The sequence below is a fragment of the Marinobacter sp. bablab_jr008 genome (assembly GCF_016464145.1).
GTDB lineage: Bacteria > Pseudomonadota > Gammaproteobacteria > Pseudomonadales > Oleiphilaceae > Marinobacter > Marinobacter nauticus.
On sequence record NZ_JACDWW010000059.1, the window covers coordinates 1 to 57,671 of the forward strand.

Genomic DNA, 57,671 nt, shown 5'->3' on the forward strand with positions numbered 1-57,671 from the left:
GCAGTATTCCCGTTCTTCCGGTGGGCGTTTGAAGTCGAAGATGGAATCCACAATGCCCCGCTCTTCGAGCAGGGTGCGCACGATGGCGTCGGTGGTCTGGGTCTGGAAGATGCGGCTGTTGTGCATCAGGCCCAGGCGCCACAGGGGCGGCTGGATGACCACTTCGTAGCGGGTGCGGCGGTGGCCGGTGTCGCCTCGCATAAATTCGTTCACCACGCCGGTGAACCGGCGCAGGGGCTGGCCGTCCTGCCACACCACCAGGTCTACCGGCTGTTCCAGTACATCGGCGGCGGCCACATCCGGGTCGGTGCTGGCCAGTTGCAATCGGCCATGGAACAGATCGGACAGCCGTTCGGTCAGCGCAAAGCCGACAACGACAAAGTGATCCGAGGGGAATTCGCCTACACGGGCGGTGAACTGCAATCCGCTTGCCTGGGGCATGACTTCGATCCCTGAAGATTATGTTGAACTGACTCATCCTGAGCAGCTCCGATTATAACCACCGACTTGCAGAATACAAACCAACCATGCCTCATTCCTGAGGCATTCGCCTTAACGCTCAGCGTCTCTGCTGGTTGGACAACCACACACTCTGATACGACTTCAGGGTGATTGATCCAGCCAGATCATCCACCTCCATTCCGGAGATCAAGTCTACCCAGCGATCCGTTCCGATCAGATTGATATCACTGAGCGCCACCTGCTGCACCTCGGGACTGATGTTATGGATACAGAACACCGACTGCTCCCGTCGCATGCTCTGGCGCCAGAACCCGAACAACTGCAACCCCAGGTGCAAGGTGAACTGCGTGGCGTTCGGATGGAAAGCAGGTTGAGCGCGGCGTATGGCAATCAAACGCTTCAGCTCCCGGAATGCCTTACTGTGGTGGGTCAGCGGATCTGCGAGGGTTTCCTCCAGTTGCGACAACTGCCATTGACTGCGGTTAATGGAGCGCAGGCGCCCGGTATGCTCCACCCGCGCCTGATCGTTCTCCGTGGCCAGCAAGCTGTGAATATAAAAGGCTGGAATACCCTCGAGGGCCAGCATGATGGTATGCGCACACAGGAATCGCCCGAGCTGCCAGTGGTCAGCACCGCCTTCTGCGGTTCCTTTGAGGGCATCCCAGAGCGCAATGTTCATCTCATAGGGCTGATCCCGCCCGTCGGCCGTCCGGCGATAGGACACCTTACCCCCAAACGACTCCATGGTGTTGATCAGGCGTTGCTTTTCATCTTCGGTCAGCAGGCCATCTGTGGGCCGCAGACCAACGCCGTCGTGGGAAGCGATAAAGTTCAGATAGGTGGTCCCCAGCTGCGCCGGGGGCATACTCATCAGCCAGGTTTTCAGATGTCGGCAATTGCCGGTCACCAGCGTGTTGATCAGCAGAGGCGGCAACGAAAAGTTATAGATGGCGTGGGCTTCGTTGGCATTGCCAAAATAAGTCAGGTTCTCCCGGTTGGGCACGTTGGTTTCGGTAATCACCACCGCGTCCGGCGTGTGATGTTCGATCAGCAAGCGCAGAATTTTGATCAGCTCGTGGGTTTGCTGCAGGTGAATACACGGCGTGCCCGGCTCTTTCCAGAGAAAGGCCACGGCATCCATACGGAAAATCATCACACCCCGTTCCAGGTATTGGCGGATGATCCCCGCAAACTCCAACAGTACCTGCGGGTTGGCAAAGTTCAGGTCTACCTGATCTTCACTGAAGGTGCACCACACATAGCGCTCGCCGTCGTCGGTCTGCACCGGATTGAGCAGGGGCGACGTACGTGGCCTCACTACCTGGCTGAGGTCGTCTTTCGGGTTGCCTTCAAAGAAATAGTCCTTACCCGGGTCGATGCGCTTCTTATAGTTTTCGAACCACCGGCTGCGGGCCGACATGTGGTTGATCACAAGATCGGACATCAACTTGTAGTCCCGGGCAATGGCCTCAATCTCCGGCCAGCCACCGTGACTCTCATTCACCGCCAGGTAATCCATCACCGAAAAGCCATCATCAGAGCTGAAGGGAAAAAACGGCAGTATGTGCACCGCGGAAACGGAGTCCTTAAGGCAGTCATCCAGGAAGCGCTTGAGCGTCACCAGCGGCTTCTCGTCCGGTTGCTGGAGCGTGTCCGCGTAGGTGATCAGCAACACATCGGTTTCGTCCCAATGGTTCTGGTGGGCCGGTGGGGCGTCGGCATTGGGTGCCAGCCCCATGGTGGCCAGTAACTGCTCCGCCAGAAAGTCGCAATCTACCGAGGGATAGACGACCTCGAGCATACCTTGCAGCTTGCTCTTCAGTGGCTGAGTCATGGCCGATATTCCTGATTGTCCAGTTCAACAGCCTCCAGCAGTTGCTCACGAATGTCCGAAATGGCACTGGTCACCCGGTTCCAGCTGGGGATGAAGGGGGTGTCCATGGGGTTATCCAGGAAGTAGGCACCGGCGCGCATCACATTCTGGGCAAACAATTCCACCGCCTTTTCTTCCTTGTGCCGATCAAAGCCGAGCCCGTTGATCACGGCGTCGTTCTGATAGGTTTCCACAAAATCCAGAGCAATACGGAAATAGGTCGCCTTGATGGTGCGGAACTTCTCATTGGAGAACACCTCGCCATTGGTGGCCAGCTTTCGGAACAGGGCCTTGGCGATATCCACACTCATCTTGGACAGTCCTCGGCTGGCGTCCTCCGGCGAGAGATCCTGATGCTTGTGATCGTAGACATCAGCAATATCCACCTGGCACAGGCGGTTAGTGGCGTAGTTTCGTTTCATCTCCGAGAGCACACCAATCTCGAGCCCCCAGTCACTGGGAATGCGCAGGTCATTGATAACATCTGTGCGGAACGAGAATTCTCCGGCCAGGGGATAGCGGTAGCTGTCGAGGTAGTCGAGAAAATCGTTCGGGCCGCAGACTTTTTTCAGGGCACGGATCAACGGGGTTACCAGCAGACGACTGACACGGCCATTCATCTTGCTGTCGGCGACCCGGGCGTAATAGCCCTTACAGAACATGTAGTTGAATCCAGGGTTGGCCACCGGGTAAATCAACCGTGCCAGCAGGTCCCGCGAGTAGGTCAGGATATCGCAATCATGCAACGCCACCGATTTGCTCACCCCGGAGGCCAGCACATAACCGAAGCAATACCAGACATTCCGCCCCTTACCCATTTCAGTTGGGGCCAGGCCCTGCTCGCGAAGTTTGAGGTCGATGGCCCGCAAACGCGGCCCATCGTTCCACAGTACCTTGAACGGCTGAGGCAGCTCGGAGAAGTACTCCAATGCGTGCCGGTATTGTGCTTCATCGGCACGATCGAGCCCGATCACGATTTCTTCCAGGTAAGGCACCTTTGCCAGCTCCTGGACAATGTGTTTCAGGGCGGGGCCTTCCAGCTCTGAATACAGCGACGGCAACACCAGTGACATGGGCCGCGCTTTACGGAACTGAAGCAGATCGGCCTCGATGTCTTCTACCGGTCGTCGCACAAGATTGTGCAGGGTCGTTACTATGCCATTCTGGTAAAAGTCGCCCATGGCGCCTCTCCTATGCTTTTGGCCACGCCTGGCGGCCTAGTAGCCGTACTCGAAAAGAAGATTGAGTACGCATTCGTTCCAACCCTCCGGGCCGGGCTTCAGGGAGCGCATGGGGTGCTTCTGCGATGGTAACTGGACCTGATCGCTGTTCACCCCGCGAATCACCACCGGGATATCCGCGGCCTCCAGCATGCGCTGGTCGTTCGGGCTGTCGCCCAATGCGATGGTGACTAGCGGCTCGCCCCGATAGTGCTCCCGGTATTGCTCCAGCAAAAAGCGGGCCCCCTTGGCTTTGTCGAAGCGCCCCATGGCGTGCCAGAAACGCCCCCCCTGCACCAGTCGGAGCCCCTCACGCCCCAGTGCCGCACTGAATTGGTCCAGCTCCGGGTCACTGCCTTGCCAGATCAGCGGCTCCGTACCCAGGCGCTGCCGGGCCCGAGAGGCCTCCACCTCATCCAGACCCGCAACCTCCGCCAGTTCCGCATCCGCCATATCCGAAAAGCCCCGAAACTGTGCACCCGCCTTCCTCTGCACCATAAGCGTGCGAAGGACCTGCTGGTGATCTGCTCCAAAATTCATCACCTGTTCTTCGGTGCGGTCCAGACAGCCCGCCGGGATAACCGCCGCCGCGCCGTTCTCGACGATAAAGGGGGCCCGTATGCCCATCGCGTTTTGCAGATGGCGCATCTCGGCGGCGGTTTTACTGGAGTTAAAAATCAAGGGGATACCGTTAGCGGCCAACTTTGCCATGGCCGGCGATGCGGCCCGCCAGCTGTAGCTGTGATGGTCCAGCAAGGTGCCGTCCAGGTCGGTGAAAACTATCAGGTGTGGTTGCATTTGGTTCACCTGCTCTGCAATCTGTTGTTAGGCTTCAACCCTATACATACGCAGTATTCATACCAAAGCCAGGTCGTTTTATGAGCAACAACAGCTTTCAGGTGGAACATCGCTACCTGGAATTACCGGACAGCTTCTACAGCCGGGTACAGCCATCCCCCCTGTCTGAACCGCGCATGGTCTGCTTTAACCAGGCCCTGGCCAGCGATATGGGATTTCTGGTGCGGGATGAAAACGACTGGGCAGCCATAGGTGCCGGCGCCGAACTCCTGGAAGGCATGGACCCGGTCGCCATGAAGTACACCGGGCATCAGTTCGGCATGTACAACCCGGAACTGGGCGATGGCCGCGGCCTCTTACTCTGGGAAACCGTGGGACCGGACGGTACACGCTGGGACTGGCACCTGAAAGGGGCAGGCACCACGCCCTACTCCCGCTTCGGCGATGGCCGGGCAGTACTCCGGTCAACCATTCGTGAGTATCTGTGCAGTGAGGCCATGCATGGCCTGGGAATTCCCACCACCCGGGCGTTGTTCATGATCAGCGCCAAAGACCCGGTGCGCCGGGAATCTATTGAAACCGCCGCCGCTTTGATGCGGGTAGCGAAAAGCCACATCCGGTTTGGCCACTTCGAGTTTGCAGCCCACCATGAAGGGCCGGACGCCCTGAAAACACTGCTAGAGCATGTGATTGCCCTGCACTTCCCTCAACTGATCAGCTTGCCGGAGGACCAACGCTACGCCCGCTGGTTTGAGGAAGTGGTGGAACGCACCGCCAGACTAATTGCGAAATGGCAGGCCGTTGGTTTCTGCCATGGGGTGATGAACAGCGACAATATGTCCATTATCGGAGACACTTTTGACTATGGCCCCTTCGCCTTCCTGGACGATTTCGACGCCGGCTTCGTTTGCAATCACTCCGATCACGAAGGCCGCTATGCCTACAACCGCCAGCCCCAGGTAGGCTTTATCAACTGTCAGTACCTGGCCAATGCGTTGTTGCCGATCATGGACGAAGATACCGTTCGCCGGGGACTGCGACGCTATGAAACCGCCTACAACGAGCATTTCAAACACCAGATGCTCGCCAAGCTGGGGCTGGAGGAAGCGGATGGGTCAGATATGGGCCTGATCATGGACACCTTCAGCATGCTCCACGAACACCGCGTGGACTACACCCGGTTTTTCCGCGGCCTGTCCAACCTGCACGACCATGGCACCGCGCCGGTTCGTGATCTGTTCGCAGACCGCAGCGTGGCTGACGAGTGGCTGGAACGTTACGAAGCCAGACTACAGAAGGAAAGCCGTGGCCACGATGAACGGGAATACACCATGCGCCGGGTAAACCCGAAGTACATTCTGCGCAACTACCTGGCCCAGCAAGTCATCCTGGAGGCGCAGAACGGCGACTATGAGCCAATGAAGGAACTGCTCAAGGTGTTGGAAAAGCCCTTTGATGAGCAACCCGAGTATGAGAAATACGCTGCCCTGCCACCGGATTGGGGGAAACATCTGAACATCAGCTGCTCTTCCTGAACGGCCGCTATTTCACCAGGGCATCTTCCTCATGTTTGACTGGCGCCAGCGCATCCAGCCTGGCGCCGTGTCGCATCATAAACAGCACCAGAAGAATCGCAGGCACGCCCATCAACCCCGCAATCAGGAAGAACTCGGCGTAGCCAAAGTTCGCCACCACAATCCCGGAAAAGCCCCCCAGGAACTTGCCCGGCAGCGTCATCAGCGAGCTGAACAAGGCATACTGGGTGGCGGTGAACGAGGCACTGGTCATGCTGGACAGCCAGGCAATCAGCGCCACGTTGGCAATACCGCCACTGAGGTTATCGGCACTTACCACCAAGGCCAGCGCCGCGATATCCGGTGGTTGCTGGGCTAGCAGCACGAATAGAAGATTGGTTGCCGCCGTCATGACGGCACCTGCCAGCAGTATCCGGCGCACGCCATAGCGCACCACCAGCACCCCACCGACCATGGAGCCAACAATGGTCATAAAAAACCCGAACACCTTGGTGACATCGGCCACCTGGGTTTTACTGAAACCCATAAAATCCAGATAGAACGGATTGGCCATCACCCCCATGGCAATATCCGAAATGCGATACACCGCCACCAGCACCAGAATGGCCACCGCCAGCTCCCGATACCGACGGAAGAAGTCCAGAAACGGGCCAGCCACCGCGGCATAGAACCAGCCAGTTAACCTGGCCAGGCGTTCCGGCAGGTGGCTTCGTTTCTCCACCTCTTCCTCAATTCGATGGGCAATGTCCTGCGCAGCCGCAAAATGGTTTACTTCCGGCTCTTTCACGATCAGAACCGTCAGGGCACCCACACCCACCAGCGCTGCCATCACCTTATACGACACTTCCCAGGACCAGAACTCCGCCACATACAGTGCACCGGCGCCAGCCACCAGCAACGCCAGCCGATAACCAAAGATGTATGTGGCCGCTAACGCCGCCTGCAGGCGCTCCTGAGCAATCTCAATGCGATAGGCATCAATGGCCACATCCTGCGTGGCGGAGGAAAAAGCCACCAACAATCCGAACAACGCCAGTGTCTCCGGAGCCGCCAGGGCGTTCGTCTGGGACATCAGGTACAACCCGGTGGCAATGCCCGCCTGGGCCAGCAGAATCCAGCTGCGGCGCTTGCCAAATAAACGGTCCAGCACCGGCAGTTTCAGCCGGTCCACCACCGGCGCCCAGAACACCTTGATGGAATAGGTAATGCCAAGCCAGCTGAAAAAACCGATGGTGGCGGTCTCCACCCCAACGTCTGCCAGGCGGGCATTGAGGGTGGAAAACACCAGCAGAAAGGGCAGCCCCGCCGAGAACCCGAGAAACAACATGGCAATTACTTGCCAGCGGGTGTAGGTGTAGGCGGTATCCCGAATCAGGGCTACAACATTGGGGGGAAGATAAATAAGAGCCTCTCCGAATCAGTCGCGAAAGTTGTTGAACTGCAGCGGGATGTCCAGTTCTGCCTCACGCAACATGGCAATGGCTTCCTGCAGGTCGTCCCGTTTCTTGCCGGTAACCCGTACCTTGTCGCCCTGAATGCTGGCCTGCACTTTCATCTTCTGCTCTTTGATCATCTTCACGATCTTCTTGGCCATGTCCGTTTCAATACCCTGCTTCAGGGTGAAATGCTGCTTCACCAGCTTGCCCGCTTTGCTTTCGCCATCTTCCGACAGGGCACGCGTGTCGATGTTGCGCTTGGCAAAAGCCATTCGCATCATGTCCACCAGTTGCTCCAGCTGGAACTCCTGCTCTGCGCTCAAAGTCAGGCGCTTGTCCTCCAGCTCGATATCCGCCTCAACATTCTTGAAATCCCAGCGGTTACCCAGTTCACGCTTGGCCTGATCCACCGCGTTGGTAACTTCGTGCATTTCGATTTCTGAAACAATGTCAAAAGAAGGCATAGTCGTTATTCTCCAAAGGCCACGGAGGGGTATACTGTGGCGACAATTTGATTACGGATGTTCGAAACCGCCAAGAATACCAAGAGCTGTGGCGAACCGCATCTGACAATGGACTGGTAAGAAGTAGATAAATAATGCCAAACCTCGATCTTCCCATTCTCGTAGTAGACGACGCCAAATTCAGCAGTATGGTGGTGGGCCGTACGCTGCGAAATGCCGGATACCGCGACATACGCATCGCCAACAACGCACCGGCTGCCCTGAAACTCATGGAACAACGCCCGGTCAGCGTACTGATTGCAGACTGGCTGATGCCAGAAATGGACGGCCTGCAGCTGACCGACCAGGTGCGCCAGCAAGACGAGCAGAACAACCACTACACCTATGTGATTCTGCTCACCGCCCGCGAGAGCGTGGAAGCCTTGTCGGAAGCGTTCGACCGGGGTGTGGACGACTTCATCTACAAATCAGACATGACCAAACAGCTCATCCCTCGCATCTTTGCGGCGGACCGCATGGCAGACCGGCAGAACACCCTGCTGCGCGCCAACGCGCTGCTGGTGGAGAACAACCGGGAACTGGAATCCAGCAACATCATTGATCTGGAAACCGGGCTGACCAACAACAAATACGCGCGCCAGCGCTTGCAGAAAACCCTGCGCCACGCCGAATCCCGCGGCGGGTCAACCGCCTACGTCATGTGCGGCATCCGTAACTGGCAAGAGCTGAAGCGCAAGCATCCGCCCAGCGTGATGAGCGAACTGTCGATCGGCATCGCCCGGCGCCTGAGCACATTGATTCGCCCGATTGATGCCCTGTGTCGGGTGGGTGATAACCAGTTTGCGATTGTCTCCTACTTTCCCAACAGTGATCACTGCACCACCACCGCGTTCCGGCGCATTTTTGACGGCATCAACCACAAAGCCCTGAAAACCACCGCCGGCTTCATCTCTGTGGAGGCCGGTATGGCCCTGTGCAAAGCCGATGCCCAGGACGGCACGCTAACAGTGCAGGATTTGGAGCGCGCAGCCGTGCAAGGATTGGTAGATGCCTATGAAACCCGTCGTTTCACCGAAATCACCCCGGAGATACGGGAAGGTGTGTAGCGATCACAAACAGTAACACTGGGACACACTTCACAAACAGACAGGAAAGGCGATCAGGCTTATTCTGACATTGTGGAATCAAGCAGTATCCACCCATGGCGGAGGAGCCGAGTAGTACCTCCGCCGCCATATGGGTACCGCAAGCCGGTTCCGCAGGATTAACGAATTTTTCAGGCACTTTCGTTCTTTCCGAATTTCTTAAGCCAGCTCTCGTAAGCTGGCTTTTTTATTGCCTGCGAAAATCCCCCGGCGTTTTACCCGTCGCTGCCTTGAACTTTCGGTGATCTGACTGGTAAGCGCCATTATTACAAGGTCTGGACGGTAAGACTGGTATGCTTCAGAGCTTATAATCACGGCAGGGCGTTTTTTCGTGGTTTTCAAATTCGTAAATGGAAAGCTGACCAGAACCACATCGCCAAATTCAAAGTTTGTCGTAGGCTGCATCATCCTCGTTGTCCCATACCTTTTGGAAAGAAGCCTCCGCTCCCCGCGCAAAATCCCTGCGCACATGGCGTTCACGATCTTTCTGGCTCAGAAAATCAATAAAATCTTCAACCTCTGCCAAGCGCTCTGGCGGCAGATGCTCCAGTTTCTTGGCAACTTGCTGAACCCGGTTATCCATCGCTCTCTCCTGTCGGTTCAGTTACTCTCAGGAAGTCAGTATCGCACGTCAGACACAAAAACGCCCAGCATTGGGCTGGGCGTTTTTGACTAGCAGGGCCTACATCAAAGCTTGCGGCCTTTGCCAGCGGCAATCCGCAGGCGCAGCGCGTTCAGCTTGATAAAGCCTTCCGCATCTTTCTGATCGTACGCACCCTGGTCTTCTTCAAAGGTGGCGATCTTCTCATCGAACAGAGAATCGTCAGACTTACGGCCGACCACGTCCACATTGCCCTTGTACAGCTTCAGGCGAACGGTGCCGTTCACGTAGTTCTGGGTCTGGTCGATCAGCGCCTGAAGAGCCTCACGCTCCGGGGACCACCAGTAACCGTTGTAGATCACCTCAGCGTAGCGCGGCATCAGGCTGTCCTTCAGGTGTGCCACTTCACGGTCCAGAGTAATGGACTCGATGGCGCGGTGGGCGCGCAGCATGATGGTACCACCCGGGGTTTCGTAACAGCCGCGGGACTTCATGCCCACGTAGCGGTTCTCAACGATGTCCAGGCGGCCAATACCATTTTCACCGGCCAGCTTGTTCAGGGTTTCCAGCACCACGTGGGGCTTCATTTCCTGACCATCTACGGCAACGATGTCACCCTTCTTGTAGGTGAGCTCCACGTAGGTGGGCTTGTCCGGCGCGGCTTCCGGAGAAACACTCCAACGCCACATGTCTTCTTCGGCTTCGGCCCAGGGGTCTTCCAGGTTGATGCCTTCGTAGGAGATGTGCAGCAGGTTGGCATCCATGGAGTACGGGCTCTTGCCCTTCTTCATTTCCACCGGGATGTTGCGCTCTTCACAGTACTTGAGCAGCTTCTCGCGGGAGTTCAGATCCCACTCACGCCAGGGAGCGATCACCTTCACGCCCGGCTTCAGGGCATAGGCGCCAAGCTCAAAACGAACCTGGTCGTTACCTTTACCGGTAGCACCGTGAGAGATAGCGTCTGCACCAGTCTCGTTGGCAATGTCGATCAGGCGCTTGGCAATCAGCGGGCGGGCGATAGAGGTGCCCAGCAGGTACTCGCCTTCGTAGATGGTATTGGCGCGGAACATCGGGAACACGTAATCGCGCACAAACTCCTCGCGCAGGTCCTCAATGTAGATTTCCTTAACGCCCAGCGCTTCGGCTTTCGCACGCGCCGGTTCCACTTCCTCGCCCTGGCCAATATCGGCGGTAAAGGTTACCACCTCACAGTTATAGGTATCCTGCAACCACCGAACGATGACGGAAGTATCCAGGCCACCGGAATAGGCCAGCACCACCTTTTTAATATCAGACATGCCCTTGCTCCAGACTGAACAGAATGGATGTGTTGAAAACAAGGGCAACATTGTACGGGATGGCGGGGGGAATGGCTATTGACTAACGTCGCAGCGTACATACACTGTACGTATGATCAAATTCGAATGGAATCGCAGCAAAGCCGCGTCGAATGCTAAGAAGCACGGAGTAAGCTTCGAAGAAGCGCAAACTGTCTTTTTTGACGAGTTTGCCATTGCGAAAGAGCAGGAGGCGATGCAATCAGGATAATTTCAGCCAGGAAGGCAACCGCAAGAGAACGAATTCACTACCATGGTGGCCTCTCATGAAATCAGAATACGATCTCTCAAAAATGAAATCGCGGCCGAACCCTTATGCCGCAAAGCTCAAGAAGCCCATCACCATGCGCCTGGGTGAAGATGTGCTGGAATACTTCAAGGGAATGGCTGAAGAAACCGGAGTGCCATACCAGACTCTCATCAACCTTTACCTAAGAGACTGCATGACACATGGCCGGAAAATTGACATAAACTGGCAATAGCCCTCCACCAGCGGTGGAGGGGAAACAAAGTTAAACAGCCGCTTGCTGCTGGCTGACAACTTCCTCGCGAATGCCGTCCCAGCCGTCTTTCACAGAACGCAGCAGGTTCAGCACTTCATCCAGCTTGGCAACGTCATTCTTGGCGCTGGCTTCCAGCAAGGTGCGCTCCATGTAGTCGTAAAGAGCTTCCAGCCGGGTGGCCAGCTCACCACCTTTCTCAAAATCCAGGAACGCGCGAAGGCCGCCGATGATTTCGATGGCCTTATTGAGCAACTGCCCCTTAGCCGCGTAATCCTTGGCCTGAATCCGGGATTTGGCCATATTAATGCGCTCGATGGCCCCGTTATACAGCAGCTGAATCAGCTTGTGCGGGTCTGCATCGGTGATGCTGGTTTGGGTATTAACGCGCTGATACGCCTGTAAACCGTTCATATATAACCTCGTGTCACCGTTATCCGGTATGCCATGGTTGGCTGGCCAACCATCAGTATAGCTGAATTAATCGTTCTGCCGGTTCGGCGCCAGGGCCGCCAGCTGCTGAGTCACGTAATCCCGCGTATTATTCAACTGGGAGATCAGGGAGTCGGCAGCGCTGAATTGCTTCACCAGGCGTTCCTGATAGCTTTCAATCCGCAAGTCCAGCTTGATTCGGTCTTCCTGAATGCGCTCCAGGTCCCGGTTCAGGGCGTCAGTACGGGAGCTCAATGCACCGTCTGCACCCAGAATGCTGGTAATGGCATCTACCGCGCGCTCACTCACACCCTCGATGAACTTCACCGAGCCGCGATTACCAACGTCACCGCCGGTAATGCGCACCTGCAGACCAGCGGCATCGCCACCGGCACTGTTTGCCAGGAACAGCACCTGGCCGTCGCCCTGGGCGGTCTGGCCGTTAATGGTGCCTTGGACATCCTGGCCGGCGGTGCCGGTGGCGGTGTTAAGCCCAGTAACGTTGCTCAGCCCGGTCAGGCTTACGTTAGAATCGCTACCAAAGCGGTTAGAGGTAAACGTCAACCCCTCTGTAGCATCATAAGCCACCTGAACCGACCGCCCAGCTGCACTCAACGCAGTATTCTCACGAAGGGCTGTCTGAATGGCAGCGGCAAAATCCTCACCGGAATAATCACCTGCAGCAATCGAGACCGTTGCGGTGGTTTCACCATCCACCTGGAACGTGAAACTGTTATCGGCTTGAACCTGAATCGCATCTGCCGTGTTTGGGACAGAGTAATTAAGGCTGCCCCGAGTCGCCATCTGGGTTACGTTAATGCTGTAATCACCCGGGCGAGTATTAGAGCCGCTACGAACAAACTCCACCTGGGAATCACTGGTTCTGCCCTGCTCGGCAAACAGTGCCGTAACATCATCCGGGTTTTCCCGAAGCTGCTGCTGAAACTTCTGGCTATCAAACTGCAACTCACCGGTGCGGAAATCGGTACCAATGCCCACGTCTGCCAGGCTGCGCACATTGGCGCCTTCCAAACCGGGTATAACGTCTGTCAGCACTCTCTTAAGCTGATTCTGGATGTTCCGAACCGTGGAATCCCCGGTCAGAATACTGCCCTGCCCCGTCTCGCTATCAAATGAGGACAGCTCACGGATGGTGCCCTGCAGCTCGTTGAACTTGTCTACGAACGCCTGAACACGCTCGGCAACCGCCGCCGTGTCCTGCTCTACCTTAACGGTGGACGTTCCGGTATCGGTCAGGTTGAAGGTCAATCCATCCACCACGTTCTCAATGGTGTTGGTTGAACGGGTAATCAGCACGCCGTTAATTTTCATCTGGGCATCGGCGGCCGCAATGGTTTGTTCCATCGCCGGATTGCCTTCGGGGTCTGCGGGGTCAAACGCAAACCGCGCCAGCCCTTCTGCGCCAACCTCTTCACTGGCCGTAATCTTCACAGCATTGGCGGTGCCAGTGTCATCGGCGGAGAGCGTCAGCCGGAATCCGTCACCGGTATCAATCACACCCGCAGACACCCCGGCGTTGGCCTCATTAATGGCGTTCGCCAGGCCCTGCAAAGTGTCATTAGAAGAGTCAATCGTGATATTGGTGGTCTTGTCACCCACCTGGAGAGTCATCGTACCGCGGCCAATACTGGTGGCGTCGCGATCCGCAAAGGTTTCTGTGCTGGCCAGCGCCTGGGATTCTGCGAGGCCCACCACATCAACACTGTAAGAGCCCCGTGCCGCCTTGCCGGCATCCACCGAGACATCAACATTGCTACCCGAGGACGTGGCCGAAAACGACTTCATCGCATCCGCAGAACCCAGCTGGCGCATAGGCAACCGCAGCTCTGTGACGGCACTGCGCAACTTGCCATAGGCGGAAATAAGCGCCTCGGTGCGCTCCGTTTTCTGATCCAGCCGAACTTCCGTGGGCCTGCGCTCCGCAGCCACCAACTGGTCGACAAGATCCGACGTCAAAACGCCGGAGCCGATACCTAATGATGAAATACTGGCCATAACCGTGCCTCCTCAGGGGGGCGAATCTCTGTACTGATCAGTTTATCGGCAGCAGGCGGCAAAACTTTGCCTCTTTTGCCCTAAATATAGAACCGATTTGTAACTGTGTGTATCTAAGCTTTTTTAGCCACGGACGACACGGACATTCACGGACAAGAAACGAAACCGAACTGCTTGACCGTCCGTGTTAGTCCGTGTCGTCCGTGGCCAAACCAATCCTTTCAAACGCAAACACCGCCGGCTCTTTTCCAGAGGCGGCGGTGCTGAAATACCGTCGTTTACATCCGCGCAAAAGCGGCAAGCTTTTACACTTTGATGTTAAACAACGTCAGCGGTTCGTCCTGCTGCAATTTTTCTGCCAACCTCATTGCCACTTCGTCCGGGATCTGGCGGATCACTTCCTGGGTTTGCTGATCAACCACCCTTACGATGGTCTGGCCCATTTCATTATCCACTTCAAACTGAAGATCCCGCTGCACAGTTTGAACAAAGTCGTTCAACTGGCTAACCGCCTCATTCAGCTCCTTGCGCTGCTCTTCATTACGGACCTGCAGCTTTTCAGCCTGCGAAGCCTGTTGAGCAACCTGGGGAGCCTGCACCTGGCGGGTACCGGCAGCCGAAGCAGTAAGGTCAGGGGCGTTCCGGCCCTCGGCCTGAGATGACGACATTGCCTTGGCCGGAGCCTGGGCGCCAGAGCGTACCAGTTTCAGGTCCGGGCTGTTCAGGTTAACGTCATTCATAGCTTTACCTCGCTATCCTTCAACGGCGGAAGGCCGGAACCCGAGGGTTCCGGCCGTTACCGCTATGCCCCTTACTGCAGGAGGGACAGAACCTGCTGCGGACGGGCGTTTGCCTGAGCCAGGACGGAGATACCGGCCTGCTGCAGTACCTGGGATTTAGCCAGGTTGGCAGTTTCTGCCGCGAAGTCAGCGTCCAGGATACGGCTGTTGGAGGCACTGAGGTTTTCCGAGGTTGTTGCGAGGTTCGCAATAGTGCTTTCAAAACGGTTCTGAATTGCACCCAACGCGCCTCTGAGCCCGTTGACTGTAGTGATTGCAGAATCGATCCGCTTGATGGCATCGTTAGCGTTAGCGACAGTATCAACCTTAACACTCGACAGCGTGCTGGTGTCCTTTGCGATAACGGTGTTATTGTTGGCGAAACCAAGAGCTACACCATCTCCAGCAATAGTAATTTTCTCAGAAGCACTTAAGGTTAGCTTTCCGCCGTTGGTAGCAGTCGCCCCGGCAGTCGTCCCAAGTGTAGTGCCAGCAGCTGCAGTCAAACCACCACCAGCGCCGCCGGCAACAATCTGGTTAATAGTGATATCACGCCCATCCGCAGCTGTCAGAGTCAGATCCGACCCCGAAAGTGAGGCGACAACACCTGTTTCGCTAGATTCAGCATTAATGGCGTCCTTAATCTGCGCTACAGTAAGCACCCCATTATTTTCCTGATCCTGATCCAGGACAGTAACACCATTAATCTCAAGCGTGTAGTTCGCACCCGTTCCTGTGCCAGTTGTGTCTGCAATGGTGAATTCAGCTGTAGTTTCTGCCTCAACCGTCAAGCCAGCAATTCCAGCGCTTTTAATCGCCTCAGCTTTAGCAAATGCACTACTGGAGCTTTGACCAGCCTCAGTTCCAGCCACTGAAGCCCCAATATTAACTGCTGCGCCAGTACCTACAGCGATGGTACCTGTACCTGAGGTGGAGTTGCCGTCAACACGATTAGCGCTTTCCTGCTCAGCAATTTGCCCAATCTGACCAGCCCGAACCCCTTGACTCAGGTTGATCGAGATTGTCTCACCTGCGTTAGCACCGACCTGGAAAGCATCTGTTCCAAAATTACCATCCAAAACCTTCAGACCGTTGAAGGACGTCTGGCTGGCGATTCGATCAATCTCCGCAATCCGCTGCTGGACTTCAGCGTTCAGTGCCGACCGATCAGATGCGCTGTTCGTGGCGTTTGCCGATTGAACCGCGAGCTCACGAATCCGCTGCAGGTTGTTGGTGATCTCATCCAGACCACCCTCTGCCGTCTGGGCTAGAGAAATGCCATCGTTAGCATTACGGGTCGCGACATTCAGACCAGAAATTTGAGATTGGAAGCGTGTGGAAATCGCCAGACCGGCAGCGTCGTCCTTGGCGGAGTTGATACGCAGGCCGGAAGACAGGCGCTGAAGAGCCTGATCATTCTGACCCTGAGACTTGCTCAGTTGGTTCTGGGCGTTCAGTGAAGCGACGTTAGTGTTAATACCGAGAGCCATATTGCTTCTCCTTCGACAGATGTCGTTATTTCATGGAAAAGGTCTGGCGCCCATCTTTTGGTTTGGTAGCGCCGCCCTGTTACTCCACTTAACGGCACCCCACCCGGTTGCTTTAGAAAAAATTTCAACGATTTTGTAAAGGAATGTAAAAAGTCGAATTCGACACCTGCCACCAGCTAACCGTCACTTGAAAATCACACTCTCGTTCGGAATTTCAGGACCGCTTTCTTGCCCCAACCAGTATTTATGCCCTGGGGGTACCGGCCCACTGCCAGGCTCTGGACATAGAAGACGCTCCAATTGCTGCGCTTCCTCGCGATCACCTACTTCGGTTAATCTGGCAACAAGCTTCTGATGAGATACCTCCACAAGGAGCACACGCTCAACCAACGACAAAAAGGCGTTAAGGTATAACCGCAAAGCCTTCGAATTTCGGTTACTGCCATATTTTTTCTTGGTGTCGGGCAAGTCAAACTCAGGCTGAACGCCCCGAGACACCTCGATTGCTGCAACCAGTGGGTCGAGCAAAGCACTGCGATAGCCCTGCCTCGATTGTTGTTTTTCCTCTCCGTAGACTCCCCTCATTACGTTAGGGAAATAGAGCCGTCCCTGATCAACGAGAATCGAAAGAGAAAGAACCAGCTCCCTCGATCTTTCAATCGCTTCCTGGTGACTCGAATGTTCAAAATGGGCATGCATGCGATTCATCACGTCGACAACCTCTGTGGCCCACTTCTCGACACTCTGATTCAGGCGCCCCCTATCTGCGTCCACCGCCAGCCGATAATTCCTCTGCTGCCAGCGATGACTGATAAACCACCCACAGACAGCAGATATAAATGCTATTCCCGAACCGATTAGAACTTGAAGCACGTTATCTCCCTAGCAGCACTAGATCGCCTTATGGATTCAAGCCGCATATAGCTCTCTCTGAACAGCCAACACGGATTGCCGAAAATACGGATTTGTTAAAGAGGCCTTGGTGATCAGGTCAACGGGCCGATTGAAAAGTGCCTCCAACTCAAGTTTCAAATCAAAGAAAGCAGCGGCTGTTTGTCGAGCTGACAAGCCAGCTTCAAACGACACAAGAAAATCCAGGTCACTTTCCTCCCGGAAACGGTCCGTTGTGGCCGACCCAAAAACCGCAAGGTGGCTGACATGATGACGCCTACAGAGTTCTGCAAGGTCGCCGGCGTGTTCTTTGAAGATATCTGGAATGGGGGTCTCTGCCATGATGCTCTACCCGGTCACGAGAATGCGTAGACTCTATCATAGCCCGATAACAGAGCCCCATGTACCTTTGGGGCCAGACCCCAGGACATTTGGTGGGGTGAAATGTACTGGCGCCCACCCCACCCAATTGCTCGATAGCCCCAGCACCTTTCGCTATACTCCATCCGAACTTACTGATTGAGAGCACACGTAACATTGCACATCCCTACCTGCTGGGTTATCGCTGGCCCGAACGGGTCAGGGCTGTATCACCTTTTAATTCAGGAGTCTCTCAAGTGACACCGAACGCGGATGGTCAGAGAATATCAGCAGCAACCATTCTCGAAAGTCTTTCTCGCGCAGTTGAAAAGGAACTCGAGCGCAAGCGTAGGCTTGGGCATTATTATGTAACCTACGAAAATGGTGCCGCCCGCTTCCATGGCGATGACGCACCTTGTCAGGAGAAGCCTGAAGATACGCAAGTTTGAAATTTGGGGTCAGACCCCAGGACATTTTCTGGGGTGAAATGTACCAACGCAACTCCACAAAACCGGCAATCCTTTTCCCATCCCCCACGCCAACTTTCCGGCACAAGGCAATACCCTGCTCAAAACCTGATCTAAAAACCATCAATTAAAACAGGCATGTAAAGCCACTTTCTTAAAACTGGCACGCCCTTCGCTTGGTATACGGCAAAACGGCAATTTAACGAATTTTCGCCGGCAAGGGTTCCCCTTTCAACATCGGGCATCTGGTTTCCGGCACCTCTGAGCAGGAGAATAGATATGCCTCAGGTCATTAACACCAACATTGCGTCGCTGAATGCTCAGCGCAATCTGAATGCATCCCAAGGCGATGCCAACGTGGCACTGCAACGGTTGTCTTCTGGCCTGCGGATTAACTCTGCTAAAGACGATGCGGCCGGTCTTGCTATTTCCGAGCGCTTCCAATCCCAGATCGCCGGCCTCAATCAGGCCCAGCGAAATGCCAATGATGGCATCTCCCTTGCGCAAACGGCTGAGGGCGCAATGGATGAGATTACCAACAACCTGCAGCGGATTCGTGAACTGGCAGTTCAATCGGCGAACGCGACGAACAGCATTTCCGACCGCCAGGCACTGAACCAGGAAGTGCAGCAGCGGATTGAGGAAATCAACCGGATTGCCAGCCAAACTTCCTTTAACGGATTGAAGGTGCTGGACGGTACGTTTGCGACGCAAACTTTCCAGGTTGGGGCTAATACTGGCGAAACGATTGCTATAAGCGGTTTAGATTCCCGGGGAAGCCAGATTGGGTCGGTTTTGAAGGAAACTGATGGGCTTGGGGGGTTCATTGTCGAGCAAGGTGCACCTGGCGAAACCTTAGTAAACCTCTCGAATACTTTTGCATTCGACGGTGTGGAGGAGTTCGGGGGCACGATTACAATAAACACCGTACCACTCACGATCACCCCCGGTACATATGCCAGCCCCACTGCTCTTAAAGATGCCATCGCCAACGAGATTTCGGGTAGTGGTGATCCTCTCCTCGACGGAATAGCCGTCGATGTTGATCCGTTTGGCAGAATCGTTTTTCAGAATGCGAACGAGACTGCAATCACCGCAAACTTCAATCTTGCTACGACCGACGCAAACACAGTTACCGACGACGTACCGAATATTGACGCATCTGGCAGCGAGGTCACGGATACAGACAACTACGCAATCTCGGGATTCGACTTCACAAACGGAGGTAGCTTAGAGGTTGGAGGTGGCACTGTTGAGATTCCAGCGGGTGCATCTGGCGACGATATCGCAGCCCTGATCGAAACCGAATTTGATGACGCCAATACCTCCGTTGCCTACAACTCGGGCACAGAGTCATTCGATATTACAGTCGCCAACGGCTCTCAATTCGATCCGCCTTCAGTAACCATCACAGCAAACGACGCATCTGCTGCATTCAACCGCAGCCTTGACTTGACTCCGCGAGCCGACCAGACACTTGCGGACAGCTTCTCAGATGGAGACACTTACGATTTCAGTGTCGAAATCAATGGTACAAACTATAGTTTTGAAGGCCTCAGCTCGCTCAACGACATTGTTAGTCAAGTAAACGCCAAGTCAAACGAAACGGGAATCCAGGCGAATCTCAATGCAGAAAACAATGAGATCTTCTTCTCATCTCAATTCGGCGAGCCTTTCACTATCGATATTCAGGCAGATCTTGATGGTGACGGCGTATTCGACCCTGCAACAGAAACCCTACAGTCAGTGGTTGCCACAGTCGAAGACGACACAATCTCCATGAACAATTTGGACATTTCCACCCGCGAGGGTGCAGACCTCGCCATGATCGCCGTCGACTACGCCATAGACACCATCAACGGCTTCCGAGCCGAGCTGGGCGCGGTCCAAAACCGCTTCGAGTCCACCATCGCGAACCTGAGCACCACCTCAGAAAACCTATCGGCCTCCAACAGCCGAATCCGCGATGCCGACTTCGCCGCAGAAACCGCCGAACTGGCCCGCACCCAGGTGCTCCAGTCTGCCGGCCTCTCGGTGCTGGCCCAGGCCAACGCCCGGCCTCAGCAGGTGCTCCAGCTACTGCAAGGCTAATCTCCTGCAGCACAATCAAAACGGCCGGGCTAATCACCCGGCCGTTTTACTTTTGGGGTCAGAAAACCTACAGCACGATTAGCTCGACGCTGGCCTGACCGACGAATCGGCCAAAACCTTTATCAAAAGTCATCAACTTTTCGCACCCATGCCGTTCAGCATGAACAAGGTGAACCAGATCATTCACGCTTTTTCCGCAATCCAGGTCCAAGGCCAGTTTCGTTGCTGTCACAACATCTGACTTTTCAATTGCAGGGGTAGAAAACTTCTGGAAAAAAGCTAACGAATCACTGTGTGCAGAAAGCTGTCCGAGTTTCGCCAATACAAACACCATCTCAGACAACACTAACGGGGAAATGATTAGCTGTCTCTTTGCTATCGCAGCTTCAATCAACTTCTCGGCGAGCTTTTGCTTATCAGAATTCTGATTGATAATGGCGTAAATCAGAATATTGGTATCAAAAAACGTCATTGTTTATGTCGTCCTCCATGGACACTACCGCCACATCCTTGGCCACTTCGGGTTTGCTTCTGCGCGTTGTCTGCAATGCCTGGAATTCGCCCAAATCTTCGCTGGCCTCACCGCTGACCGGCTCTTCGTCCACGAGAATGATCACTCGGGCGTGTTTATTGAGCAGGCTTTGCCACTCCTTCAGCTCCAGATATTTGCCGGTGATGTCGGTTTCAAACTCAATGGCGTACATAACCACCTCAGTCAACGTTCACAGGAGCAGTTTACGCCCGAATAAACATTCCCACAAATAAGCAGACCCAAAACTCAGCGCCGGCTCTCATTCATCACAAACCGCTCAACCGCAAGCTGCACAGCCTCATTCAATCCGAGCCCTTCCCCTGCTGCTTTCATTGCCAGCTTCTTGTGCAATTCCCTGCCAATTCGGATATTGAACGAACCCTTGAACGGCTTATTCGGCTCGATACCCATGGCTGCGCAATCTGCAAGATACTCATCCACCGAAACCCGGAATTCCTTTTCAAGCGCGCGAAGGTTTTCAGCTTCGTACGTAACCAGGTCGTTTATGAACAGGAGCTTGCCGTAAAGCAGCCCCCTGTCCAGATCATGCTCGATTGAGCCAACCTGCCCCTTGTGTTTCAAGATATTTGAATTCATACCAGCCCCCAGGCTTTCAATGTCTGCGCCACATCCCGAATCATCAGTGGGCCGTAGACTTTCTCCGGATGCGGCCTGTGCAACCGAATCATCAAACCACGCTCGCCGGAGCTAGCCTGCAAGTAAAATCGCACCCGCGAACCACTGCCTTGAACTTCTTCAAATCCCAAACTGAGCAAATAGCTACGCAACTCTGTCCACGTAATATCTTTAGGCGTGGGCTTTCTGAGCAGCCTGGCCCTGAACTTATCCTTGTTAACCATTGGATCATCCTGATCAGCTATTGCAACTATAATATGGTTGCACCAATTTGATCGCAACCATAATACGAGAGTTGGGGGGCAGACCCCAGATTCGTACTTGGAACCCTCCAACCAAAATGGCAATATATGCCAATAGACACAGGGAGGCCCCGAATAATGGCAACTAGAAATATAGTTCTGACAGACCATCAGGCACAACTGGTGAGTAACCTGGTTAAGACAGGTCGCTACCAAAATGCCAGCGAGGTACTGAGAGAAGGGCTGCGGTTGGTCGAAGAGAAGGAAGTCCAACTGCAGCAAAAGCTTCTCGAACTTCGCGGAGCCTTAGCCGAAGGGCTTGCAGACGTCGATAATGGCCGCACAGTCACACTGGGCACCGGTGAAGCGATCACAAACTACCTGATCAACAGGGCCGCAGAACTGAATAAAAAGGACTAAACAGCATGCACCCACTATGGACGGTGGAACTTTCCCAAAACGCTGCCAGAGATTTCGACGAGATTGTGCGCTACACGCGGGACAACTTCGGCATCCACCAAGCTATGAGTTACAGTGGGCTGATTGCGCATACCATCCAAGAATTATCCGAGCGGGGCCCTGATCATCCTTTAGCAACGGATAGATCTGAACTCCTACCGGGGATCAGAAGTATAAGGATTCAGAGAGAGTCTCAGAAAGCCCGACATGTAGTGTTTTTCAAAGCCATATCTGAAATGTCAGCACGCAAGCTCGTCGTCGTGCGAATCCTGCACGACTCAATGGATTTCGCCGAGCATCTATAAATTGGGGGCTGACCCCAAACCCAAAACTGGCACACCTTTCGCAACACCTCCCCCAAACCCCGGCAAACCGTCAAAAAACTGCAGACCTTTGCCGCATCGGATAATGGCTGGTAACGAGGTGTTCCATGCAAGTACAACATCATAACGCGCATCTTTCCCGCTCCGTTCAGGCTCAGGTCGCGCGCCTGGTGCTCCAGGCAAACCTGGCGTACGGCGAGTCCAATAGCAACGGGCTCTCCTACATTCAGCGGCTGAAAGCGCGCAATGAATGCCGGGAATACCTGAATCAGGCGCTGGCGCTGGAGGCCGATCACGCAGCGGCCCTTGGCCTGCTGGGCCGGGTCGAGATGGACGATGGCCAGCTTGAAAAGGCCCACGCCCTGTTCAACGCCAGTCTCAATCGGCAACCGGCGCAGGCCCAGCAATATTGCAACTTGGGCTACTGGGCACTGAAGAGCGAGCGCCCCGCCCTGGCGGAGGAGTATTTCCTGCAGGCACTGGAATGCGACCGGCAATCTGCCGCCGCTTTCTGCGGGGTTGCTCATGCCAAACGGCTGCAAGGCCAGTTCGATGTTGCCTACCTGCACTACCGCAAGTTGCTGCAGAGCGGTTCGGAATGGGACTCTGTCTATTCCGGCATGCTCTCCTGTGCCCAGCACCTTCAGGTTCACAAAGCCGACAGTGATCTTGCGCTGGACGCCATCGCCCTGCTGCGCAAGGAAGGCCTGCCACACCAGGAAATCGGCCGCTTTGTCGGCGCAATCATCCAGCAGCAATACGACCTGGATAACCCGAACGCCGAGATATTCCTGGATGCCGCCGCCGAAGATGAATTGCTTATTCTGGCGCTCCAGAAAACTCTGATGCCTAATGCTGCCGTGGAAGAACTGGTGGTGCTGCTGCGTCGCGCCATCATGGCAGAGGTCGCTCAAACGGCCAGCCTGAGAGATGAGCTCCAGCCGCTTTGCCTGGCCATCGCGGAATACGCCGACCGCACCGGCTTCGCGCTGGCCGCGGAAGACGATGAGGAACGCCTGGCGGCCACCATCAATGAAAGCATCATGGCGCAATTTGCCGTGGGCGAACCTCAAGAGGCCCTAATTGGCTCGCTGATGAGCAGTGCCATGTATGGCGCACTTTTCCACCAGAACTTTGCAGTACAACTTGGCCAATGGAACCTGGTGGACTGGCCCCTGGCCATGCAACCCATGATGGCAGCAAGTTACTACAACCGGGCGGAAGAAGAGGCCATCAAGCAGAATTTTGACGAAAAAGCCGAGGAACTCTGCCTGGAGAAAACGGATGTGCCCCAGGCATGGCCGGCCTGGAGCCAGCTGGCCTATCGGACGGAGACCAGCCTGAAAGCCGTGATGGCGCAGGAACTTGGCCTGAACACCGACAACCTCCCCGCCACGTTGCGGATTATGGTGTGCGGCGCTCAGTCTGGCCAGCGAGCCATGGAACTGGCGCAATACCTGAACGATGTGGAAGTGATTGCAGTTGATGAATCCCTGGCCAATATCACCAAAGGCACCCGCATGGCCCAGAGCCTGAACATGGACAACATCGTGTTCTGGCCCTGGTCCATCGCACAGCGTTTTGTGGCCGATGGTCACAAGGTCCATTGGGTGGAAGTGGGCCGTGTGCCCTCACCGGCCATGACCGAGCTTTCTCTGGCCGCACTCATCAATACTGCCTCGAACACCGGTGCCATTGTGCACATGCACACGGCGCTGGCCGAGCAAACCCAGGGTGACAAACAGATTCGCCGCCTGGTCGCGGAGCATAATCTGCAGCCCACTCGTACCGCCTTACGTCAACTTCGCAGGATGGTTTTGGCCAACCGGCAAGATACCCTCTGGACAGAGCTGCTGAAGGACGAGGACTTCTACAGCCTGGGCGGCTGCCGCGATCGATGGTTCCGGCCGCAGGACGCCAACCAGCTCAAAGAACTGCTGGCCCTGGTGAGCAATGAAGTGGAGTGGAAGCTGATTAAAGCCCGGGATGAAGATGGCCACAGCCTGGCCACCGGCCCGGTACAGCGCCAGATCCAGGCGGAAGCCCTGGGTAGTGAAGTTCAAAGCCTGATGGGGCAGAACCTGAGCGTGTATTTCCAGCGTCGGCGCTAAACAATGGGGGCCAGGCCCTCCGGACATTTGCCCAGGCAAAATGTCCGGAGGGCCTGGCCCAAATTCGTTTGAGCATGGTGCTGGTTTCCGGTAGCTTTCCCTTTTTTGAATCTACCGGTGCCCGCTCTCAGCCATGCAAGTCTCGCAAGCAAACCTGAACCTCAACTTTGACGCCAACAGCCTGCAACGAGGCAAGCGCTATTTCAGCCAGGGCCGGGTACAAAACCTGGTTCGTGAAACCGAAGGCATGAGCATACAGGTGCTGCGAGCGGAGGTTTCTGGCAGCCAGCGCCAGCTCTATATCACCGAGGTTCGGTTCGACCGCTACCTGCCCGGAAAAATAAACACCTTCTGCAGTTGCCCGGTGGGGTTCCGGTGTAAGCATGCGGCGGCCGTTATACTTCAGGCCAATTACGAAGCAGGCCTGAGTGCTGAAAAATACGAACCGGAAGCCGATACACGATACAAATACCCGACAGCGGAAACATGGCTGGAACAGGCGGCCTCAGTTTTCAGCTCGATTGACAACGCTTCCAACCCTGAGTGTCTGGCGTACCTGCTCCACATAGAGCCACACCGCAGCCAGCAGACCCTGTCAGTGAACAAGGTTCGGCGTCGTAAATCGGGAGAATATTCCAGTGGCTCCAAAACCACCGTGTGGAGCCGTACCAACCTTGAATACGATCGCCCGAAATACCTGCGAGAGAGCGATATAGCACCGCTCACATGGTTAAACGCACTGCCCACAGCATTTCGTGTTGCACCGGTTCTGGAGGGCACGACGGGCGCCTATTTTATTGAATCGGCGCTGAAAACCAGCCGCTTCTTTCTGGAATCCACTCGAAACCCGCCGCTTCAACTCGGAGAGACTCTAGAATCCGGCTTTGAGTGGATGCAGTTGCCAGATAAACAACACTGGCAACTGGTCAGCAAGGCGCTCCCGTCACACATTCGGCTGTTGAACACCTCGCCCGCCTACTATCTGGACGAGAAAGAGCTCCTGATCGGGCGGGTGGAGAACTCGCTGGATGCCCGCACAACCGCGCTTCTGCAACAGTGCCCTCCCTTGGCAGAAAGCCAGCTTCAGCAGGCGTTGCCAGATCTTGCGCCCATACTGGAAAAAGCCGGCGCCGTTCTGCCGGAATCTTTCCATGTGCCCTCCATGGTGCAGGCAGCACCCCAGCCGATACTGCAGCTGTACAGCCTTCAGCATCCCGCCCCCGGGGCACTGCCACTACTAATGGCGAGGTTAATGTTCAGCTATGAAGGCCACCGGGTAGCGTTCTCGGAACAGGAACCCCGGGTTCTGGTTGATGGCGACAATGGCCCGTTGCTGGTCATTCGGGATGAGGATGCGGAAATCGAATGGCTACATCGTGATTTGCCCGATTTCAAAATGGCGGGAACAATGACCGATCATCTCGAAGCAGACATGGTTAACGCGCTACCGTATGGCAGCTTTCTCGATTTCACCTTGCCAACCCGTAACCACTGGCTGGATTTCATTGCCTTCGATTTACCGCGACTGGATGCAGGTGGCTGGCAAATTGAAATGGACGAGAGTTTTGATGTACCTGTTATTGAAATAGACCAGCTGCACGGCAGCCTGAAGCCGGATGAAGAATCACCCGGCTGGTTTGATGTAGAAGTGGGCATTGACTACAACGGCACACAGATTGACCTGATTCCGCTACTACAACAGGCCCTGGTTTATCTCGACCTCAACAATGACAGTGACGATGCCTTGCCTGAAACCCTCTGGCTCCATAACGGCGACGCCCTTATCCGGGTTGTTTCAGACCGCATCCGACCATTGGCCCGAACCCTGTTGAGCCTGTTAGGGAAAGAACGTGGCGGCAAACTAAGGCTGCCGAAACTGGATGCAGCACAGGTAATGGGTGATCTGGCGGCAGACTGGCAAAGCAACGCAGAATTGCGCAACCTCAGTGAAAAACTCACGTCCTTTCAGGCACTAAACCATGTTCCAATTCCCTCAGAGGTTCGGGCAGAGCTGCGCCACTACCAGCAAGATGGCCTGAACTGGCTGATGTTCCTGCGAGAATTCGGGCTCGGTGGCGTTCTTGCCGACGATATGGGCCTGGGCAAGACCCTGCAAACCCTAGCCTGTATTCAGGCCGAAAAAGCCGCAGGTCGGCTTTCCGCGCCTGCTCTGGTGGTATGCCCGACCACGCTTATTGCCAACTGGGAGGCAGAAGCCGAGAAATTCACCCCGGGACTGAAACGCCTGGTGATCCATGGCCAACGTCGTAAACCATTCTTCGACATGGTAGCGGAGGCCGATCTGGTGATCACCAGCTACCCACTCCTGCACCGGGATCTGGAACAGCACCAGAACCAGTCATACAGCCTGGCTTTTTTCGACGAGGCCCAACACCTGAAAAACCCGGCAGCCGTGACGTCCAAAGCGGCTCGCCGCCTGCCAGCCGAAAACCGCATCGCACTTACCGGCACACCAATGGAAAACCACCTCGGGGAGCTATGGGCCCTGTTTGATCTTATTCTGCCGGGCTACCTGGCAGACCAGAAAATCTTCCGCGAACACTACCGAAAACCTATTGAAGAACAGGGCAATCAGAGCCGTTATGCGGAGCTGAGCCGCCGGGTGCGACCATTTATGCTGAGGCGCACGAAAGATCAGGTAACCCCCGAATTGCCGGAAAAAACCGAGATCGTGCGTCACGTTGAGCTGAATCGCCAGCAGAAAGATCTGTATGAGACCATCCGCGCCACCATGGATAAGCGCATTCGCAAATTGCTTGCCGAAAAGGGCGCAGCAAGAAGCCAGATAGAAATACTGGATGCGCTCCTGAAACTCAGGCAAATCTGCTGCCATCCCGCTCTGCTTAACCCGGAAGAAACCGCCGGTTCGGCCAAACTCGACGCTTTAATGGAGATGTTGGAACAACTGCTGGATGAAGGACGCAAGGTCATCATCTTCTCTCAGTTCACCAGCATGCTGGCACTGATCGAAACCACTTTGAAGGCGGCAGGCATAGGCTATGAAAAACTCACCGGCCAAACCAGAGACCGCGCCACACCGGTTAAACGGTTTCAGAATGGCGAGAGCCCGGTCTTCCTAATCAGCCTGAAAGCCGGTGGTACCGGCCTGAACCTGACCGCCGCGGACTGCGTTATTCACTATGATCCGTGGTGGAATCCCGCAGCCGAACAACAAGCCACAGACCGCGCCTGGCGCATCGGGCAGGACAAACCTGTCTTCGTGTACCGTCTGATTACCGAAGGCACGGTAGAAGAGCGAATTCAGGCACTACAGGCAAGGAAGAGCCAGCTTGCAGACGGTCTGTACGGCAAAGCTGATGCCTTCAGCTCGGCCATTACCGCCGACGATATTTCCGTCCTATTCGAGAAATAAAAGGGGTCAGCCCCCCCGAACATTCGCCAACGCCAAATGTCTTTAGGTCTGACCCCACTTACATATAGGGAATCAGGGATTCGCCATAGAGATGTAAGTCCTCCAGTATCTGCTGCTTCTTGGGCGTCAGCTCCGTATCAGCCGCCAATCGCTGTAGCTCCTGACCATAGGCCTCCAGTGAGCGCCACCCCTTTTTCGGCTGCATCAACCGTTCGGTACGAAACTGCTCCCAGCGCTCCATTTCCTCGCCAATCAGGGTATCCGGATAGTTGCGGGCACGGTAACGGAACAGCATCTCTGGCAGGCGCGCGTCTTCAAACCTCACTTCCTGCTCGGCCAGGGTATCCACGGGTTGGGTCAGCAACCAGTTGAGTTTCTCCCGGTCGGCTTTGCTGATAAAACCGCCAGCGTAAAGTTGCTCGTCGGGATCAGTCAGGTGGCTGCCCTGAAAATCCTGTTCGAATGCCTGGGCAATACGAGCAGGAAGATCCGGGGCTTTGCGCAATTTGGCCAGGTTGGCCCGAAGCACATCACCATCTAACTCCAGCTCGGCCAACCGCTCTTGTGACAGCGTGGAGAGCATGGTCGCCGGCGCCAATACAGGGCATTTGTTCAGTTGCACACCTTTCAGCGGAAACCGGCTAACGCCCTCCCCCAGTTCCGCCTGAGACGTAAATACCCGCTCACGGATCTCTTCTACCGAGGCGTTAATCAGCGCCTCCGGGTCTTCCCGAAGATCGTAAACGATCACCTGGTTCTTATTGCTCAGGCTCTCTGCCAACGGCGCCACCAGCGCACAACAGCCCCTTGCTGCCGGGTACTTGGCGGAAATATGAAACACCGGCTTCATAGCGGCGGTATCCAGCATTTGCCGCACGGAATGTTTGTCTTTGTTGTTTAAAACGAAATCGAACAGCTTGGGCTGTTTTTCCTTGATCAGCTTTGCCACGGCAATAGTGGCCAGCACATCGGACATGGCATCGTGGGCAGCCTCATGAGCAATGCCATTGGCTACTGTCAGCTCTTCCAGCCTGAAACTCGGGCTGCCATCTTCTTTGCGGGGCCAGTTGATACCTTCGGGCCGCAAAGCATAAGTCAGCCGCACCATATCAATAATGTCCCAGCGGGAATTGCCGTTCTGCCATTCCCGGGCATAGGGATCCCGGAGATTACGGTAAAGCGTATGGCGGGTGACTTCATCATCAAAACGCAGGCTGTTATAGCCTACGGCGCAGGTGCCAGGCTGACTGAAAGCCGCGTTAATCTGGGCGATAAACTCCGCTTCCGGAAATCCGTCCTCCAGCGCTTTCTGAGGAGTAATACCGGTAATCAGGCAGGCTTCAGGAGAAGGCAGGTAATCGTCGGCTGGCTTGCAATAGATCACCAGCGGGTCTTCGATGATATTCAGATCCGCATCGGTGCGCACACCCGCAAACTGGGAGGGCCGGTCATGAACCGGGTCTACGCCAAAGGTTTCGTAATCGTGCCAGTAGAAAGAGCGGATCAAAGGAAGACTCCTGCAACCGAAGTAAAGTCAGACGCAGGAGTTTAACAAACTTACGCGGCACTTTGCCGAGCATTACCCGTCAACATCGCCTCGATGCTCAGGTGATAGTCCAACGCCTCCCACTCAATGCCCGTACCATCGCAGATGAAATGATACTGACGCACCTCCGCAATAGAGGCTGCCTCCAACTCAGGGTACCAATGCACAGGCGTGGAGATTACGCGGCCGTCTTCCAACTCCACGTGCAAGTGACGGTCGTCAATATGAACGGATTTACCCTTGAAACCAGGCATTCCACCTCTCCAGAAAATCAGATTGATGACGCTCAACGATCTTAAGGCACTCCCTCAATTCCTGATTCTTGAGGGTGCTGTATTTTACCGCGAAAGTCGACAACTCAATCTTAGCCCATCGTTCACCTCGGAGCACATGAACATGGGCGGGCGGATGGTCATTGGCGTAGAAAAAGAACTTGAAACCATTGAGCAGCAGTAGTGTCGGCATCCTTGCCTTTCGACCCTTCTATGCTTTGCTAGCCACCACAATTAGAACAGCTTGGTACCCATATCCGACTGATGGGTGCGCAGGCGGTCGACACCTCCACCCGTCAATTGACTCAAATCTACCGTCATATTCGTTGGCAGGTTAATAAATACACCTTTCCCTACACTGATGGTGTTGGCACCATCCAGTGTCTGCCAAGCGACATTATCATCGCGCTGTAAACCGATAAAAAACCCATCGGTAAAGGCAACCTCGCCTTCGGCGGAGCCTTCCTCGCCTACGATAACGGACCGCAGGTTGGTCAGTGGTGCGCAGTTTACACCCGAAATACAGGTCATCGTTTCACTGCCATTGGGCGCAATACCAATATGGGACGCCCGATAATTAGTGGCCGTCTCTCCTTCCCCGGCAAACAACGCGGTATCGTATATGGTGCCCGACACATCTTCCCGAACCTTAAGCCCGGAAATATTACCGCTGAAACTGGTGGTGTTAGACGACACCGAACCCCGAGCTTGCTGAAACCCCATGCGGAACCCGGCAAGACCGGCGGCATCTTCCGCCAGTTCGATGTAGGGCATGCGTGCTTCGAAAGGAATTTCCTCGCCGGCGTTGTAGGTTTTGCCGTTGAAAACCTCGCCATCGTTACGGGCGATGTGACCAAGGGCCAGGTGGGTGGCAGAGAAATCCGTGCCGCCATTGATCTGGCCGGCCTGAATATCGTCAATATTCACACGGGTCTCTACATCCATGGTCAGCGTCATGCGCGTGAACTCATGGTTCTGGCCGGGGATGTTTTCAATCTGCATAAAGGCCTGCCCGGTTACCTCACCCATCGCATTATCTGAAATGGGCTCCAGTTCTGCCTGGGAAACGGGCGAAATACCCAGGCAGAGCATGGCAAGGGCAGCGCATCCGTACGCTTGCGTTGTCATAGATTGTGTCTCTGATTGTTTTAGTGAGTCAGTTTCGACACCCGACTCCATGCCTGCCCGCTGGTTTTATTATTTCGGTGCTGGCATGCGGCCCGTTATTCTTTGTAACAAACTGTTTCTTTTTGACCGCAACACGACTATATCCGACCGAGGCTCGTATATTGAGTGAGGTACATCACATTCATTCATTACGTGGCCGTCATTTGTTGTTCAAGCTTGATGTTCGTCACAGGACTAAACTAACTTAGGAACCAACATGTAGCTTAGCGAACTTGTAATGTAGCCCGCATATACACAACGCTTGAGATTGGTATACTTACACCCTTTCGTTAAAGGCCCCAAACGGCACTCCATGACCACCAGAATATTGATCTGCGACGACTCTGCACTGGCGCGCAAACAAATGGCCAAAGCTCTGCCACCCGGCCTGGCAGACGACATCCTCTTCGCCGGAGATGGCAAGGAGGCGCTAACCATACTTCGCGATCAGAAAGCCGAGCTGTTATTTCTGGACCTGAACATGCCGGAACTCGACGGCTACCAGGTGCTGGAACACATCCGCTCAGAGGATCTTCCAGTTCTGACCATCGTGGTCTCGGGCGACATTCAGCCGGAAGCCCGGGAACGTGTGCGCAAACTGGGCGCCATCGATTTCATCAAGAAGCCAACCGACACCGGCGTTGTCTCCCGACTACTCGAAGAGTACGGCTTCTATCGCCCTTCCGAGCTTGAAGACACTGCCCTGAAAGACGCCAGCCTGCACAGTCGAGAAGCAGCAGTCCCGGAAATCTCAGTGAGCCTGAGCGACTACCTGCAGGAGATCTCCAACGTGGCTATGGGCCGGTCCTCAGATCTGCTGGCCCGGCTGCTAAAGGTGTTTGTCAAACAACCTATCCCCAAAGTCGCGTTTATCGCCAACTCTGAGCTGCACATGGCGATATCGGCTGCGCAACGAGCAGAAGACTATTCAGCCGTTTGCCAGGGCTTTACCGGCGCCGGTATCGCAGGTGAGGCACTGCTGCTGTTTGAAGACGCCAGTTTCCGGGAAATGGCCGAACTGCTTCACTATGACGTGCTGGAAGGCGAATCCGTGAACGTGGAAGTGCTCATGGATATGTCGAGCATCTTGTTTGGCGCGTTCATCAATGGTATTGGCGATCAACTCGACCTGAAGCTGGGCCTGGGTCATCCGACCGTTCTCGGCCAGCACCGCCCGGTTAACGAACTGTTGGATCATCACAGCAAGCGGGAAGAACAGCTGCTGTGTATTGAGATCAGCTATGCTCTGGAAAACCGGGATATCCGATGCAACATGCTGATCCTGCTAACCGAGGACTCCATCCCATTCCTTGAAAAACGCCTCGCGTATCTGGTGGATTAACTATGGCCTTTAATCAGGACGCCAACGAATTCCATTGGTTGATGGACATGCTCGAATCCGTTGAGGTGGGACTGGTGGTGCTGGACCTGGATTTCCACGTCCAGGCATGGAACGGCTTCATGGAACACCACAGTGGCATTACCGCCAGCCAGATTCGGGACAAGGTTTTGTTCGAAGCCTTTCCGGACATCCCGGAAGCCTGGCTTACCCGAAAGGTAGACGCCGTCGCCATGCTGAACACCCGGGCTTTTACTTCCTGGGAACAGCGCCCTTACCTGTTCAAGTTCCGGAATACACGTCCGATCACGGGCACGGAAGAATACATGTTCCAGAACCTGACCATCAGCCCGATCACCGCTCCGAACGGTGAGGTGGAGAAGGTGTGCCTGCTGATCTACGACGTAACCGAATTCGCCAGCAGCAAACGGGCCCTGGAACGTGCAAACGAACAGCTGGCGAAACTCAGCATGACAGACCGGCTAACGGGGCTGCTGAACCGGGGCACCTGGGAAAACCTGGTGGATGCGGAATATGAACGTTTCCGGCGCTATGGCCAGGCCACAAGCCTGGTGATGTTCGATATCGACCACTTCAAACCGGTGAATGACACCTACGGCCACCTGGCCGGAGACGAGGTGATTCGCCATACCGCCGAAGTCACTCGCAATAACATCCGGCAATCGGACAGCGCCGGCCGTTATGGTGGTGAAGAGTTTGGGATTATCCTGCCGGAAACCGATGCCGAGAGTGCCCGGATTATTTGCGAGCGCATTCGTGAGGCTATAGAGAAAAGTACCGTTAGCACCAGCGCCGGGGATATTCAATACACGGTAAGCATGGGCATCGCGCAACTAACGGAAACGCCCGAGAACTATATGCAGTGGATGCAGAAGGCAGATGAGGCTTTGTATAAAGCCAAGGAAAGCGGGCGGAACAAAGTCGTAGTCAGTTAATATCCCCCTCCCTCTATTGAGAGAGAGGGGAATAGGCAGTTAATCCTGCTGCCAGCTCTGTACCGCTTCCTTACCGTGCTTTTCACGCCACTCATTCAGAGTCTTGTGATTACCACCGCGGGTTTTTACCACTTCACCGGTGTGCGGGTTTTTATAGGTTTTCAGCGGACGCTTGGCACGGGTACCGGTTGAAGTCTCGGCCTTGGCGCCAGCGATAGAAGGATCAATAGCAGACAGAATCTGCAGAACGTCCTTCGGTGATTTGTCATACTCTTTCATCAAATCACGAACTTTGTTTTCGAATTCCAGTTCGCTTTTCAGTGCCTGGTCCTTTTCGAGCTTCTCCAGCTCGGCGGCCAGCTTCTCCATCAGCTGTTTCTTCTGGTAATAATCATTAATCTTTGCCATGGAAATAAAACCTTTTATCGTGGGGTTTTAAATACTGATTAAATATGACCGAGAGTCGAAACAAATAATAATAGAGAAACCAAAGCAAGGCAAAACAAATTACTTAAATCGACTTAATAAAAAAGCCGACACATTGGCCGGCTTCATAGTTCACATTAAGATCAGAGGCGTAAATCCGCCTGCCCTAACGGCAACACACCCTTCAAATCAAATAAAACGCCGTTGCTATTGGTATAAGCACGCAGTTGCTCCGCTGAAAGAGCGGCATATTCGCGGTGCGGTACCGCAAGAAATACCGCATCATATTCACCGGCTTTCGGTTCCGGGACCAGAGAAATACCGTACTCATGTTCGGCTTCTTCATTATTGGCCCAGCAATCGGTGACATCCACCTGACAACCGAAATCCTTTAACTCATTAACCACATCAATAACGCGGGTATTACGCAAATCCGGACAGTTTTCCTTGAACGTTAGCCCCATGACCAATACACGCGAATTGGCAATGGTATGCCCCCTCTTGATCATCGCCTTAACCAGTTCGGCGGCTGCGTATGGCCCCATATTGTCGTTCACACGGCGGCCAGCAAGAATAATCTCAGGATGATAACCAATGGCCTGGGCCTTATGGGTGAGGTAATACGGATCAACACCAATACAATGCCCGCCGACCAATCCGGGTTTGAACGGCAGGAAATTCCATTTAGTGCCAGCAGCGGCCAACACTTCATGGGTATCGATCCCAATGCGGGCAAAAATCATCGACAGCTCATTCATCAGCGCAATATTCAAATCCCGCTGAGTATTTTCAATGACCTTTGCCGCTTCCGCTACCTTGATGGAACTGGCCTTATGGGTTCCCGCAGTAATGATGCCGGCGTAAAGATCATTTACCTCATCCGCAATCTCGGGCGTGGAGCCGGAGGTCACCTTCATAATGGTGGTAACGCGGTGTTCCTTATCGCCCGGGTTGATACGCTCCGGACTGTAACCGGCAAAGAAATCCTGATTGAACCTGAGGCCGGACATCTTTTCCAGAACCGGCACACAGACTTCTTCAGTGGCACCGGGGAACACCGTGGATTCATAAACAACGATGTCACCCCTCTTGAGGACTTTACCCACACTCTCACTGGCCTTTACCAACGGGGTAAGGTCTGGCGATTTGTATTCGTCAATCGGGGTTGGCACCGTTACGATATAGATATGGCAATCGGCAATGCCATCCAGCGAATCCGTGAAGGACAAATACCTGGAAGTAGCCAGCTCTTCGGAGGACACCTCACGGGTGAAATCTACTCCGTCCTTGAGTTCAGCGATTCGCTTGGTGTTGATATCAAAACCAACCACCTCTCGCTTCTCGCCAAATGCAGCCGCCAATGGTAAGCCCACGTAACCAAGGCCGATTACCGCAATCCTTTTCATATATTCTCCTGCCTTAAATAAGGTCTAAGCGCTTGGGCGAACGGTCGCATGATCAGCGCATGCTCACCCCGTTATCCTACTGGAATCAGAATATCAGAATCCGGCGCCATTGCCTCCAACGCCAGCTTAAAAGCGCGCTTGGCACCCGAATCGCCATGGACAACGCGAATTTCGGCGGGCGTCTCAGGAATACCTGCAATGAACCGAAGCAAATCATCTTGCCCGGCGTGAGCAGAATAACCACCGACTGTGTGAACGCGAGCCGAAATGCCATATCGTTCTCCGTCCAGCTCCACCCATCCACCACGCGGCCCGTAAGTCAGAATATCCCGCCCTGGCGTTCCAGCCGCCTGATACCCCACAAAAACCACGTCATTTCGGACATCGCCCAGCATCGCCTTGAGATAATTCACCACCCTTCCACCAGCGCACATACCAGACCCCGCAATAACCACGCAGGGACGATGAGTACGAGCCAAATACTCAACCGCATTCAAATGGTCCTCGTGGGAATTGATTACCGTGAGCTGCTCAAACGACAGAGGATGCCGGCCGGCACTGGCAAGTTCTCGGGCCTCATCATCCCAAAATGGCTTGAGATCCCGATAGATTCGGGTGAATTCAGCGGCCAGCGGGGAATCCACAACAATTTCCAGATCCTGCCATCGGAGTGGTCCAGAGGAGCCTTCTGCACTCGACTGCAAAATCTCAGTCTCCCCAAACTCGGCAATCAGTGCTTCGATCTCATAAAGCAGATCCTGGGTGCGACCGATACTGAATGCCGGAATCAGCACCGTACCGCCGTCTTCCAGGGCATGCTCAAGAACCGATTTCAATCGATAGCGGCGGCTCTCCCGGTCTTCGTGGTTCTTATCGCCGTATGTGCTTTCGATGATCAGGCGATCAGCCTTCTCAGGTGATAACGGCTCGGGCAGGAGTGGTGCATGACTCGCGCCAAGATCCCCGCTGAAAACAATACGTTCGTTGCGATGGCCATCGTGGAGCTCGCATTCCACATAGGCAGAACCGAGAATATGCCCGGCCCTCTGCAACCTGATTCTCAGTGCAGCATCGCCCTCAGAAACCAGCTCATGCCACTGGCCATAGGGCAGCGGCACCAGTTGGCTACGTATACGGTCCAAAACCCGGGTAATCAAAGCCCGATCCCGGGTAAAGCCGATCTTCAGCGCATCCTCGAGGATTTCCGGCAGCATAATGGCAGAGGGTTCAGAGCAGACAATGGGCCCCTCAAATCCAGCTGCCAGAAGATAGGGAATCCGCCCAACGTGATCAATATGGACGTGAGTGACCACAAGTGCGCGGATATGATCAATGGGGAAGTCTATCGCCAGCTCCGTGGCGGAAGAGGCCGCGCCTTTCTCCTTCCCCTGGAAAAGACCGCAATCAATCAGAATACCAAAGTCCGAGACCTGGAGCTCATGGCAGGAGCCAGTGACGCCATTCACAGCACCGTGGTGTTTTATCTCAATCATTCAACAATCCTTGTTGATGTCTCTGGCGGAACGCTTCCATGCAGTCAGCTCAAGCGAAGGACTTTGCCATCTTTATCGTGGTGTTCAGGAATTGCCGCCCCGGTTTTACACCAAACCAGATCAGCCACATCACCGTTAGGCGCATAGGCCGTTCGGGCTTCTATTAAAATATTCAATGCGGCTTTACAGTCAAAGCTCTGGCTGGCTCTTGTGAGTCGCCCCAGATACTCCTCAACTTCATCCCATGTCAATGACACTTCGCGCGCCATCAATATTCTTGGGTGAGCCGTACCCTGGGGGTTATCGCCTATCAACAATTCCTCGAAAAGCTTTTCCCCCGGCCGTAACCCGGTATAGACAATCTCAATATCGCCGCCCGGAGATTCTGAAGTTTTCTCTTCAAGCCCCATCAAGTGGATCATCTTACGGGCAAGGTCGGCTATTCTTACCGGCTCTCCCATATCCAACACGTAAACCTCTCCCCCCTGCCCCATGCTACCAGCCTGCAGCACCAACTGGCTGGCTTCCGGAATGGTCATGAAGTAGCGGATGATATCCGGGTGCGTAACGGTGACTGGCCCACCATCACGAATCTGGTCTCGAAAAAGAGGTACCACAGACCCAGACGACCCCAGCACGTTCCCGAAACGAACCATAGAAAAAACAGTCTGGCTCTGGCGTTGCGACAAGCCCTGCAGCACAAGCTCTGCCATACGCTTGGTCGCACCCATCACATTGGTTGGGCGAACGGCCTTATCTGTTGAGATCAACACAAATCGCTCGACACCTGCTGCTATGGCCGCTTCGGCCGTATGCCAGGTACCAAACACATTATTCTGTATGCCTTCGATGACGTTATGCTCTACCAAAGGCACGTGCTTGTATGCAGCCGCATGATAGAGCGCTTGCACACCAAAAGCCTTCAAAACGGCCTCACACCGCCTTCTATGGGTCACACTTCCAAGAATCGCGTGTATGGTCACATCAAGATTTTCGATCTGACTGATCGACCGAAGTTCTCGCTCAATGGAGTACAGTGAAAACTCAGATTGTTCAAACAGAACCAACATTCTGGGCTTGTGCCGGATAATCTGTCGACACAACTCAGAGCCGATGGAACCACCGGCGCCGGTTACCATCACCGATTTTCCGTAAAGGCTCTCAGATACAATTGCCGTATCAGGCCGAACAGGATCACGCCCCAATAGGTCCTCAATCTCCAAATCCCTGATGTCGTTAATTCGTGCCTGACCGGCAACGAGTTCGGACATAGACGGAACTGTCTGAACCGGAATGGACAATTTTTCCAAAGACGCGAGTAACTGCTTCCTGTTTACTGGTATCGCATCCTCTAGAGCCAGTAACGCCCGGGATGCATCAAGCTCCCTTACAGCCTTGTCCAGATGTTCAACCGAATAGACCGGTAATCCACCGATAACCGAGCGGTGATTCCCTTTGAGCAATGAAACAAATCCAACCGGCCGATACTCAACACCCTGCGCGAGAGCGGAAGCCAACTGCATGCCCTTTGCGCCAGCTCCTACAATTAAAACGCTATTCTTTGCCTTTTCTCGTGGGCGTCTCACAACAGACCTGATCGTGAAACGCGTCCCGGCCACAAGCAGAAACGCAAAGGCTCCATATATGACTGGAACAGAACGCGGAACCAGAGCTTGAAATAGAAAACCACAGACAATCAATGACACACTGGAGAAAGCAACACCAATGATAATGGCCAGAAAAGCGTGCTCGCTAAGATAACGGATAACCGCTCGATACAGACCCAACTTAACAAAGGCGCCAATGGTAACGAAGACCGTAGCCAAAGAAACTGCCAGTTGTTTGCTGTCTGGCAACCAGGTACTTGATTCAAATCTAAGTGCAAACGCACCCCAAATAGCGACCGATAATAAGACAAAATCGACTACCACAGATACAGAACGCTTCTGGGGCCGAGACCAATTCAACACAGCTTCAATGATTCTACTAGCCAAGTTTTTAGCCTCCACGACGTACCCGATCACCTGCTCCCTTTCCTGAAACAGTCTGGATGATGTAGGCAAAGTACTTCCCGACACTCAACGATTGAAGCATCTCCGAGTCAGTCTTGGCCAGAAGCTCGGGCGTTGACATGTCAATACCACTGACTTGAGCGAGACCGGTGATCCCGGGCCTAGCGTCCAGCACACCTCGTTTTTCGCGCTCCTGAATCAACTCCTGCTGACTAAACAAACAAGGCCTGGGACCAACAAGACTCATATCACCTTTCAGTACATTCCATAACTGAGGAAGCTCATCCAACTTCGAGCCTCGCAGAAATCGGCCAAAACGGGTTATGTCATCAACATTGGCCAAATGCGTGGCAACGGAAGCCGCGGTCTTCCTCATCGTCCGAAATTTAACGAGCCTAAAAGGCTTCCCGTGACGTCCTACCCGCTCCTGAACAAAAATTGGTGACCCGGTGTCAAGCAAGCCTACCAAGTACAAAAGTACCATGATTGGAAAGCCAACAATCAGTCCCACAAAAGCGATCCAAATATCCAAAAGCCGTATCACAGGGACACCTCCTCACGCCCAAGCCTTTTTACCTCGTCCAGTGTATTTGCCACGTTTTGCCACCCTAATTCTCGAACGGCTTTACCGGCATCTACAACAAGATCGCCAAAAAGTTGTTGATATATCGGGCGTTTCCCTAATAACAAAAACGTTGATCTAGCTAGAGTTCTTGGAAAGGGGAAGACCCCCGGCCTTTTATTCATCCCCGATCTGATGGATACAATCAGATCCTTTGTAGAAACAGGGTATTTATCAGCAGCAACATATACCTGGTTCTTGGCCGCCTTTTGTTCCATACAAAGAACAATAAGATCAATGAGGCTGTTAACGGAGACAAAACTTCTACGATTAGTTGCCATTCCCAACGGCAACATAACTGGACTGCGACATGCCTTGATCAATCGCGCAAAGTTACCTGGAGCATTCACTCCATATACCAAGGTCGGCCTAATGATTGCGTAGCTCGTTTCCTGGTCCGCCAAAGCATCTTGAAGTACCTGCTCGGCCAATACCTTAGACTCAGCGTAATTGGCGTGTGGCTTCAGCTCGCTGTCCTCTCTAAGAGGCTGTCCTTCGCTTTTGTCTCCATGCACCCCGATAGAACTCAACAGCACAAACCGACAAGCTTTTGCCGTCGCCGCAGCCTCAGCCAAAGCGCGTGTCGGATCAACATTACTTTTCACAAATGACTGAAGGGTCTGCTCAGCTTTGCCACCTTTGCCATGAGCTCGACCAGCAAGATGAACCACGTAGCAAACATCCCGAACCAAGTCTTGTACATCTGTCGTTGTTTCCAGATCTAGTGCCACATAGGACACGCCTTGCACTGGCTCATCGCCACCTGGACGAATAACAGCACGAACTGAAAACCCTTGATCCACTAGTCGCTTACACAACGCACGACCAATAAACCCTGATGCACCAGTGACCAAGACTCTTTTTGGCGCCCCCATATATCAGTCAAGGTCCGCTATTTTTAAAAGCTCATCAAAATAAGATATGGTTTTGGTAAGTCCTTCGTCCAACTCAATGGTCGGGGACCACTTGAGCCGATCTTTTGCCATGGAAATATCAGGTTGCCTCTGCTTGGGGTCGTCCTCTGGCAGGGGCTTAAAAATGAGCGTCGAGGAAGAACCTGTTAACTCTATGACTCGCTCTGCAAGTTCCCGTATCGTAAACTCATTCGGATTTCCAAGATTAACCGGCCCAGTCAAATCTTCCGGCGCATTCATGAGCCTGACAAATCCCTCAATCAAGTCGTCAACATAGCAGAAACTACGGGTTTGCTGACCTTCACCATAGATCGTTATGTTTTCTCCACGCAATGCTTGAACAACAAAGTTGCTGACAACCCGGCCATCGTTCGGATGCATTCGCGGACCATACGTATTAAATATGCGAGCAACTTTGATTGAGAGGTTGTGCTGACGGTAGTAGTCGAAGAACAACGTTTCAGCACAGCGCTTCCCCTCGTCATAACAAGAACGGATTCCTATCGGGTTTACCTTACCCCAGTACCCTTCCGATTGCGGATGTACCTCAGGATCCCCATAAACTTCGCTTGTAGAGGCCTGAAAAATTCTCGCACCCAACCGCTTGGCAAGACCAAGCATGTTTATAGCCCCGTGAACACTCGTTTTCGTGGTCTGGACTGGATCGTGCTGATAGTGAACAGGAGAAGCAGGGCAGGCAAGGTTGTAAATCTGATCAACCTCAACGTACAACGGAAAGGTGACGTCATGGCGCATCACCTCAAAATAGGGATTGCTCATCAAATGAGCAATATTGCGTTTTCGCCCTGTGAAAAAGTTGTCAACACACAAGACATCATGCCCTTCGGAGAGCAGCCGTTCGCACAAGTGGGAGCCGAGAAAGCCCGCACCACCAGTTACCAGAATCCGCATATCACATACCCTTCTTTAAAAATCGGAAGTAAAAACCACCCAGAACGTGCGTAAAAGTGAAGGCCAACGCAGCGATGCGAGAGCGCCCCGGGTACTCCCGATGAACCATCAAAACCTTTTTCATCATCATCAGCTTGGAGCCGGAAATCTGACCCTCGCTTCTGCGGTAATAAAGCAGCGGAACCTGAAGTTTCACGCAGTCACCGACCATTTGCAGCACTTGCAACCAGCAATGATAGTCCTCGACCGCTTTGTAATCCGAGTCCTCCCTGAACGGAGCTCGCATCAACAACGCTTTAGACGCAATTACACTCGAAGTAGGAATCTGAGCTCTGACAGTCTGGCTCCAATAGGTCACCTTGGTCTGATCCACATTATCGATGGAGGGAAATGACAGACGACTCTCATCAACAAAATCGGTCATTGCGGTGCAAACAAACGCGGCCTCAGTATTATTGATCACTTCGAGCTGAAGCCGTAGTTTTTCTGGATGCCAGATATCATCTGAGTCCAGGAACGCGACAAGATCAGCACGAGCTGCCTTGACCCCGACATTCCTTGGCCCTGCCGGGCCACCGAAGTTCTTCTCCAGCGCAATCAGGCGAATACGGGAATCTTCGTTAGATAAAGCCGTCACTACCTCTCTGGTGTTATCTGTTGAGCAATCATCGACAACAATCAACTCCCAGTCTTCAACGGATTGCCCCAACACTGATTGAATGGTCTCGGCAATGAAAGCACTGGCGTTATAGGCCGGCATAACGACAGACACTCTTGGTTGACTACTTATCATTGCGCCCGGTCTCCTCTAGCGAACTTTGCCCTCAAGCTGTCAATCCAGCGAAAGCCCGGGCGTCTTTTAATAGATAGCGGTTCCCCCGGCTCAATTGGAACCGAGTAATCAGCCAATTTTCCCCAATCTGCCTGTTCCATTGCCTGAACTACCTCATTCTCGCCGACATCCGATTCGGCAAACTGCGGATCGTCTGGTTCGATTCGTCCCTGCTTGAACATCTCGATGACGACAGATGCATCCGCACCCTTGAAATACCTGTATTTAGTCGTTTCAATCGCCTTCACAAATGGCACAAACTGCGGAAACCTATGCGATCGAACGTATAAAAATCTCAATGTCTTTCGACGAATCAACTCGGGATCCAGGTCAAGCTGGGAACTGCTGTTGAACAGCTCATTTCTCGAGCGAAAAACGTGAACGAAACCGGCATCCTGATATGTTGATGGCCCGAGACAGACGACCTGTTTGCCACACGCACCGGCCTCGACAGAAGAACTTCCTCCATTGAGAACAACGATGTCTGCCTGTTGAATCAGGTCGTAGGTATTTGCCTTCTCCTCACTGCGAATACAATAGATCCCCCTTTTTTCGGCCCACTGGGTATAAAGGCGGAGAGATCGATCACCATCCACGTTGCCGATCTTCTCCCCCCAGTTGGGATGGCAACGGAGAACGACTTGACCAGCCCGAATCCCGAAAGCATCAAAGAAATCGTCCAGTGCCTCGGTATTATCTTTCCACTCGGTAAGCCACTCATCATGACCAGCGAACTCATTCTTGCTACTGGGGAGCACCAACACTCTTTTGCCATCAGACTTCAGTGGCCAAGGGGCCGGCTCTGGGTTCTTATTGTAAAGCCGCCACTCAAGGGAGTTTCTCTGTAAGAATCTGGAACCGATGAGTTTTCCGGCATAAGCCGCCTGGGAAGCAGTCAGCGGCTTATCGTCAAATTCCCTTACCAATTCTCCGAGTGCTCTTAACGACAGGCAGTTTCCATTGGGAATCAACTGAATTCCATCCCCAAACCAGGTCCTTTCATGCGTAATGAAAGGCACGCCCATACTTTCGCATGCATAGGTCACCGCACGGGGCAGGTCCATTCTGCCGTTAAAACAAATAACCCCTTCAATCTGCTCGTCCTTGATCCATTTTCGCGCGCTCTGGTAGACCTGCTTGATGGGACCTGCCAGTCTCGCTCTAATCTCGCGAACCTCCGGCTCACCCCATTCAAGCTCCGACTCAGTTCTCGTCAGCGTTGCCGAGCTGGACAAGGCCAAATCGTCAACTTCAGAATCCGTCAATACACCTTGATCCTTGCCCACCGAACTCACGCCAGCTGTACGGTAACTACGGACACCACCGGCAATACACTGCGCGCATTCCCGGAGCCGTGACCGATTGCGGAGCTCTCGGATATAACAGGTTTCAACCGCAGAGTCGCAAGTAAAGAAGACGACCTCATGACCAGCCTCCTCCAGCAATTGAGCCAAAAACTCCAAATGCTCAACATGCGGCCTGAACGAGAAAAGATTGGTGAGACCTATTTTCATGAAAACCTTGTATTAACCAATTGTTTTAACGTAGCGGCCATCAGAAAGAGTCCGCCTAAAAAAAAGCCAAGCAAGACCGCCAGAAGAAGGCCGGGCAAGTTAAACGGGAAAATCAAGAATGATAACAGCCAGAGTGCAATCAGGAATACGGTAGAATACACCGCGAACCCCATATCCCCCACCCTTAAATGCCGGATACTGCCCGCAGCCAGCACTCCAAAAGCAGCAGAAACGCTCAACATGCCAACAATGCCAAAATCACTCGTCAAAGATCCTGCCGCGGGAATCCAATATCCCTCAAAGGCAGACTGCGGGGCATCGAATCCAAAGCGCGAGAAAAAGACAGCAAAAAGCCCCTGTGGTGTAACCAAACTTTCAGGGTAGCTTGATGAAATAACAGATTCACTGAACCACACACCATGCGTTCCGTACAGCATGACGAGATGGAAATAATTTGAGATATCTTTCCAGGGTCCAGAAGCAACACCAAAATCACAGGCAAGCTCCGTACCTTTCGTAAGATGCCCACATATATTCAGATAATATGAATAGGAGTCTCCACTGCCAAAGGCGACACTTCGGAACCAGAAAAACACCCCGAACGTCAATAGCGCTACGCCGCCAATAACAAGTAGCCTGAGAGGAGTGAAGAAGGAAGGTCGATAACCCTTACCCAAGAAATGCCGTGTAACGAAGCTCGCCAAACCCACCATGAGGGTTAATAGGATTGCGGTTCGCCCGCCCATTAAATAAGAAACCGCCGCTAATTCACAAAACACAAATAACAAAATAAAAAACAGGGTGTTAGGCTGTCGTTCTTCCCATTGAATAATTGAGCGGATTAAGGGGAAAAGATAGGAATAAAGAAAGAAGTTGCCAAAAACACTATAAACTGTGCTGGCGTGATTTCCTTCGTTCAGCAAAGACCGACTTTTCGCAATACCAACCGAAAAGTAATCAATTCCTCTTAAATAGTAGCGATCGTAAAACAAAGCTGCAATTGCAAGGGCCCCCAACAAGAGGCCGAACAAGTCCCACCTGATACTTATAGGCGTTGGCCAACGAGTCTCGCGATGCGGATAATGTGGCAAGACCTGCACGGTAAAGCCGAAACCCACAATAAAGGCCATCCCCCAGGCCAACATAAGACCGAGATAGCCCCAATGATAATCTTCAAACACCCAACCCGTGTATCCGAAAGCGCCCCAAACGGCAACCATCGGGAACACTAGCCAAGCCAGCCCGTACCGGAACGTCATGTCACGCACCCAACGTACCGGAGATTACGGATTATTCTCATCCTTAACCAACTCAGCAACTTGGCGGACAAAGTAGTACGCAAGCACAACCATTACAGAAGCGACGAATGCGAAAAACACAACCAGTCCTAGTCGAACCCATAGCTCGAGCCCCAGCGGCTCATCTTTCCGCTGAGCTACCACTCTGACGTCCGCCGCACGTAAGCCAGCGAGTTTCCCCTCAAGTGAGATCAGTGACGCGAAAAGACCAGTACCGGGCGACGATGGGTCGTCCGGTGCGCCAGGTGCCTCGAGCACCCTTTTTGCGAGAGCAATCTGCGATTCGAGCTTCGTTCTGGCTCTTTGTTCCAGCTCAGCCTGACGTTCGATTAATTTGCTTGTAACATTTGAGTGGAACCAATCTATTTCTTCCTCAGTGCGTTGTTTACCATACGAATAGAGCAACACGTACCCCCCATCAATAACATCCACACTTAAACCAAAGCCCGGAGGGTGGCCCCATTCATTCCGAAATTCTCTACGGATTTCCGGGAGCCACTCATTGTCCATGAAAGATACAATTGCCGGACCGGGCTGAAGCAAAGTACCCTCGCCGTCTTGCGCCACCTCCACAAGGGTGACGAATTTATATGTTGGCGCAGAAAAGAGTTGATACCCGCCTCCCAGGCCAAGCAGGGCTAAAAGGCTAATGCAGAATATTCTTCTTTTCCTGACTAAAGCCGCAGTCAGCTCTACGAGGAAAAATCGCTCAGAAGTTGACATCAAAATCCCTAGTTAGGATGTAATTACCGCCGAGATCGCAAAAACACGCTAACTTCGGCAGAGATCGATAGATGGGAAATCATTTTACGGCAAGATGTCGTGGTTTTCAGTAACGAAAATGTAAGAACCCCCGAAGGAGCTCGGGGGTTCTTACATGACAACCGCACATCCCTACCAGTGCGTCAGGTATCCGAAAGCAGCTCAAACGAAACTGGCGAATTACAGGTCACATCCACCTTCAAGCGCTTTCCAATAACCTCACCCATATACTTCGGTGCAACGCCATAGCCAGGCCTTACACTTCTGATTGCGGCAACGTCGACAACATCTCCTGCCTTCAGATCTTTTACAAAATACAGTGAACGTCGAAACTGCGCATTACCCTGCTCACTGGATTTCCGGCCATAATCTACCTCACCAAGAGCTTTCCAGGCAGTTTTGCTATCTCGACATAATGCAGTCAGATCCTCAGGTTCGAGGGAGAAGCTATCATCCGGCCCTCCGCCATTCCGATCGAGTGTGAAGTGCTTTTCAATAATCGAGGCACCCAAAACGACACTTGCAATCGCAGTAGTATTGTCCAGCGTATGATCCGATAACCCTGTTACCACTCCGAAGCGCTCGATCATGTCTGGAATCGTACGCAGATTATAGTCCTCGGCTGGCGCAGGATAGCCGCTCACGCAGTGGAGAATCGCTAATTCCTTGCACCCACCCTCTCGAGCCGCTTCGATAGCCTCCTGAATTTCCTCTGCATCTGCCATGCCGGTCGAAATAATCATGGGTTTACCGGTACTGGCGACATACCGAATGAGCGGAAGATCTACAGCCTCAAACGATGCAATCTTGTAGGCCGGTGCATTGAGATTTTCCAGCAAATCCACCGCTGAAGTATCAAAAGGGGAACTGAAAATAGGGATACCGAGCTCTCTGGCACGCTTGAACAGAGGTTCATGCCACTCCCAGGGCATGTGGGCTTCCTCATATAATTCATAAAGAGTACGGCCATCCCACAATCCACCCTTAATTCGAAAATCTTCAGCAGTGGAATCCAGAGTAATAGTGTCTGGACGGTATGTTTGCAGCTTCACCGCATCAGCTCCGGCTCGAGCCGCTTCCTCAATAATCTGCAAAGCCGTTTCGAGCCGTCCATTATGGTTCGCCGAGAGTTCCGCAATGATATAGGGCGAATGATTACGTGAAATCTGTCGACCTGCGATCGAGATTACCGGATTACTCATCTTTGAATTCCTTAAATGTTTGCCTGCCACTCGTGCTCCAGCAACCCGAAGCACACGACATCATGATAAACGGCACCGTCATAATGCTGCTCTCTCAGCACACCTTCCTGCCTGAAGCCCAGCCGACGGTGGAAGGCGATCGATTTTTCGTTAAACGAAAGCGCCTGACCGCAGAGCTTATGCAGACGCAAATCACCAAACGCAAACGATAATGCTGCGCTCCCCAGCAGTTTCCCCATACCTTTTGGAGCGTCCGGAGACATATAAAACCCCCAATCGGCTACTGAATCACACCGACCTTGAGTGATGTTCACGAACCCAAGATCTCGCCCATCATGCTCATAGATCATCAGGTGCACGGCCGGGTTTTCTCTCGCTTTGGCATACCATGCAGAATGCTCCTTGAGCTCAATCTCATGAGTCGTATACATGTAGCGGCGGACGTTGGGGTGATTTCTCCATGCAAGCACCAACTCGAGATCTGAAGCCTGCATTTTTCTGAGCCTATCGCTCTCCACTAGTGTTCCTCCGAGCAGAGCATCATTTTTTCAAGCACCGATTCCACTCCGTTGCCTTCTGTGACTGACGAGGCCATTTGCCCAATCTCAGAAAGCTCATGAGAACCCAAAAGCCGGTCAACGACGCTCCCCAACGCGTCAAGGCTTTCACCTTCGCGCCGGACCACAATTGCCGCACCCACATCGCCGAGAGCCTTGGCTCCCCCCTCCTGATTCTCTGCCAAAACCAGCAGGACTGTCGGTAAACCAAGACAACAGCGCTCCCAAGACGTGCCTCCAGCAGCTCCTATACAAAGGTCCGCCAGACACATACGTTCGGCCATGTCGCTCACGTTCACGCTCACCGTCGCCCTGAACGGGAGTTTGCTTGCCTGAACTCGAACAGAGTCCAGACCGGGAGCAGATGCGCCCATCACAATGTCCAACTCGGTTTCCGGAGGCAAACGGCTGCGAGACAGTACTCTCAGTACTTCACCAGTAACGTTCTCCCGATCTACCCCCCCAAGAGTAATCAGGATTCGCCTTACTTCTGGCGATCTCCTTCTCTCAAGACTGAGCTTCCGCATAGCCGCGAACTCGGGCCGCAGAAGCGCATAGCGTGGGCCACAGAGCCGGATACAGTCAGGCTTGGTCAGACCATCATAATCTTCTGGTTGCCGACCAAGATTCTGATCCAGCAATAAACGGCAGTGGTGGTTTCTGTCGGCCAGATCATCAATAACCATAACCTTCGCTCCCACCTGGGATACTTCCTGTTCCCAGCGAGCATCGAGAGCATAGTGATCTACAACGACCCAATCAACCTGCCTTCCGCCCACAATATTCCGGGTTTGGTTTGCATCGAAATGCCAGGGAACGCCCAGCCAATCAGAATGAGCCGGCACGCTTTCCTGCTCGGAGATTAGCGCATCGGAGCGTCCTGGCGCCAACAAGTGAACTTCAAATCCCTTTTGCCGAATCAATGCTTCAAGGTTACCGGGGTGATCGCGACCGATGAACAGACACTCATGCCCCCTGCTGCGCAGAGCTTCCGCCAGCGTCAGACAGCGCATAACGTGACCGGTACCAATATCGATTGAAGCATCCGCACGAAACGCAATACGCATCAACTTGCACCTTGCTCCCGCATAGCGCGGAACAACCATTCTGCTCGATCCCAGTCTTCCGGCGTATCAATATCCTGAACCCGATGCCTGGGTAAGATGACCGGTACAGCGTCTTCTGAAAAAATCGGCCGACCTTCCCTCCATGCCTCAGCCATACCCCAATAGAACTGGCCCGCATCATGCCAGGCCTCTTCCAAATCCTGAGATCGAGTTTGAAAGTGCTCGGGGCTGAACATCGCTATTCGACCATCATCCTTGATTCGAATGGCCCGCTGGATAGGAAATGCGTAACTGGTTACCGAGAACGCATAGCTGCAACGCTCACCAACCAGTAACTCCTGCCCCCGTATGAGATCATCTGAGCTCACAAAGGGAGCGGTAGCGTACAGGCAGCAAACCCGAGATACCGGAACTCCAGTGGACGCCAGCCATTCGACAGCATGCTGAATCACCGGGATCGTGCCGGTATAGTCATCGGAAAGATCTGCTGGACGCATAAACGGCGTTTCTGCACCGTATTCCCTTGCAACCGCAGCGATTTCTTCGTCATCGGTTGAAACGATGATTCGTTCGAAACACCCGCTCCTCAGCGCAGCCTCAATCGACCAGGCAATCATTGGCTTACCGAAGAAAGCTTTGACGTTTTTCCGGGGTATACGCTTGCTGCCACCTCGGGCGGGTATGATCGCTACTGACGTCATGATCACTCTCCCGCCAGAGCCACTCGGAGTGCCTCAACTACTTCGTCTTGCTGATCATCGGTTAATCCCTGAAACATAGGGAGGCTGATCGCTTCGCGGTAGTAAGCCATTGATTGAGGAAACGCTTCAGCCTCAAAGCCCATGGACTCATAAAATGGCTGCGTATGTACCGGAATGTAGTGCAGATTGACCCCAATTCCCTGTTCCCGCAAAGACTCGAACACCTCCCGGTGAGTTCGGGAAATGACATCCAGCTTCAGGCGGACAACGTAGAGGTGAAGTCCAGAATAGCTATCTGGATGCTGCCAGGGCAATACAACAGGCAAATCGCTCAACAGTCTATCGTATCTTTTTGCCAACTGATGCCGGCGGGCCACAAAAGCATCAAGCCGGTCCATTTGGCTAACGCCGAGCGCCGCCTGTAGCTCGGTCATCCGGTAGTTGAAACCCAAGTCCACCTGCTGGTAATACCAGGGGCCGTCTGGCTCACGCGTCATCAAGGCGGGGTCTCGGGTAACACCATGACTACGGAGCAGGTTCATTTTTTCCGCCAGCTCTGCGCTATTGGTTACGGCCATACCACCTTCAGCCGTAGTCACGATCTTCACCGGATGGAAACTGAAGACGGTTATATCGCTATACCGACAACTGCCAATGAATTCGCCCTGATACTTACCGCCAATCGCATGGGAGGCGTCTTCGATCAGCTTGAAACCATACTCTTTCGCCAAGCCGTCGATCGCTTGCATATCGCAAGGTTGGCCGCACAAATGAACGGCCACTACCACTTTGGGCAATCGGTTTGACTGCTTTGCCGACTCAAGCTTCGCCTTCAACGCCTCTGGACAAAGGTTGTAGGTTTTGGGATCGATGTCGACAAAATCCACATTTGCGCCACAATACAAACCGCAGTTAGCAGACGCCACGAAAGTCACGGGGGTCGTCCATAGCCAGTCGCCTTTACCAAGGCCCAATGCCAGGCAGGCGATGTGCAACGCGGACGTCGCACTATTCACCGCCAGAGCGTGGCTGGCGCCAACGTGGCTTGCCACGGCCTGCTCAAACCTGGGTACCATTGGGCCCTGAGTCAGAAAGTCTGACTCTAAAACACCCAAAACCGCATCAATATCGGCTTGGCTAATATCCTGTTTTCCGTAGGGAATCATGATCAAATCTTGCCAATTTCGCTGTTATGACGGTCGATCCAAGCTTGCAGCTCAGCATCACTCATCCACTCATCATTATTGTCACTGGCGTAGACAAACCCTTCCGGAACACGCTTACCGTCTTTAATCCGGTCTTTGCAGGTTCCCCAATCATTAATGTTGGGCAGAATTTTGAAGTGTTCGGGATACTCGTAAGTGAAATAAGAGTCTTCCGCGCCAATCATCTGCTCATGCAGTTTTTCACCCGGCCGAATACCTACCACTTCCTGCTTGGCTTCTGGTGCAACAACGCGAGCCAGGTCGGTCACCTTCATGGAAGGAATCTTCTTCACATAAATCTCGCCACCAACCATATCTTCAAAGGCATGCCAAACCAGCTCAACGCCCTGCTCCAAGCTGATCATGAAACGCGTCATACGTGGGTCTGTAATCGGCAGAACCCCTTTATCTTTGATGGACATAAAGAACGGGATAACCGATCCCCGCGAGCCCATAACATTACCGTAGCGCACGACTGAGAACTTGGTTTGATGGCCACCAGCGTATGAATTCCCCGCCACAAACAATTTGTCTGAGGCCAGCTTGGTGGCACCATACAGGTTGATCGGGCTGCTTGCCTTATCCGTCGAGAGCGCCACAACGCCTTTGATACCCTTATCAATGGCAGCATCAATCAAATTCATGGCGCCATGGATATTGGTCTTTACACACTCGAACGGATTGTACTCTGCGGTGGGAACAATCTTCGTGGCGGCCGCATGCACTACGTAATCGACTCCATCCAAAGCCCTGTAAAGACGGTCTCTGTCACGGACATCACCAATAAAGAACCGAAGACGATCGTCACCCTGGAACAGCTTGGCCATCTCCCACTGTTTCATCTCGTCTCGGGAGAAGACAATGATTTTCTTCGGGTTATACTTTTCCAGAGTCATCGGAATGAACTTGTGGCCAAATGACCCAGTGCCGCCAGTGACCAGAATAGTTTTACCTTGCAACATAAGCTTTCAATATCCTCAATTGATCAACTTAGAGTATGAGTGATTCCCATCGCTCGGAATACCCGGGCGCATGAAACCTGTTTAATTATCCCGATTGCCAGCGATGCGCCTCCGAACGCCAGAATCACAGCCCATTCCGGGCTTGCCTGGCCAAGAACCAACACCAGCAAAACAAACACCAAGAGCCCAATAAGATGGGCTGCAATGATGGGTTTATCGCGGGAAACCGCGTAGAGGCCGTAATGAGGGATCATCCCTACTACAAAAAGCCCCATGGAGACCAAAACCCCGACGAACATTGGCCAATGGTCAAAATAGATTGCGTTGGGCAGAAAACTAAACAAAACGGGCCCTGCCACTGACCCGCCGAGCACCAAAACCATCGACCAGACCAACGTGTGTTTCTTCAGAGTCGCCCTCGCTGACAGAAACCCAGACAGGTCTTCGCTATTGTGAGCTGTGATCATACGTGGATAGAGGAACGCGAATACGCCGGCATCCATAAACGCCAACACGGCCCCCGCCATGCCCATGAACAGGCTGTATACGCCAAGAAGATCCGGCCCATTCAATGCCTCAAAGGCAAATCGATCTACCGTCATGATGCCTCGCAAGGCAAGCGTGGCAATCAGCAACGGCAACGCAACAAGCACGCCTTTTTTCAACCACGCCCACTCAACGCCGAGATTGCGCCAGTTGATAGAACGCAACAGCAGCCCACCCATCAGCACACTCAACACCGAACCTGCAGCCCAAAAGGGCATTAAAACAGCCAAAGATCGATAGGATTCGGAGTAAACCAGGCAGACCATAAACAGCAAAGCCCAGATACCCTGCCTGAAAAACACCATGAGTGAAGCAAATACTGGGCGCCCCATGGCAATGGCCAGGCGCGATACTTCCTGAGCCAGATGCTCGGAGACAATCAGCAGCATTACCCACCCCGCCAGCCACCAGGGAAGCAAGCCAAAAACGAATAAGAGAAGAGATACCGGCAGCATCAGGGCGTACAGCCCACCAAAAAACACACCCTGTGAAAACAACAACCGCCCCCACTGATCGGCTGGTCGATTCAGCAGATCTCGCGTACTGAAGGTGTAGAAATCAAAACCAACAAAATACAGGGCATAGCTGACCGTCACCACGATCAAACCGTACAAGCCAACTTCAGACGGCGGGAGATAGATCGCGAGAATAAAGATCAAGCCAAACCGTATGGCCAGCGTGACCGCGCGGATTGCGACGTTCAATAGTTTAGGATTGGCAAAAACTGATACCAACAACTTAGAAGCGCCACATAAATCGCAGATAACGGGAAATTTGTGTTCTGACCCGCTGTAGAATAGTCACTTCAGCCCGGGCTAGTTGAATCTCATCCAACACCCTCTCAACACTGGTAAAATAACCACTTGAGCTACTCACATATGTTGGGTACAGAATCAACGCAGCCGCAACCAACTCTGGAAGCGAACGCGGGCGAGTTCGACGTGCAACGGGCTCCTTATCTTCCGTCAATCCCCAACCGCAATAAAACGGTTGCCCATAACAGACGACTCTTTTCCCTCTGATTAAACCCTCAAACCCTGCCAATGAGGTCATGGTGTGGACCTCATCGACCTGCATTAACATATGATGCATGTCCTGATCCGTGACGACCTCATCATACAGATCTTCTTCTAATCGCCGCTTACCCTTGCGCATGCCTGCAGCAACATCTGGATGGACTTTATAAACAATCCATGCGTCGGGATTATCGCCTCTAACCGCAGCTAAAAGATCAGCATTTGTCTTTATCGTAGGGGAGCCAAACCTAACAGAGGCATCGGACTCTACTTGCCCTGGAACCAAAATGACCCTTTTACGATTCGGAGGCCTTACCCAGTCCCTCAACCCTACATTGTATTTCGTAGCTCCAACCTTGCACAGGCGTTCAATGAGTGCTTTACCTCTCTCAACAGTGGTTTGATCAATCTCGGAAAACTGCAATATTTGCTCGAGATCTGAGGGTTTGGTCGAATCGTAATAGATTCCCCTTGTATCCAGCACCCATGATTGGGGAGCTACGAGGTCGACACCAAGTCCAGCCGAACGGATGAACCCGTCTTCGACTCTGATGACCTGTCTGTGGCGATCACCCTCAGGCACGTTACTCATACCCCAAACTACAATAGGTGCATCAGGGTCCGAGCAATTCTCAATTAGCTCAGACCCCAAAAAGAATTTTTTAAGATGGCGCCTTTTCCATCGGGGGAAGCGTGCAACCTTCAGTGTCGCACCAAATCGCTCCATCATGTTCCGCTGCAAACCCATCCACGAAATCAGGCGTTCCGGATCACAACGCTTATTTGTTTCTGGGTCTACATAACGGCAATAGTCTATTAAGGCTGCATGTACTAATTGTTCGATGGTGCAGGGTTTTCGGAAGGTAGGGGCAACCAAAGTGTCTTTCGTTAATCCCCGACCAGCATAAAATGGCATACCAAAACAATGCACCCGCTTGCCCCAAAACAACGCCTCAAGCCCCATTTGAGAAGTAACACAAAAGACCGCATCAACGATTCTTAACAAGCTTGGCGAGTGGATGTCATCGGCAACCAAAACGACCCGATCCTCTTTTAGTAGAGGGTGATCTGTTAAGTAGCCCTTTTTACTTCCTGCAATGACCTCGGGATGGGTTTTGACCAGAATCCTATGATCTGGATAACTAGTCCAAGCTTGATTCAGCATATCGTCGAAGTTCGTTTGCGAAGCCGCCCCATATTTTATCGAAGCGTCTCCTCGCGTTTGGTCTACAACCAATACGCACCTACTCGACGGATAAACGTTAAGCGATCTAGCGTGATTATACTTCGAAACCTGAGCGCCAACCCATTGTCTTCGGATGCTCTCGGACCTTTCCCTTTCTCGCTCAGATAGTTTTCTACACGAGAAAACGTCAAATGCGCTCAGGACAGAACAGTCGTAGTATATTCCTTTATCGTCGAATACGAGTGAAAGGGTATGCTCACTCTGCCCTGGAGCAAAAGAGCGCAAAAATCCATCCTCAACCCTATAGAGCGGTAGATTTAGTCGCCTTGCGACCCTCTCTGCCACAATCGCTGAGTCCTTCCGTCCCCAGGCCAGAACGGCATCAACATCGGTCCCAACCTTTACCTTAGAAGCCCACTTAACTAATCGACTGAACCTAACATCCCCTCCAACCAAAACTTTTAAACTAGATATATCACGCAACGCAGGTGAGACAACGAGGTATCTCTTCATAAAGTTTATGCTCGGCCATGAAGCATCACTGGGCCCTCAAATTTCTCGACGATCCTCTTCGCTATATACTCCATCTTCGGATCGCCCTCGTTCAAAAACTGTTCCATCAATTCGTCCCGCCAACTAGGCACTCCAATTTTGTCGTTGGTCAACTGCCTTTTGGAATATCTATTCTCAATAGAAATCTCGTCCGTACCCAAATAACACAAAAGAAAGGCAGCCTGCCTCCGGAGATCTTCATCAGGGTAACGATACATCTTTTTTGAAATCATCTGTTCATAATGCTCTCGAGACTCTGGGTAATTCAAACAAATAGGATAATCATGTTTCCCAAAATAGGAGGTCATAATAACTGGAATGCCTTGTGCTGTGAGCTCGACACCACTAGACCCGTTATAAAGAAGAGCAAGATCTAAGTATGGCGCAAGAGCATGACCATTTATCTCCTTATGGTCTAACAATTTTACGTTGTCGCCCACCTGAACAGAAATCAGATCATGAAAGCCTTCAACCAAATCTAAAGCAATCTCAGGCTTCAGCTCATGTGGATGAGGCTTGACCAATAAAACCACATCATCAAGCTCCGAACATATCGAAACAGTATGATTGATCCAGTCAGCCATATCGCTATGGGCAGGACCGCCGTCATAGGGGACATTCAAGTCGACGGGTACCTTTCCAAACGCACATACTATTCGTTTACCACTCGCCTTCATTGTCTTAAGATATTCGATCAACTGAACTGCGGACGCATCTGAGTCGGACCCAACCCGATTTACGTTAATCAAAGCATCGGCCTTCTGCATATACTCTGGATTATCTCTATTCTTTTCATACCAAGGGACAAACTGATCGGCACGGGCCATAAACGGCGCACGGATATCTTTATGAAGGGTCATGTCAGTAACACACATTGTATTCGCATACTTGCTACCTAAATTAGAAAAGTACGCTTCATAAGCAACATTGCAATTCACGTAGGATAGCTTTTCATCATCCTTATTAATCGCATAATCTCTAAATATAGAAAACGGAGTTACGTGGGAGTTACCGCTAACAAATACGACTGGCATATTGTTATCTTTAACAATTTCCCTGTAAATTCTTTCACAAACACTAAGACAGAGATCCGATCTGTCCAGCATATTTCTTAGCTGCTCATCCACCTTCCGAACATTTATATCAACGTAAAAACGTCTAACATAGGTAGATAATCTTTCGTAAAAACCTTGATAAAAATTAATACCTTGACAGGAAATGACTTTATTTTCCCAATCAACAGTCCAGTCGTATTGCCTTGAACTAGGCCTTAAATTTAACGGGATAACCCCTTGAAACTTATCAATAAATTCAATACCAGTTGAGTCATGCTCCACCATACCCTGAGTTAGACAAACAACAGCATAACCGTGCTTTTTACACTGAATTAAAGCCGGAGTCATCATAGCCAACGTATTAAAGCAAGTCTGCGAGGCAAGAAAAATCACACCTTTTGGAAATTTTGGTTGAGATACGCTATTTAAGTACCGACTGCTATTTCTAAGAAAACTCAGTTTTTCAATCTCGGTACGAATAGCGTTTTTTCTGGCAACGGTACCCGGAAGGGCTAACATTCTCTGATACTCATGTATCGAACGTTCAAACTGGCCAATCTCTCGATAAAACCTGGACTTCAAATTAATAACACGATCAGTATCGCCAAACTCATCCACTAGTCGAGACAAATAAGCCTGAGCGGTTTTGCTTTTGCCTAGACCTCGCGCAATCAGAAAACTAAAGCGTAGGCGCTCAGCTTCATCAAAAATTTGGAAATCAAGCTTAGATAAAAGCCGATCCGCAAATATGAAGGCGTTATTTTTTAAAAGAGCATCGATTACGATACCCCAATGCTTTTTTCTCTGTGAGAGGATTACAAAAAGACTACTACGCTCGTTAAAACTTAGTTCCTTATCTGATGTATCTCCAGCAACCTCAAAAAGGGCGAGCAGATTCGTAATCGACAATTTCAGAGATTCAAAGTCTCCTGCACCTATCGCAGTCAACATGCCATTAAGATAGGCATCGCTGAACGACATGTATCTATTAGACAAAGCAGACTTCAAGCAACCAAGAAGAATTACCAATATTTCTTGGCGCTTCTGGTGATTCCTTTCCGACCTCGATGGCCCCTGCCGTATAATTGACAAAACTTGAAGTAGCCAGTCGGGACTTGGATTAAGCCGTCCGATCTTACGAATCTGCTCTTCTAAACGATTAGAGTCCAGATATAACTCTAATCCTTCATATTCTCTTAATGATTGCTCAAGTCGCTTCACAGCATGACCAAGAATATCATACTGGATATTCAATGAAAGGCACGTAATATAGTGTTTTAAGAAATCGAAATAATTATCACCTCTTACCGCCTTGCCTTCAACGTATGGAATAAGATTTGGAATTTCCCCCAAAACTCTACCGTTTGAATTCCTGAGAGCAATTGATAAAGCATAAAAAAACTCAGAAAGCTCTCTAAAATCAACTAGCGCAGATGATTTAACATCACTTAGGATATTATCTAAGCAGTAACCTGTAACCAACCGCAGAAGATCATAATTCGCGCTCTTAATCAGCAAATGACTCAAATGAGGATATTCTGAAAAAATCAGCTTTGACTCATTTAAATCTTTGACATCATCTTCGTTTAGGCTTGCATAATTATCGCTTCTCTCAATTCTTGCAAGCAACTCAAAACTTAGGCCTAGATACTTATCAAAACTCAGCGTCTCACAATAGAGCTTGTTACCAGAAAGGGAAAAATAATCATTATCTTTGAGAGATTCAACTATAAAATATCCCGCAATATCAAAAAAACTACACTTTCGTCGACTCTTGGGATGAATATACACGGGATATTTAAGATAAGCCGCAGCCACCAACTGTTCAATAGACCGACTTTTATTTCGCCGACGAAGTTTTACACGGTCGTCTGTGAGCCCCCAATTAGAATAAAATGGAGCGCCTAGCGTTGTAACCTTCAAGCCATATATAAGAGCCTCAAATCCAGAGAGTGAAGTAATTGTGTAAACATGATCAGATACGGAAAACAACTCATACAAACTGACTGAAGGTGGCACTACGTGACATAAATCCTTATACCCTCTTTCCTTCCCAATTCGCTTTCTTATCCCGGACCAATAATCGGGATGAGGTCTAAATAGCACTCTCGCATTAGGATTTTCTTTTCGAGCCAACTTCACGAGATCATAATTAGAAGCAACAGATGCTTTTCCTTTTAATAAAGAAGCATCATCCTCGACTTGGCCAATTACCAGGATAGTTTTTTCACCTGTAGGGTTCTGACGAAGCCTCTCCATATAAGGGTCTGGATCATAGTATTTTGTCAACCGTCCTGACCTAATCAAACTAGCTACAACACCCGCTTCTTTAAGAAGCTCAGGTGCACTTAACTCTTCTGGATCGTTTATAATTTCCTCTAAACGAGAAGGCCTGCTCGCGTCAAAATATATACCAAGATCATCCACACACAACGAGGCTGGCCTAGTATGCAACACGCCAGATCCAATTGATCTCAAAAAGCCGTCTTCTATCCGGCTTACTTGAATTTTTTTCTTTTTTGATTTAGAGAAGTAAGTATTTTTTGGAAAGGTTTTC

55 protein-coding genes (1 of these 55 running past the window's edge) are annotated in these 57,671 nt (G+C 52.6%); 12 read left to right on the forward strand and 43 right to left on the reverse strand.

What is annotated here, in order from left to right; all coding sequences use genetic code 11:
• The 4 genes from JIF53_RS08595 to JIF53_RS08610 form a co-directional block, all read right to left on the reverse strand.
• Window positions 1–441 (reverse strand): contractile injection system protein, VgrG/Pvc8 family (locus JIF53_RS08595; RefSeq protein ID WP_266096867.1); only part of this gene is annotated, 441 nt, incomplete at its 3' end.
• Between the two features lie 118 nt (window positions 442–559).
• On the reverse strand, window positions 560–2,296 hold the full coding sequence (locus JIF53_RS08600) for a sugar phosphorylase (protein WP_199452258.1): 1,737 nt from the start codon (window positions 2,294–2,296) through the stop codon (window positions 560–562).
• Window positions 2,293–3,516 (reverse strand): glycosyl transferase, encoded by a 1,224-nt coding sequence (locus JIF53_RS08605; RefSeq protein ID WP_199452259.1) that lies wholly within the window; start codon window positions 3,514–3,516, stop codon window positions 2,293–2,295. The genes JIF53_RS08600 and JIF53_RS08605 overlap by 4 nt, the downstream gene beginning before the upstream one ends.
• 36 nt (window positions 3,517–3,552) lie before the next feature.
• Window positions 3,553–4,353, reverse strand: a complete 801-nt coding sequence (locus JIF53_RS08610; protein ID WP_199452260.1) for an HAD-IIB family hydrolase — start codon at window positions 4,351–4,353, stop codon at window positions 3,553–3,555.
• Between the two features lie 80 nt (window positions 4,354–4,433).
• Between JIF53_RS08610 and JIF53_RS08615 the strand changes: the two genes are divergently transcribed.
• Window positions 4,434–5,888 carry a protein adenylyltransferase SelO gene (locus JIF53_RS08615; RefSeq protein ID WP_199452261.1) on the forward strand — a complete coding sequence of 485 codons (1,455 nt, stop codon included), beginning with the start codon at window positions 4,434–4,436 and terminating at the stop codon, window positions 5,886–5,888.
• A gap of 7 nt (window positions 5,889–5,895) precedes the next feature.
• Here the strand turns inward: JIF53_RS08615 and JIF53_RS08620 are convergent, their stop codons facing one another.
• Together JIF53_RS08620 and JIF53_RS08625 are read right to left on the reverse strand one after the other, a co-directional pair.
• Window positions 5,896–7,290 carry an AmpG family muropeptide MFS transporter gene (locus JIF53_RS08620; protein WP_413231163.1) on the reverse strand — a complete coding sequence of 465 codons (1,395 nt, stop codon included), beginning with the start codon at window positions 7,288–7,290 and terminating at the stop codon, window positions 5,896–5,898.
• A 15-nt stretch (window positions 7,291–7,305) separates the two neighbouring features.
• Complete coding sequence (locus tag JIF53_RS08625) at window positions 7,306–7,788, reverse strand: YajQ family cyclic di-GMP-binding protein (protein ID WP_011786031.1); 483 nt, start codon at window positions 7,786–7,788, stop codon at window positions 7,306–7,308.
• 134 nt (window positions 7,789–7,922) lie between these two features.
• On the opposite strand from JIF53_RS08625, the gene JIF53_RS08630 reads away from it, so the two are divergent.
• Window positions 7,923–8,894: a response regulator gene (locus JIF53_RS08630; protein ID WP_199452263.1), complete on the forward strand. Its 972-nt coding sequence runs from the start codon at window positions 7,923–7,925 to the stop codon at window positions 8,892–8,894.
• 198 nt (window positions 8,895–9,092) lie between these two features.
• Here the strand turns inward: JIF53_RS08630 and JIF53_RS19775 are convergent, their stop codons facing one another.
• The 3 genes from JIF53_RS19775 to JIF53_RS08645 form a co-directional block, all read right to left on the reverse strand.
• Window positions 9,093–9,404, reverse strand: coding sequence for a type II toxin-antitoxin system PemK/MazF family toxin (locus tag JIF53_RS19775; protein ID WP_416234185.1), 312 nt, complete (start codon window positions 9,402–9,404; stop codon window positions 9,093–9,095).
• Complete coding sequence (locus JIF53_RS08640) at window positions 9,316–9,516, reverse strand: DUF2281 domain-containing protein (protein WP_199452265.1); 201 nt, start codon at window positions 9,514–9,516, stop codon at window positions 9,316–9,318. The genes JIF53_RS19775 and JIF53_RS08640 overlap by 89 nt, the downstream gene beginning before the upstream one ends.
• Before the next feature lie 104 nt (window positions 9,517–9,620).
• A complete protein-coding gene (locus JIF53_RS08645; RefSeq protein WP_199452266.1) occupies window positions 9,621–10,832 on the reverse strand; it encodes an argininosuccinate synthase in 1,212 nt (403 codons plus the stop codon).
• Between the two features lie 112 nt (window positions 10,833–10,944).
• On the opposite strand from JIF53_RS08645, the gene JIF53_RS19780 reads away from it, so the two are divergent.
• Complete coding sequence (locus JIF53_RS19780; RefSeq protein WP_199452267.1) at window positions 10,945–11,082, forward strand: BrnT family toxin; 138 nt, start codon at window positions 10,945–10,947, stop codon at window positions 11,080–11,082.
• A gap of 55 nt (window positions 11,083–11,137) precedes the next feature.
• Window positions 11,138–11,353: a CopG family antitoxin gene (locus JIF53_RS08655; RefSeq protein ID WP_072676869.1), complete on the forward strand. Its 216-nt coding sequence runs from the start codon at window positions 11,138–11,140 to the stop codon at window positions 11,351–11,353.
• Window positions 11,354–11,383: 30 nt separating this feature from the next.
• Here JIF53_RS08655 and fliS read toward each other — a convergent pair whose 3' ends face one another.
• The 6 genes from fliS to JIF53_RS08685 all read right to left on the reverse strand — a co-directional run bounded on the left by fliS (window position 11,384) and on the right by JIF53_RS08685 (window position 17,321).
• Window positions 11,384–11,785, reverse strand: coding sequence for a flagellar export chaperone FliS (gene fliS / locus JIF53_RS08660; protein WP_199452268.1), 402 nt, complete (start codon window positions 11,783–11,785; stop codon window positions 11,384–11,386).
• A 66-nt stretch (window positions 11,786–11,851) separates the two neighbouring features.
• The gene (gene fliD, locus JIF53_RS08665; RefSeq protein WP_199452269.1) at window positions 11,852–13,819 is read right to left on the reverse strand and encodes a flagellar filament capping protein FliD; all 1,968 of its coding nucleotides are present in this window, start codon (window positions 13,817–13,819) and stop codon (window positions 11,852–11,854) included.
• A gap of 305 nt (window positions 13,820–14,124) precedes the next feature.
• Window positions 14,125–14,559, reverse strand: coding sequence for a flagellar protein FlaG (locus JIF53_RS08670; protein WP_199452270.1), 435 nt, complete (start codon window positions 14,557–14,559; stop codon window positions 14,125–14,127).
• Between the two features lie 71 nt (window positions 14,560–14,630).
• Window positions 14,631–16,088, reverse strand: coding sequence for a flagellin (locus JIF53_RS08675; RefSeq protein WP_199452271.1), 1,458 nt, complete (start codon window positions 16,086–16,088; stop codon window positions 14,631–14,633).
• Between the two features lie 183 nt (window positions 16,089–16,271).
• Window positions 16,272–16,961 carry a hypothetical protein gene (locus JIF53_RS08680; RefSeq protein ID WP_199452272.1) on the reverse strand — a complete coding sequence of 230 codons (690 nt, stop codon included), beginning with the start codon at window positions 16,959–16,961 and terminating at the stop codon, window positions 16,272–16,274.
• Window positions 16,962–16,997: 36 nt separating this feature from the next.
• Window positions 16,998–17,321, reverse strand: coding sequence for a nucleotidyltransferase family protein (locus JIF53_RS08685; protein ID WP_199452273.1), 324 nt, complete (start codon window positions 17,319–17,321; stop codon window positions 16,998–17,000).
• Between the two features lie 275 nt (window positions 17,322–17,596).
• On the opposite strand from JIF53_RS08685, the gene JIF53_RS08690 reads away from it, so the two are divergent.
• Together JIF53_RS08690 and JIF53_RS08695 are read left to right on the forward strand one after the other, a co-directional pair.
• Window positions 17,597–17,788 (forward strand): hypothetical protein, encoded by a 192-nt coding sequence (locus JIF53_RS08690; RefSeq protein ID WP_199452274.1) that lies wholly within the window; start codon window positions 17,597–17,599, stop codon window positions 17,786–17,788.
• 297 nt (window positions 17,789–18,085) lie between these two features.
• Entirely contained in the window at window positions 18,086–19,897 is a 1,812-nt protein-coding gene (locus JIF53_RS08695; protein ID WP_199452275.1) for a flagellin, read from the forward strand.
• Between the two features lie 67 nt (window positions 19,898–19,964).
• Here the strand turns inward: JIF53_RS08695 and JIF53_RS08700 are convergent, their stop codons facing one another.
• The 4 genes from JIF53_RS08700 to JIF53_RS08715 all read right to left on the reverse strand — a co-directional run bounded on the left by JIF53_RS08700 (window position 19,965) and on the right by JIF53_RS08715 (window position 21,289).
• On the reverse strand, window positions 19,965–20,369 hold the full coding sequence (locus JIF53_RS08700) for a type II toxin-antitoxin system VapC family toxin (protein WP_199452276.1): 405 nt from the start codon (window positions 20,367–20,369) through the stop codon (window positions 19,965–19,967).
• Entirely contained in the window at window positions 20,356–20,601 is a 246-nt protein-coding gene (locus JIF53_RS08705) for a hypothetical protein (protein ID WP_199452277.1), read from the reverse strand. The genes JIF53_RS08700 and JIF53_RS08705 overlap by 14 nt, the downstream gene beginning before the upstream one ends.
• 74 nt (window positions 20,602–20,675) lie before the next feature.
• The gene (locus JIF53_RS08710) at window positions 20,676–21,026 is read right to left on the reverse strand and encodes a type II toxin-antitoxin system HicB family antitoxin (protein WP_199452278.1); all 351 of its coding nucleotides are present in this window, start codon (window positions 21,024–21,026) and stop codon (window positions 20,676–20,678) included.
• On the reverse strand, window positions 21,023–21,289 hold the full coding sequence (locus JIF53_RS08715; RefSeq protein ID WP_199452279.1) for a type II toxin-antitoxin system HicA family toxin: 267 nt from the start codon (window positions 21,287–21,289) through the stop codon (window positions 21,023–21,025). Before JIF53_RS08715 ends, JIF53_RS08710 begins: the two co-directional genes overlap by 4 nt.
• Window positions 21,290–21,445: 156 nt before the next feature.
• On the opposite strand from JIF53_RS08715, the gene JIF53_RS08720 reads away from it, so the two are divergent.
• The 4 genes from JIF53_RS08720 to JIF53_RS08735 all read left to right on the forward strand — a co-directional run bounded on the left by JIF53_RS08720 (window position 21,446) and on the right by JIF53_RS08735 (window position 27,594).
• Window positions 21,446–21,727 (forward strand): type II toxin-antitoxin system ParD family antitoxin, encoded by a 282-nt coding sequence (locus tag JIF53_RS08720; protein ID WP_199452280.1) that lies wholly within the window; start codon window positions 21,446–21,448, stop codon window positions 21,725–21,727.
• A gap of 5 nt (window positions 21,728–21,732) precedes the next feature.
• Window positions 21,733–22,071, forward strand: a complete 339-nt coding sequence (locus tag JIF53_RS08725) for a type II toxin-antitoxin system RelE/ParE family toxin (protein WP_199452281.1) — start codon at window positions 21,733–21,735, stop codon at window positions 22,069–22,071.
• Window positions 22,072–22,196: 125 nt separating this feature from the next.
• Window positions 22,197–24,200: a hypothetical protein gene (locus tag JIF53_RS08730; RefSeq protein WP_199452282.1), complete on the forward strand. Its 2,004-nt coding sequence runs from the start codon at window positions 22,197–22,199 to the stop codon at window positions 24,198–24,200.
• Window positions 24,201–24,333: 133 nt separating this feature from the next.
• Complete coding sequence (locus JIF53_RS08735) at window positions 24,334–27,594, forward strand: DEAD/DEAH box helicase (RefSeq protein WP_199452283.1); 3,261 nt, start codon at window positions 24,334–24,336, stop codon at window positions 27,592–27,594.
• Between the two features lie 58 nt (window positions 27,595–27,652).
• Here the strand turns inward: JIF53_RS08735 and sbcB are convergent, their stop codons facing one another.
• The 4 genes from sbcB to JIF53_RS08755 are packed head-to-tail and all read right to left on the reverse strand — an operon-like array spanning window position 27,653 to window position 30,540.
• A complete protein-coding gene (sbcB, locus tag JIF53_RS08740; RefSeq protein ID WP_199452284.1) occupies window positions 27,653–29,101 on the reverse strand; it encodes an exodeoxyribonuclease I in 1,449 nt (482 codons plus the stop codon).
• Window positions 29,102–29,151: 50 nt separating this feature from the next.
• Complete coding sequence (locus tag JIF53_RS08745; RefSeq protein ID WP_011786049.1) at window positions 29,152–29,394, reverse strand: DUF2442 domain-containing protein; 243 nt, start codon at window positions 29,392–29,394, stop codon at window positions 29,152–29,154.
• Window positions 29,375–29,605, reverse strand: a complete 231-nt coding sequence (locus JIF53_RS19785) for a DUF4160 domain-containing protein (RefSeq protein WP_011786050.1) — start codon at window positions 29,603–29,605, stop codon at window positions 29,375–29,377. Before JIF53_RS19785 ends, JIF53_RS08745 begins: the two co-directional genes overlap by 20 nt.
• Window positions 29,606–29,646: 41 nt before the next feature.
• Window positions 29,647–30,540, reverse strand: a complete 894-nt coding sequence (locus JIF53_RS08755) for a DUF6160 family protein (protein WP_228285515.1) — start codon at window positions 30,538–30,540, stop codon at window positions 29,647–29,649.
• Window positions 30,541–30,892: 352 nt separating this feature from the next.
• Between JIF53_RS08755 and JIF53_RS08760 the strand changes: the two genes are divergently transcribed.
• Window positions 30,893–31,921, forward strand: coding sequence for a response regulator (locus tag JIF53_RS08760; RefSeq protein WP_141067267.1), 1,029 nt, complete (start codon window positions 30,893–30,895; stop codon window positions 31,919–31,921).
• Between the two features lie 2 nt (window positions 31,922–31,923).
• Window positions 31,924–32,874: a GGDEF domain-containing protein gene (locus tag JIF53_RS08765; RefSeq protein ID WP_141067266.1), complete on the forward strand. Its 951-nt coding sequence runs from the start codon at window positions 31,924–31,926 to the stop codon at window positions 32,872–32,874.
• 39 nt (window positions 32,875–32,913) lie between these two features.
• On the opposite strand, the gene JIF53_RS08770 is transcribed toward JIF53_RS08765, so the two are convergent.
• From JIF53_RS08770 to JIF53_RS08865, 20 genes are all read right to left on the reverse strand, one after another.
• Window positions 32,914–33,282, reverse strand: coding sequence for a histone-like nucleoid-structuring protein, MvaT/MvaU family (locus JIF53_RS08770; protein ID WP_113880620.1), 369 nt, complete (start codon window positions 33,280–33,282; stop codon window positions 32,914–32,916).
• Between the two features lie 161 nt (window positions 33,283–33,443).
• Window positions 33,444–34,706 carry a Vi polysaccharide biosynthesis UDP-N-acetylglucosamine C-6 dehydrogenase TviB gene (gene tviB, locus JIF53_RS08775; RefSeq protein WP_199452286.1) on the reverse strand — a complete coding sequence of 421 codons (1,263 nt, stop codon included), beginning with the start codon at window positions 34,704–34,706 and terminating at the stop codon, window positions 33,444–33,446.
• Window positions 34,707–34,777: 71 nt separating this feature from the next.
• Window positions 34,778–36,199, reverse strand: a complete 1,422-nt coding sequence (locus tag JIF53_RS08780) for an MBL fold metallo-hydrolase (RefSeq protein ID WP_199452287.1) — start codon at window positions 36,197–36,199, stop codon at window positions 34,778–34,780.
• Window positions 36,200–36,243: 44 nt separating this feature from the next.
• Complete coding sequence (locus JIF53_RS08785) at window positions 36,244–38,181, reverse strand: polysaccharide biosynthesis protein (RefSeq protein ID WP_394131294.1); 1,938 nt, start codon at window positions 38,179–38,181, stop codon at window positions 36,244–36,246.
• Between the two features lie 16 nt (window positions 38,182–38,197).
• Complete coding sequence (locus tag JIF53_RS08790; protein ID WP_014422050.1) at window positions 38,198–38,755, reverse strand: sugar transferase; 558 nt, start codon at window positions 38,753–38,755, stop codon at window positions 38,198–38,200.
• A complete protein-coding gene (locus JIF53_RS08795; protein ID WP_199452288.1) occupies window positions 38,752–39,708 on the reverse strand; it encodes an NAD-dependent epimerase/dehydratase family protein in 957 nt (318 codons plus the stop codon). The genes JIF53_RS08790 and JIF53_RS08795 overlap by 4 nt, the downstream gene beginning before the upstream one ends.
• Window positions 39,709–39,711: 3 nt before the next feature.
• On the reverse strand, window positions 39,712–40,659 hold the full coding sequence (locus tag JIF53_RS08800; protein ID WP_199452289.1) for a UDP-glucuronic acid decarboxylase family protein: 948 nt from the start codon (window positions 40,657–40,659) through the stop codon (window positions 39,712–39,714).
• Between the two features lies 1 nt (window position 40,660).
• The gene (locus JIF53_RS08805) at window positions 40,661–41,452 is read right to left on the reverse strand and encodes a glycosyltransferase family 2 protein (protein ID WP_228285516.1); all 792 of its coding nucleotides are present in this window, start codon (window positions 41,450–41,452) and stop codon (window positions 40,661–40,663) included.
• Window positions 41,449–43,005, reverse strand: coding sequence for a capsule biosynthesis protein (locus JIF53_RS08810; RefSeq protein ID WP_199452291.1), 1,557 nt, complete (start codon window positions 43,003–43,005; stop codon window positions 41,449–41,451). Before JIF53_RS08810 ends, JIF53_RS08805 begins: the two co-directional genes overlap by 4 nt.
• Window positions 43,002–44,273, reverse strand: a complete 1,272-nt coding sequence (locus JIF53_RS08815; RefSeq protein WP_199452292.1) for a hypothetical protein — start codon at window positions 44,271–44,273, stop codon at window positions 43,002–43,004. Before JIF53_RS08815 ends, JIF53_RS08810 begins: the two co-directional genes overlap by 4 nt.
• Window positions 44,274–44,288: 15 nt before the next feature.
• Window positions 44,289–45,026, reverse strand: a complete 738-nt coding sequence (locus JIF53_RS08820) for a Wzz/FepE/Etk N-terminal domain-containing protein (RefSeq protein ID WP_199452293.1) — start codon at window positions 45,024–45,026, stop codon at window positions 44,289–44,291.
• Between the two features lie 182 nt (window positions 45,027–45,208).
• On the reverse strand, window positions 45,209–46,267 hold the full coding sequence (gene pseI / locus JIF53_RS08825) for a pseudaminic acid synthase (protein ID WP_199452294.1): 1,059 nt from the start codon (window positions 46,265–46,267) through the stop codon (window positions 45,209–45,211).
• A gap of 11 nt (window positions 46,268–46,278) precedes the next feature.
• Window positions 46,279–46,785, reverse strand: coding sequence for a UDP-4-amino-4,6-dideoxy-N-acetyl-beta-L-altrosamine N-acetyltransferase (gene pseH / locus JIF53_RS08830; RefSeq protein WP_226374328.1), 507 nt, complete (start codon window positions 46,783–46,785; stop codon window positions 46,279–46,281).
• Window positions 46,785–47,891, reverse strand: coding sequence for a UDP-2,4-diacetamido-2,4,6-trideoxy-beta-L-altropyranose hydrolase (gene pseG / locus JIF53_RS08835; RefSeq protein ID WP_199452295.1), 1,107 nt, complete (start codon window positions 47,889–47,891; stop codon window positions 46,785–46,787). The genes pseH and pseG overlap by 1 nt, the downstream gene beginning before the upstream one ends.
• Window positions 47,891–48,592, reverse strand: coding sequence for a pseudaminic acid cytidylyltransferase (gene pseF / locus JIF53_RS08840; protein WP_199452296.1), 702 nt, complete (start codon window positions 48,590–48,592; stop codon window positions 47,891–47,893). The genes pseG and pseF overlap by 1 nt, the downstream gene beginning before the upstream one ends.
• Window positions 48,593–48,594: 2 nt before the next feature.
• Window positions 48,595–49,758 carry a UDP-4-amino-4,6-dideoxy-N-acetyl-beta-L-altrosamine transaminase gene (gene pseC, locus JIF53_RS08845; RefSeq protein ID WP_199452297.1) on the reverse strand — a complete coding sequence of 388 codons (1,164 nt, stop codon included), beginning with the start codon at window positions 49,756–49,758 and terminating at the stop codon, window positions 48,595–48,597.
• 2 nt (window positions 49,759–49,760) lie between these two features.
• The gene (gene pseB / locus JIF53_RS08850; protein ID WP_014422062.1) at window positions 49,761–50,759 is read right to left on the reverse strand and encodes a UDP-N-acetylglucosamine 4,6-dehydratase (inverting); all 999 of its coding nucleotides are present in this window, start codon (window positions 50,757–50,759) and stop codon (window positions 49,761–49,763) included.
• Window positions 50,760–50,782: 23 nt separating this feature from the next.
• Window positions 50,783–52,042: a lipopolysaccharide biosynthesis protein gene (locus JIF53_RS08855; RefSeq protein ID WP_199452298.1), complete on the reverse strand. Its 1,260-nt coding sequence runs from the start codon at window positions 52,040–52,042 to the stop codon at window positions 50,783–50,785.
• Window position 52,043: 1 nt separating this feature from the next.
• A complete protein-coding gene (locus JIF53_RS08860) occupies window positions 52,044–54,020 on the reverse strand; it encodes a capsular polysaccharide biosynthesis protein (RefSeq protein WP_014422064.1) in 1,977 nt (658 codons plus the stop codon).
• A 5-nt stretch (window positions 54,021–54,025) separates the two neighbouring features.
• A protein-coding gene (locus tag JIF53_RS08865; protein WP_199452299.1) for a hypothetical protein crosses the window boundary here: on the reverse strand, window positions 54,026–57,671 show its 3' portion. Its footprint extends 317 nt past the window's final position; the window shows 3,646 of its 3,963 coding nt (coding positions 318–3,963); its start codon lies off the right edge, out of view — the gene reads right to left on this strand; it ends in the stop codon at window positions 54,026–54,028.

Bases quoted from the DNA above. Each gene is read 5' to 3' on its own strand.
- JIF53_RS08715 (WP_199452279.1), bottom strand. From the start codon at position 21,289: ATGGTTAACAAGGATAAGTTCAGGGCCAGGCTGCTCAGAAAGCCCACG.
- fliS (WP_199452268.1), bottom strand. From the start codon at position 11,785: ATGAACGGTTTACAGGCGTATCAGCGCGTTAATACCCAAACCAGCATC.
- JIF53_RS08655 (WP_072676869.1), top strand. From the start codon at position 11,138: ATGAAATCAGAATACGATCTCTCAAAAATGAAATCGCGGCCGAACCCT.
- JIF53_RS08770 (WP_113880620.1), bottom strand. From the start codon at position 33,282: ATGGCAAAGATTAATGATTATTACCAGAAGAAACAGCTGATGGAGAAG.
- pseI (WP_199452294.1), bottom strand. From the start codon at position 46,267: ATGAGTAATCCGGTAATCTCGATCGCAGGTCGACAGATTTCACGTAAT.
- JIF53_RS08735 (WP_199452283.1), top strand. From the start codon at position 24,334: ATGCAAGTCTCGCAAGCAAACCTGAACCTCAACTTTGACGCCAACAGC.
- JIF53_RS08795 (WP_199452288.1), bottom strand. From the start codon at position 39,708: ATGGGGGCGCCAAAAAGAGTCTTGGTCACTGGTGCATCAGGGTTTATT.
- pseC (WP_199452297.1), bottom strand. From the start codon at position 49,758: ATGATTCCCTACGGAAAACAGGATATTAGCCAAGCCGATATTGATGCG.
- JIF53_RS08610 (WP_199452260.1), bottom strand. From the start codon at position 4,353: ATGCAACCACACCTGATAGTTTTCACCGACCTGGACGGCACCTTGCTG.
- JIF53_RS08645 (WP_199452266.1), bottom strand. From the start codon at position 10,832: ATGTCTGATATTAAAAAGGTGGTGCTGGCCTATTCCGGTGGCCTGGAT.
- JIF53_RS08720 (WP_199452280.1), top strand. From the start codon at position 21,446: ATGGCAACTAGAAATATAGTTCTGACAGACCATCAGGCACAACTGGTG.
- JIF53_RS08670 (WP_199452270.1), bottom strand. From the start codon at position 14,559: ATGAATGACGTTAACCTGAACAGCCCGGACCTGAAACTGGTACGCTCT.
- JIF53_RS08695 (WP_199452275.1), top strand. From the start codon at position 18,086: ATGCCTCAGGTCATTAACACCAACATTGCGTCGCTGAATGCTCAGCGC.
- JIF53_RS08745 (WP_011786049.1), bottom strand. From the start codon at position 29,394: ATGCCTGGTTTCAAGGGTAAATCCGTTCATATTGACGACCGTCACTTG.
- JIF53_RS08675 (WP_199452271.1), bottom strand. From the start codon at position 16,088: ATGGCTCTCGGTATTAACACTAACGTCGCTTCACTGAACGCCCAGAAC.
- JIF53_RS08710 (WP_199452278.1), bottom strand. From the start codon at position 21,026: ATGAATTCAAATATCTTGAAACACAAGGGGCAGGTTGGCTCAATCGAG.
- JIF53_RS19780 (WP_199452267.1), top strand. From the start codon at position 10,945: ATGATCAAATTCGAATGGAATCGCAGCAAAGCCGCGTCGAATGCTAAG.
- JIF53_RS08700 (WP_199452276.1), bottom strand. From the start codon at position 20,369: ATGACGTTTTTTGATACCAATATTCTGATTTACGCCATTATCAATCAG.
- JIF53_RS08800 (WP_199452289.1), bottom strand. From the start codon at position 40,659: ATGCGGATTCTGGTAACTGGTGGTGCGGGCTTTCTCGGCTCCCACTTG.
- JIF53_RS08765 (WP_141067266.1), top strand. From the start codon at position 31,924: ATGGCCTTTAATCAGGACGCCAACGAATTCCATTGGTTGATGGACATG.
- JIF53_RS19785 (WP_011786050.1), bottom strand. From the start codon at position 29,605: ATGCCGACACTACTGCTGCTCAATGGTTTCAAGTTCTTTTTCTACGCC.
- JIF53_RS08615 (WP_199452261.1), top strand. From the start codon at position 4,434: ATGAGCAACAACAGCTTTCAGGTGGAACATCGCTACCTGGAATTACCG.
- JIF53_RS08685 (WP_199452273.1), bottom strand. From the start codon at position 17,321: ATGGCAGAGACCCCCATTCCAGATATCTTCAAAGAACACGCCGGCGAC.
- JIF53_RS08630 (WP_199452263.1), top strand. From the start codon at position 7,923: ATGCCAAACCTCGATCTTCCCATTCTCGTAGTAGACGACGCCAAATTC.
- pseG (WP_199452295.1), bottom strand. From the start codon at position 47,891: ATGCGTATTGCGTTTCGTGCGGATGCTTCAATCGATATTGGTACCGGT.
- JIF53_RS08600 (WP_199452258.1), bottom strand. From the start codon at position 2,296: ATGACTCAGCCACTGAAGAGCAAGCTGCAAGGTATGCTCGAGGTCGTC.
- JIF53_RS08605 (WP_199452259.1), bottom strand. From the start codon at position 3,516: ATGGGCGACTTTTACCAGAATGGCATAGTAACGACCCTGCACAATCTT.
- JIF53_RS08780 (WP_199452287.1), bottom strand. From the start codon at position 36,199: ATGATTGAGATAAAACACCACGGTGCTGTGAATGGCGTCACTGGCTCC.
- JIF53_RS08760 (WP_141067267.1), top strand. From the start codon at position 30,893: ATGACCACCAGAATATTGATCTGCGACGACTCTGCACTGGCGCGCAAA.
- JIF53_RS08810 (WP_199452291.1), bottom strand. From the start codon at position 43,005: ATGAAAATAGGTCTCACCAATCTTTTCTCGTTCAGGCCGCATGTTGAG.
- JIF53_RS19775 (WP_416234185.1), bottom strand. From the start codon at position 9,404: ATGTGCGCAGGGATTTTGCGCGGGGAGCGGAGGCTTCTTTCCAAAAGG.
- JIF53_RS08705 (WP_199452277.1), bottom strand. From the start codon at position 20,601: ATGTACGCCATTGAGTTTGAAACCGACATCACCGGCAAATATCTGGAG.
- pseF (WP_199452296.1), bottom strand. From the start codon at position 48,592: ATGACGTCAGTAGCGATCATACCCGCCCGAGGTGGCAGCAAGCGTATA.
- JIF53_RS08640 (WP_199452265.1), bottom strand. From the start codon at position 9,516: ATGGATAACCGGGTTCAGCAAGTTGCCAAGAAACTGGAGCATCTGCCG.
- JIF53_RS08625 (WP_011786031.1), bottom strand. From the start codon at position 7,788: ATGCCTTCTTTTGACATTGTTTCAGAAATCGAAATGCACGAAGTTACC.
- fliD (WP_199452269.1), bottom strand. From the start codon at position 13,819: ATGGCCAGTATTTCATCATTAGGTATCGGCTCCGGCGTTTTGACGTCG.
- JIF53_RS08755 (WP_228285515.1), bottom strand. From the start codon at position 30,540: ATGACAACGCAAGCGTACGGATGCGCTGCCCTTGCCATGCTCTGCCTG.
- JIF53_RS08820 (WP_199452293.1), bottom strand. From the start codon at position 45,026: ATGTCAACTTCTGAGCGATTTTTCCTCGTAGAGCTGACTGCGGCTTTA.
- JIF53_RS08730 (WP_199452282.1), top strand. From the start codon at position 22,197: ATGCAAGTACAACATCATAACGCGCATCTTTCCCGCTCCGTTCAGGCT.
- pseB (WP_014422062.1), bottom strand. From the start codon at position 50,759: ATGTTGCAAGGTAAAACTATTCTGGTCACTGGCGGCACTGGGTCATTT.
- JIF53_RS08860 (WP_014422064.1), bottom strand. From the start codon at position 54,020: ATGAAGAGATACCTCGTTGTCTCACCTGCGTTGCGTGATATATCTAGT.
- tviB (WP_199452286.1), bottom strand. From the start codon at position 34,706: ATGAAAAGGATTGCGGTAATCGGCCTTGGTTACGTGGGCTTACCATTG.
- JIF53_RS08725 (WP_199452281.1), top strand. From the start codon at position 21,733: ATGCACCCACTATGGACGGTGGAACTTTCCCAAAACGCTGCCAGAGAT.
- JIF53_RS08805 (WP_228285516.1), bottom strand. From the start codon at position 41,452: ATGATAAGTAGTCAACCAAGAGTGTCTGTCGTTATGCCGGCCTATAAC.